This window comes from Enterococcus sp. CWB-B31 (assembly GCF_020567645.1).
Taxonomy (GTDB): Bacteria; Bacillota; Bacilli; order Lactobacillales; family Enterococcaceae; genus Enterococcus_L.
Map to the genome: position 1 here is coordinate 1 of NZ_JAJDJW010000002.1, position 57,671 is coordinate 57,671.

Sequence of the window (57,671 nt, forward strand, 5' to 3'; positions counted from 1 at the left end):
ACTATTGGCATCTTATCATGAGAAAGATGGGAATCACTTCTTCCGCCTGCTTCGCACGATGCCAACGAAGCTACCCGAAGAGCTACGATCGGTAAGAAAAGCTTTCTTCAAGTACGAAAATGGCATTCGTCTTGCTTTGACCAAACCCTATTCCAATGGTCGCTTAGAGAACTTGCACACGCATATTAAAACGCTAAAAAGAGTTGCTTATGGTTTCCGAGATTTTTCAAATATGCGTACCCGAATTTTCTTACTCAACGGCCTTATTCAATACAAATAAAAAACACCGGAGAAGGAGTTCGATTCCTTCTTCCGATGTTCATTGGTGATACTATCAGTCCGATTTGACAAAGAGCCAATATATTTTATGAAAATAAAAAAAGAACCCGCCCCTTGGGGGAGGGCGGGAAAGGAGTTAAAAAATGAAAAAGTGTTTATTAGGGTTTGCTTATTTGGTATGACTCTATATTACTGATCAAGTATGAATTTTTTGGAATAAAGTTATTTTTCTATGATGAAATTTATGTGACTATTTTGTGACACATAATAATAGGTGAGTTTGGAACAGAATCAAAGTTCCAAACTCTCTTCATACCTAAACCCGAATAACCGGCGGGACAAAAGCAACTCCTTTTACTACCGATAAACAAAACCATTGCTTCAATTACAGTCACTGTTTGATTTCTATTCTATGCTTATTTTTCTGCACAGTTGGCAATATACTGCATATTTTTCTGTTCCTTTTTAAAATAGCGGAACATTGTCATAAACTGTTCTCTATTCTCTTTTTTCAAGCCGTTTTTGATAAGCATGAACGCTCCGCGAAATCCTTCATCACGAATCATTCCTCTAGGATTCATTAATGACATGGCTCCTGTCTGATACTTGACCTTTCGAAAACCGGCATCCGCATACTGCTTTTGCCAGCTGTCCAATGTTAATGGAGCTACCCGCATGTTTATCGCACGGCTAAGATCATTCACCAACTGCTCATTGGGTTCCGACAAACTAATATCGTGTGTTAACAGCTTTCCTCCCGGCTTTAACACACGGTAGTATTCTTTCAGCGCTTTTGCTTTCGAGCTATTATCCAGCATTGTCAGCATGGCTTCATTAATAACGATATCAAATGTATTATCTTCAAAGGGAAGTTTTAATGCATTTCCGGATTGAACGCTGACTGTATCCAGAAGACCGGCCTTCTGGATGTTCTGTTTTGCCTTTTCGAGCGCTTTCTTATCCAAGTCCACACCGATAATTTCACAATGATATTTCTGCGCAACCTCCACCAATGTTGTTCCCATATTGCAGGCAACTTCAAGAACTTTACTTTCACTGGAAAAATTTCCTTCAGACAATAACCATTGCGTTGCCTCCAATCCACCGGGACGAAGCCGCTTCTTCCCCAGTTTAGCCAAAAATGTATGACCTACCTGTTTTCCAGCCATTCTTACAACTCTCCTTCTGGTTTTACCACAACCAAAAGCATTTGAAAAGCTTCTACTGCGTACAGTGCATGCTTAATATTTGCGGGCATAATAATGGTCTCACCTGCATTAATAACAAATACTTCATCTCCAATAGTTATTCTTGCCTGACCACTCAAGAGATTGACCATTGCATCGCCTTTTGAAGAATGTCCGCCAATCTCCTGATCTTTGTCAAGGGAAAGAATAGTCATTCCCAAGTCTTGACGTTGTACAAGAGTCATGCTTGCAACCTGTTCTTTCTCAACCGGTACCTCTTCTCGTAGATTTAATACTTTACTGTGCGGTATTTTCTGTATATAACTCATCAGTTTCTTCCTTTCTTTTATAATGTTTCAATTTGTAAAAATTTACATTGCTCATCCGCCTTGATTTCATGAAGTACTTTTGGAGTAATGACAATGAGTTCACCTGTCTTCAAATAATGCGGTTCATTTTCTATCGTTACTTCCAGCGATCCATCAATGATTTGAATCAGCTTTGTCAGATTTGTTTGTTCAACACTGATACTTTCTCCTTTATCCAGCGCATAAATCATTAAAGGCAGCTTGATATTAAATGTTTTGTGCAGATTCCTGCTTCTAATTTGACCATTTTTATAATCAATTAGCTTATTTAGAGATACTACAGTATTATTCATTCCTAATCCCCTCTTTTATAAATGAGCTTTTTTTGATAGAATTGAACTAATGCAAATGATAATGAAAATCATTCTCATTTAAAGATAGCACAAAAATAAAATAAATTCGGTTGCATATGCAACATGGAGGAAATTTATGGAAAAATACCTTCCGTTAATTCAGCATTCTGTATTCTTTAACGGCTTTACTCTGGAAGAGACGCAGACAGCATTGAATTGTTTACAGGGACAGACAATTTTATACGCAAAAAAAGACACGCTCTTTTATCCTGATACAGTGTTTCATTCAATCGGTATTCTTTTAGAAGGAAGTGTTTATCTGAGCAAAACAAACATCCATGGGGAGCGGCAAATCTTTGCTGAGCTTTCTGCCGGAGAACTTTTCGGGGAAAATTGTCTGTGGGAAAAAAATACGATCAATAAATTTGAAGTCGAAGCTGCCGCTTCGTGTATTGTGTTGTACATTGAAAGAGACAAAATTCTGCATCCCGAAAAAACGACTTGTCCGTTGCGTCAACGTATCATTGAAAATCTGTTCCAGCTACTCTTATCAAATAATCAGTCTCTTTATCAAAAAATAGATTTAGCTTCACAAAAAAATCTCCGTGAACAGCTACTCTATTATCTACAACTTCAAAGCAGAAAAAACAACAGCAGCCAATTCGATATTTCTTTTTCTCGTCAGGAGCTTGCTGACTATTTAGGTGTTGATCGCAGTGCACTATCCAGAGAACTGGGTAGAATGAAAACAGATGGATTGATTGATTATAAAAAAAACTCATTCACATTGATCTCTCAAAATTAAGCCTCAGCAATAAAAAAATCGGAGTATCCTGTTCTCTATTAACAGGTTCCCCGATTCTTTTTTTCCGTCATTTTTTATTGCGGTCATTTTCTTCTAAAAAAATACACCTTGAGAGTTCTCCATGATTTGTTCCGAAAGCCATTGATTCAGCTGGAGCTCCATTTTCCCATCTCCCGGATTTGGTGCTTTTATCAGCAGCTGCTGTCCATTTTCCAATTGTTTCAATGCTTCATCTTTTTTCTTTTCAATATAATAATAGTAAGCTGCTGTCACACGGCAATTTCCCATTGAAGACTGCTTCAAACTCATTTGAACATCCTTGTCTTCCCATAATTGAGAAATACGCACATCTTTTTCTCCGAAGATACACAGACAAAACAGCAGCTCTTTCTTCAGCTCTATTTGATAAAGGCTGATAATGTCCTCTTTATGCCTCCAAATCTCTTCCAGTTTCGTTTTATAGATTCTCCATTGACGACAATCCAATGCACGACCTACCTGCAAGAAACTCAGATAGTCATTAAAATACGTACGTTTAGGAATTTCAGGAACATCACTAAAATAACTGTCAGGCAGTTCCCGATAGGTTTTTCCTTTCATCATCTGATCATTTACTTCGAACTGAAGATAAAGTAAGTACTGCTGTTCTTCGCTTGCAGAAGCAAGCATTATACTCATCCCATCATTAAAGCCCATAGGGATACCATTTGTTACGATAATAAATAAACCGACAACAACAAAACAGCTGCCCCACAATGAAACAGGCGCAAAAAAGATGCCTGCAATGACTGTTGCAATTAAATTAACCATAACACCGCCCATAAGATATAGGCGAAATGGATATTTTCCTCTTTGATAGGCTGGGGGAGACATCAGACACTGTCCCAATGTTCCAGGGACTTTCTGACGTCGAAAAATCACCTTGCCATTTTCCTGCCAAATCCATATAAAAGAAAAAATCCGATAGCTGACCAGCTTATAACCGGTTAAAAAACCAAAAAAACCATGTCCCGCTTCATGAATGACAATATGAATAATATAAAAGATAACTGTTAATAAAAGCAGCTGGAAAATTTCCCTTCCAGTCAACTCACCGGAGCCAACTGAATACCCAAGGTACCTCCCTATGACTGCACCAAAAAGAATCATTATCGTAAACATCCCAAACCGCTGCCAAATTTTTTTCATGTCTCTCCCCCATCATCTACTGGATAATTTAAACTATATTCACCTAAAATCCAAAAATCCTTGATTATGAAAAAATTCATACCCTGTGCTTGTTCTCCCCTTTGTAATAAGCTAACTATGAACAAACCAAACACTTTACAATGAGCTGCATTGAGCTGCAATCGTTTTTCTGGCGTGTTTCTTCGCTGCTCTTTGTACCGCCCGAACGCTCAATGATGGAGACCTGTTGTCAAGTGCACTGGTTATTTAATAAGGAAGTTTTTTTATAGGTTCTTTTGAGTTGCCAGCTACTGTTACTATCCAGTTTAACGTAATTAAACAAGAAAAGAAAAAGTTCTTTATTTCATTTCAAGGTTTCCATCAAAAAGCTTGCAAGACAGTTGCATTACTTAAAGTTCCGAAAACATTGCAGCTATTTATTAGAACACAAAAAATGAACCTTTAAACGCCTGCTGCTTCCCATTTGATCGGGAAAAGACAGCGTATCGTTCAAAGATTCATCCATCAAAAGTATCTGTTGGTTTTACACACTTTTATCTATTTAAAAAATTGAGGAAGATAGCTTTTATGTGCTTCCAGCAGTTCTTCCATGACTTCTTTCGCTACATCACCGCTTGTAATCAGCGGATTCATTGTGAAGGCCTGCAATAAAGTTCCTTTATCTCCAGTTACAGCTGCTTCAACTGTTAACAGTTCCATAGATTTCATCAACTGCAGAAGCCCTCTTTCCTGTGGCTTGAAGCTGCCAAAATTATAAGGAATCGGCCCTTTTCCAGTAATCATACAAGTAACCTCCACCGCTGAGTCATCCGGAAGATCAGTAATTGTTCCGTTGTTTCGGGTGCTGACAGTCATTGTTGTCCGTTTGTCATTATGAATTGAATTGATGATTTCGCAAGCTGCATCGCTGTATCTCGCTCCACCGCGCTCTGCCAACTGCTGTGGTTTATAATCCAATTTGGGATCTTTATACAGTTCAAACAGCTCTTCTTCAATAATTTTAACTTTTTCAGCTCTTGTCCCATTATTTTTGAAATCTTCCAATTCTTCTGCAAGCATTTTATCTGTATAATAGTAATAGTTATGGTATGGACATGGCATCATATGAAGATTTTCAACCTGTTCAAAAATCAGATCATTGTCTTTAATATTTGCAACGATTGTTGTTGATTCAGACCCACCATACATTTTTTTAATTAATTCATCGGTACGATCCTGACCATCCTTATCAACCACCGTATGCCAGTGCAAGTGATTGATTCCAGCAAACTGGAAGAATAAATCTTTCGGTTTTTCTCCCAACAGTTCTGACTCTTCAAACACTGCATTGACAGGAATATTACATAATCCTACAACTTTGTTCCAGTTGCCGTATCGCAAGACAGCTTCTGTTACCATTCCTGCCGGATTTGTAAAATTAATTAACCAGGCATTAGGACACAGCTCTTTCATATCCTCCACGATATCCAGGATCACTGGAACTGTGCGCAATGCTTTAAAAATCCCTCCTGCGCCATTTGTTTCCTGTCCAATTAAGCCATGGCTTAATGGAATGCGCTCATCCAAAACCCGTGCATCTAATAAACCGACTCTCAACTGAGTCGTTACAAAGTCTGCGTCTTTTAATGCTTCACGGCGATCCAATGTTAGATGTACTTCACAGTCAATCCCAGCAGCTTTCACCATTCTTTCAGCCATTGCACCGACAATTTCCAGCTTATGTTTCCCCTCTTCAATATCAACCAGCCACAATTCACTGACAGGCAGTTCCTTATGACGTTTGATGAATCCTTCCACTAATTCAGGAGTGTAGCTTGAGCCTCCGCCAATTGTTACAATTTTAAGCTTTTTCATTTTTTCATTCTCCTGTCTTCTTTATAGTTAATTTTTTCATATAAATCTGTTTTTATGGCTTAAGTATATAAAGTTCGACACTTTCTGTAAATGGTTTCACCTTTCTTAGAGAAATGTTCACTATTTTGTAAAATGTCACAAAATAAAACATTGTGTTTTTTCTCATTTCTGTAATAAAATCCCCCATAAAACTCTTTATATCAGTAATTCTCTATACTTGACAGATAAAAATCTGTTGCGTAGAATGAGCAGAAGAATAGAATAAAAAAACAAAGCTGTTAAGGGAGCGTTTATATGCTTTTTTTATCTCATCAGGTTGAATTAAAAGATATCGAGGTCAATATCTACAATTACATTACTGCGAACATACACAAAGTCTGCTTTATGAGAATAAGGGATCTGGCAAATGCCACTCATGTCAGCACTACAACAATTTTACGTTTTTGCAAAAAGTTCGGCTGTGAAGGATATTCCGATTTTCGTCTTCGCCTTCAACTCTATACTGAGGAGCTGGATAAAAAAGCGCTGGAAGTATCTTCAATTGATGAAATGCCATTTATTGAATTTCTTAAACGTACAAGTTTCCCAGAGTTTCAAGAAAAAATTAATGCTGCAGCAACTATTTTAAAAGAGACAGATCTAGTTCTTTTTGTTGGAATCGGGACATCCAGTACGATGGCCGGATACGGCGCAATGCTGTATTCCTCTCTGTTTACATTAGCTTTAAATATAGAAGATCCATTGAACACACCTTTATATAATATTTCATCAAATCTGGATAGTAAAATCTGTCTGATTACCATTTCAGTTTCTGGAGAGAATGAAGATCTGATTGACTGTATCAATCAATTAAAAATTCATAAATCACATATTATTTCCATTACAAATAGTGCTAATTCAACTATTTCCCGTCTTTCAGATGTCAATTTACCCTATTACACAAACACAGAAATGTATCGGGAAACAAATATTACCTCTCAGCTGCCGGTTACATACATCCTTGAAATGCTGGCACGAAAAGTACATCAAATAAAAAATGAAAAATAGCATATTGCGTTGCCTGCAACTTAGAATTTTTTCTGCAGACAATGCAGCTTTTCTTTTTTTATCCTACCAAAGAACAATTCCCATAGACAGTACCCACTGATACTGTATGCTCTTATTAAAACCACGCACTGTTCTTTTCAAATGAAAAAATGACTTCCTAAAAAAAATTCCCATTTCCTATTCTAATAGTAAATAAGAGTTGTATTCGTTTACTCAATTACCCAAACTGTGTAAAAATACACACTGTTTTTCTGCACAGTAATTTTAGTGTGTATATCAGAAAATTCAAAAAAGACTGGAACAACCGCATTTATAAACATATAACATTATAATAAATACGGCATAGTTCTTGCTTATTATATTCTTGAGACCAATTTGAAGGGAGGGAAGTTTAATTAAGATGTATCGTTTCAGAAAATAGAAAGGAGTGGTTGGTTTCCAGAAATAATTGAAATGACAGCGTTTTAATTATTTTGAAAGATTTGTTGACTTATAATACAAAATTCAAAGAACTAAGGAGATAATTATGAATGGGATTATGAAATTTATGGAGAAATACATCCTGCCCGTTGCAGCTAAGATCGGATCAGAAAAACATCTGGTTGCTTTGCGGGATGCGTTTATCGGAACGATGCCGGCAACGATGGCCGGTGCTATTGCAGTATTACTAAATGCTTTTATGGTGCGACACGTTTCCAGCTGAAAAGGCTGGGCACTTGAATAGTTAATTTTCAAGGAGAACTGATGATTCGAGAAATGGAATGACAGAGTAACGTCTGGAAATGTTTCCTCTGATACTCCGATTGGCAATTGGCTGAGGTTAGCAGCGAATAGTCAAAAGCTCGGTGAAGTCGGCTGAGAGTTACCGCAGTTGTGTAAACAAGCGAAAGCTGTCCGGAGGCGGATGGTGTAACCTATAGGCCGGGAGTCCCAAAAATACTCATGGTGAGAATGTGCATCAGCACTGACAAACCTGCGAAGGTACAGATCTATAAGCATGGGATACAGAAATGTATCTACTCCTAATTAGGTTATCCCCCTATAAATGAGTGTAAGTTGCGGTTTAGTAAAATTCATAGATATGAACAACCGTGTGGCGTTACAGGCGTCAGATAACTACAGGTCTAGAGCAGGCACCTAAAAGTATCACAAATGGATAGAATCATCGGAACGTGGAAAGCTGGTGACATGGAGGACTAAACCTTCCTGTGAAATGGTTGAGACGAAAAAAATAAGCTCATTTACACCAGTGAGAGTAGCGGCACAGTACCTGTGAAGCAGTGATAACAAGCTGTGGAGGGATAGCCGCAAGTCAAGCATATTACTGATAAATATGTGCTTTACATAGATAGAAAGAAATGTCTTAAGGCATTCAGGATTCAGTGGGTTTATTCAAATTGACTGATTTCTGTTCTGATACAGTAATTTTTACTGTTGCTTTCACTAATGTTTTACAACAAAAACCGTTCAATTTTGTTGTAAAATAGATGTATATTGATATCAGTAAAATTGATGGAACGCCGTATGAGGTGAAAGTCTCACGTACGGTGTGGTCCGGGGGAAAAGTTGGCGATTATTTCAAAGACTTACCTATCGGAATCGTGATTTTCCAAGAGAATACATCGGCAACCCAAATCCAGTTACTGATTTTTTTACACCTGTTATTAGAATAAACGGGTTGGTCTGGACAGGGACTTTAGCAATTATGGCCGTTGTTTTTGCAATGTCCTTAGGTTTTAATCTAGCAAAAGCCTACAAAGTGGACCCGCTTTCCGGAGCAATCGTATCTTTGGTTGCCTTTTTCATTGGTTTGCCGGATTCAGCTTCTACTACACTTTCTTTAGCCGGTGAACTTCCATCTGAAGTGGCTACAATGATTTCAGATGCAGGCGGTACTGTAGTTACAGAAGGCGGTGTTTCAAGTATCGGCGGAAGTGCCTGGGGCTACTTCAGTTTTGGCTCATACATGGGCGGCTCCGGATTATTTACAGCAATGATTTTTGGTTTTATTTCAGTAATCATTTTCTCAATTTTAATGAACAAAAAACTTATTATCAAAATGCCTGACAGTGTTCCTCCTGCTGTATCAAAAGCATTTGCGGCTATTATTCCGGCAATCGTATCATTATATACTGTCGGTCTGATTCATGACGTGTTTAAACAGATTTCAGGACAGAACCTGGTTGACTGGATTTCTTCAGCTATTCAGGCTCCGTTAATGCAATTATCTCAGGGATACTTTGCTGTATTTATCATCGTGATTTTGATACATGTGCTTTGGTTCTTTGGATTGCATGGAACCAACATTATGTCGCCTGTTTTACAAACCTTATATGGTACAGCCATGGTTGAAAATACCAATGCGTATCAAGCCGGCGAGGAAATTCCATTCAAATGGGTTGCAGGTTCATTTGAAGCATTTGTATGGCCTGGCGGTGCTGGTGTAACACTGGTTCTCCTTATCTGTATCTTGGTCTTCTCTAAACGTGATGATTATAAGACTGTAGGTAAATTGGGAATCGGGCCTGGTGCCTTTAATATCAACGAACCGGTAATGTTTGGTTTGCCTGTTGTATTAAACCCAATTTTGATGATTCCTTTCGTCTTGGCACCAATTGCAACAGCAACAATCGCTTATTTCGCAACAATGACTGGTCTGGTTAAACCAGTGGTAGTAAATGTTATCTGGGTAATGCCGACGATCCTCAGCGGCTTCTTGGCAACCGGCGGAGACTGGCGTGCCATTGTGCTGACTCTAGTAAATCTGGCAGTGGCGTTTGTAATTTGGACACCATTCATTCTGGCAGCAAACAAGATGAATCCGGATGATTAAGCTGCAACACTAAATTTTAAAGCTGAGAAATTACACTCTGATGAGTGAGTTTCTTAGCTTTTTTCATGACTTCATTAGTGTACGGTTCTAAAAATATAATTTTATTAATAATAGAAACAAGAGAATCAAAACGAGGTTGTGATAGAAGTGTTCTGGCTCAAGAACCAAGTAGGTATCATGCACACCTACTCTGACAAGTCAATCGTAGTGATTTATGACAATAAGTCGGAATATACGAAAATTGTCAAGAAACACTACTCATAAAATGAATAGCTGTGAATTGATACATTATTTTGACCAGAGCAGCTGTAGAAAATGGAACTAAAAAACTTCCAAAACTCAGATTTTACTCTCAGTTTCGGAAGTTCGTATTAATTAATCAAACAAATTATTTTGCTGCATTCATTGCATCAATGATTACTTGCAGGTATCCGGAAGTATCAGAGAAGGTTGCCCCTGTTACTACATCAGCTGGGCTGTCATCCTCTCCTAAACCGTCCAGTTCTTTCACTGTATCTTCCAGCTCTTTCACTGTTTTCCCTAAAGCAAATTCAGTAATTGCCGCCATATTATCTGAATATGCATTGGTTGCTCCGCCTTTATCCGCCATCATTGCTGAATATGCTTCGTTGTTTGCCTGTTTGGAAGATAATACCAGACCACCCTGAACATCTGCACCAAAATCGGTATCAGAGTTTGGAACACCGCCAAAGTCAGCTGGATCAACATATTGGAATTCATCCACAGTAACTGTTGCCAGCTTATCGCCATCCAGTGCTACTGTTGTAACAGAGAAGGACTTATCTCCGTGTGGTGCACCTAGAAGCTGTGCTTCTTTGAAATCTTCTGTAGTAGTTTTCACGCCTTCAGAAATCATCCCTGTATTCGCTGTATCAATAATCGCTTGTAGATAACCAGAAGTATCAGAGAAGGTTGCCCCTGTTACTACATCAGCAGGACTGTCATCTTCTCCTAAAGCATCCAAGTCAGCAACAGCTGCTTCCAGTTCTCCAGCAGTTTTACCTACTGCAAAATCAATAATTGCATCCATGCTGTCAGACCAATTTTGAGTTGCTCCGCCCTTATCTGCCATCATTGCTGAATATGCTTTGTCATTTTCACGTTTGCTTGCTAAAACAGTATCTGTTGGGAAGTTTTCACCAAAAGCACCATCTGCATTCGGTACACCAGTGAAATCATCTGGAGAAACATACTGGAATTCGTCAAACTGAACACCTAGAATTTTGTCTCCATTCATTGTTACGTTCACTACTGCAAAAGATTTCGTACCATGAGGTGCTGTCAGCAGTTGCCTCATATAGACTGTTCCTTCAGCCGGTGCTGAATCTTTTGTACTTCCGTCGGCAATTGTAATATCAGCAGTTGCCGCATTGCTTGAGCTTTCCGCAGCAGCTGTACTGCTTGCCTCAGTTGATGATGAACTTCCTGTATCTTTACTATCTGAAGCACACCCTGTTACTGCCAGCAACGTTAACAATGCCGCAGTAGTTAAAACGATTTTTTTCATTTAAATTAGCCCCCTAAATATAATTGTTTTTCTATTGTTCATTATATCACATTTTAGAAAACAGTCTTTAAAAAAATTCAAAAATCGTATTATTATGTTGATATAATTTATTAATCAGGCTTAATGAACAATTAATTACAGTTTTCGACTTCTATCTAGGGAAATTTATTATTCTATCAACACAAAAAAACAGAAAGATTGTGCTTAAAATCACATTCTTTCATATACACTTATGGTCATTCTGAAAATATATATAAAAGACTGGAAACCATCTGTTGCAGATTTCCAGTCTTTCTCTTTACTATTTTAGTCTTCTAATTCTTCAAATTGCGAATTGTATAGCGACGCATAGTAGCCGCCTTGTTTAAGCAGTTCTTCATGGGTTCCCTGCTCTTTAATGTCACCCTCCTGCATATAAAGAATCTTATCTGCATCCTTTATAGTTGACAGTCGGTGTGCAATAACAAAGGATGTACGACCAGCCATCAGGTTATTCATGGCTTGCTGAATCAGCCCTTCCGTTCGTGTGTCCACAGACGAAGTGGCTTCATCCAAGATTAGAATCGGTTTGTCTGCCAAAATTGCGCGGGCAATTGTCAACAGCTGTTTCTGACCTTGAGAAATATTGGAAGATTCTTCATTCAATTCCATATTATAGCCGCCTGGTAATGTTTGGATAAAATGATGAACATGGGCTGCTTTTGCCGCTTCATATACTTCCTCATCAGTTGCATCTAGTCGACCATAACGAAGATTGTCCATGATTGTTCCTTTAAACAGCCAAGTATCCTGAAGAACCATCCCAATATTTTTACGGAGATCTGCCCGATTAAAGTCTTTAATGTTGTGTCCATCGATTTTAATCACTCCGGAATTCACATCATAAAAGCGCATTAACAGTTTAACCATTGTGGTTTTACCGGCTCCAGTCGGACCAACGATTGCTACAGTCTGTCCCGGATCGACATGGGAACTGAAATCATGGATAACAATTTTATCTGGAGTGTAACCGAACTGTACATGTTCAAAATCTACTATGCCCCTTGCTTGGTCAAGTTTAACCGGATTTTTAGCCTGTTGATCTTCTTCCTCCTCATCAAGAAATTCAAAAACACGTTCTGCAGCTGCAGCCATTGACTGAAGCATATTTGATACTTGAGCAAGTTGAGCAATAGGCTGTGTCAGGTTCCGAACATATTGGATAAACGCCTGTATATCTCCTACAGTGATAGTCCCATTGTATGCCATAATCCCACCGATGATGGCAACTGCCACATAGCCTAAGTTACCGACAAAATTCATGATCGGCTGCATTAAGCCTGAAAGAAATTGGGATTTCCACGCAGATTTAAATAGAACATCATTTTGCTCTTTAAACTCTTTAAGTGAGTTTTCTTCATCATTAAACAACCGAACAATAGTATACCCGCCGATCGTTTCCTCTACCTTACCATTAATAACACCCAGATATTCCTGCTGTGTTTTAAAATATTTTTGTGAGTTTTTTACAACAATCATAATGAGAATAAATGAGATGGGTACAATCAATACTGATATTCCTGTCATCTGCACCGAGATAGACAGCATCATAATAATAACTCCGATAATGGTAAACGTTGAAGTAATCAACTGTGTGATGGACTGGTTCAGCGACTGTCCCAATGTATCGACATCGTTGGTAATCCGTGACAATACTTCACCGGTTGTACGACTTTCAAAATAGTTCATCGGCATACAATCAATTTTTTCTGAAATTTCTTTTCGCATACGATACGTAATTTTTTGTGAAATTGTCGACATAATCCATCCTTGAATCGTTCCAAAAAGGGCTGCTACAACATATAATCCCAACAGGAAGAACAGAATACCACCGATTTTTTCAAAATCAATACCGCCTGTTCCCTGATATTTTTCTATTAACCCATTAAAAAGCTCAGTGATTGCCTTTGATAAAATTTTAGGTCCCCAAATATTGAAGATTGTTGAGGCAATCGCAAAAATCATTACAAAGAAAACGGGGATTTTATAAGCGCCAAGATATGAAACTAACTTTTTAATTGTTCCTTTGAAGTCTTTGGCTTTTTCCACCGGTGCAATCTGTCCGAAGCCGCCGCCGCGAGGGCGATTTTGTCTTTTCTCTTCTGCCATTCTTCTCGCTCCTCCTTAATCCGCTTCTTCTAAGCCTAATTCAGCATTGCTTAACTGCGATTGAGCAATTTCCTGATAGACTTCCGATGACTGCATTAGTTCCTCATGTGTTCCCTGATCTACGATGCGTCCCTCATTTAGAACAATGATATTGTCAGCATGAATAATTGTAGAGATTTTTTGGGCAACAATGATCTGTGTTGCTTCTTTGATATTTTCAGAAAGAGCTTTACGTAAAGCTACATCTGTCTTATTATCAAGCGCTGAGAACGAATCGTCAAAAATAAGAATTTTAGGATTTTTCGCCAAAGCACGGGCAATCGACAAACGTTGTTTCTGACCGCCGGAAACATTGGTGCCTCCTTGAGAAATTTCACGACTGTAGCCTTTTTCATTTGAATCAATAAATTCTTCTGCTTGAGCTGTTTTAGCTGCTTTTCTCATCTGCTCATCTGAAATATCTGCATCACCGAACTTAATATTCGAAGCAATGTCTCCCGAGAAAAGAACTCCTTTTTGTGGTACAAAGCCCATGATCTCATGCAGTTTATGCAAGGTCATATCACGAACATCTACACCGTCAATTGTAATCCGTCCACCTGTTACATCGAAAAGGCGCGGAATTAGATTTACAATGGTTGATTTCCCTGAACCTGTTGAACCGATCAACGCAGTCGTCTGTCCAGGTTTTGCAGTAAAGTTAATATGATGCAGCACATCTTCATCCGCATCTCCATAGCGAAACTGTACGCCTTCAAACTTCACTTCACCCTTAAAGTCATGATCATCTTTTGGTTTTTCAGGATCTTTAATTGTCGGTACTGTTTCCAGTACTTCTTCAACACGACCGGCAGCTACATTTGCACGAGGCAGGATAATTGAAACCATTGACAGCATCATGAATGCCATAATAATCTGCATTGTATATGTGATAAAGGCCATCATATCCCCAACCTGCAGCTGCCCATTATTCATGCCGTGTCCGCCAACCCATACAATGAGGATTGAAATACCATTCATCATTAGCATCATGACCGGCATCATAATAGACATGGAGCGATTGACAAACAATTGAGTTTTCATCAAGTTTGTATTTGCAACATCAAAGCGCGCTTCCTCATATTTTTCACGTGAAAAAGCACGGATAACTGGTAATCCTGTGATAATTTCACGGGAAACCAGATTCACTCTGTCAACTAAGTTCTGCAATGCTTTAAATTTAGGCATAGTAAAGAGCAATAGGGTTAATACCAACACCAGAACGGCAACTACAGCAACACCGACAATCCAGCCCATACCTGTTCCTGTTTTGTATACTTTGTAAATTCCGCCGATTCCCAGAATAGGCGCATACAGCACCATCCGCATAATCATAACAATACCCATTTGCATCTGTTGGATATCATTTGTATTACGAGTGATTAAGGAAGCCGGAGAAAATTTTTCCATTTCAGTATTTGAAAATTGAAGCGTTCGTTCATATTGACCAACACGCAAATTGCGTCCAACTGCAGCGGCAACCAGCGAAGCAATCAGTCCAACAATAATTGCAGCAACTGCTGAAATAAGTGTCAACAGAATCATTTGATATCCGGTTTTCATTATATAGTCCGTTTGGATTTGCTGAATATCCATATCCAATGCTTTATATTCTGCCAAAGTCAGTTGAATCCCAACTGTCCGCATTGAATTATCACCCAAATCACCCAGGCTCTCTTTGATAGCTTTGCGTGCTGCCTCAACTTTAGTCGGCATAGCAGCTGTTGCCTCTTTAATGGAATCTGCCAGTTCCTGGGCCTGAGCAGCTTTTGCCTGTGCTTCTGCTGCCAAAGATTCTGCTTCGGCACCTTTTTCAGCAGCTTCAGCCATATCTGCTGCTGCAGCCGCAGCTTCTCCGGCAGCTTTTGCCTGTTCGCCTAAAGAAGCAGCTTCGGCACCAAGTTTCCGGGCTTTTTCTGCATCTTCTGAGATAGCTGTATAGGCATCCAAAACCTTTTTAGTATCACTAGCTCCAGATGAATCTTTTGCCTGTGAAGATGCTAGCATCAGCATTGGCAAATTAAAAATATCTGCCAGTTTTTCTTCCGTCATATTCTTTTGAAGGTTTAACTTATACACTTCAACTTCTTTTCCATCAATGGTCTCTGTTGTCAACTTATAATTGTCTTCAATCGTCTGCTTCTCATCTTCAGTCATAAACATTTTAATTCCCTGAAGAGTTGTCTTCCTTATTTTTTCAGGAGTGGAGTATTCAAGCCCTCCCTGTTGAATACCGACATCGACAATATTCGATGTTAAGCTCGGTAAACTCAAATCACTACGTGCCTGCACGACTAAAAGTACAAGAACTGCGATGACTGCATACCAGTATTCCCCTAGATATTTAAATATTTTCACTTTCAGTCACCTTCCTCTTCCATGGAGAATTTTTGGGAGTATCCTATGAACTTGGAAGTCAGCTCAATGAACTTCTTTGTATCTTCCTCACCCATTTGATTAAAAACCCAAATTATTCTCTCACGCATCTCTCTTTTCTCCGCATTTACAGCTTTTTTCCCACAGGCGGTTAAAGTGACATTAATACGGCGACGATCTTTAGGGTCCATGTGACGAGTAATTTGTCCTTTTTTCTCTAAACTTCCTAAAACAGCCGCAATCCGTGCACTTGAAAGATTCAATGAATCAGCCAAATATTTAGGACTGATCGGTTCACCCTGAATATCAAGAAACTTGATGACAATGTTTTCACCTCTGTTACTCTTTTCAAACCGGCTAAATGCACCATCACGATTTTGGATCATCAATTGAACGAGCTCTTTTTCAGCTTCTTCCGCGAATGACATAGGAGTCCTCCTTTTTTCAAAATAATTATATTGAATTATTAATAACTAATAGTGTTAGTAATTAATGCTATTCGATATTAACGCAGTTAGTTATAGAAGTCAATAGAATTGAATAAAAAATCTAATGAGTGTATTTCTATTTAACAAGCTTTAGACTTTGATGTTCTAGTAGGGAGGATGAAGAACAGTTGGCTTATTTCATTCAAATAAACTATCATCTCTAACAGAACTTTTTTTGTTTTTTGGATAAAATGTATCATCCATAAACAGCTAAGAAACTTAACTTTCGACACTTCAGATTAATTCTGGAATTTGCTAGATAAAGCTTAGGAAGCTCTCATTTTTTGTAATTTCAAATTATAGAAACCACCTTTTTAAATCAGTTTTTCTTTATAGAAAAACTGATATTCCTTCCAATTCTGAATTACTCAATATTCAGATAATAAAAAAATCCTTAGACATACATAAAGTCCAAGGATTTTTTATCTATTTATTTAATTATGCACTTTACAGGATCGGCCTGAAAACTATTAAGGAAATAAGTCGCCAGTTCTATTAATATCTTGACTGATTTAAAACTGAGCTATACTTCTAATCCAAGAAATGTGCAGTCAGCACAGGAACACCTCGTAAAAAATGCCGATTTGTTCTCCACTATATAATTTGCAGCTTATCTTGCATAACCATAAGACATGTGACGAACATTCGTAGAAGCAAGCTTTTAATACAGGAATGAATTATTGCTGCTTCATCTGATTGTCATTCGCATATCATTCTGCTGGATCAAGAGGACTGACTCTATTTAAAGTTTGAATGTTTACACATTCAAAGATTGCCAGCTTCATACCATTACACTTTTGCAGCTGCTTGTTCTTATCATTGACGTACATAAGTTATAATTTTCTATTATTGAACATTATCTTTTATTGTAATCTATAATTTGGTCAGAGCAATAATAAAGGAACCTATAGTAGAACGGAGGAGACCCTCATATTCCAAAGAATTTTACTTGCTAATTAGCCTTTAGGAGCTGAATTATAGTATGCGTAGTTTCAATTTTTCACCTTTCGCTGTTCTATTTTTTCTATCAATAAATCTGCTATAATTCTGTTCCCCAAGTCATAGCTTGAAAAGCATGTATAATTTATTAATTCTCACTTACCAGTTTGAACACCTTTTCTTTTTCACCATTCAAATAGTAGACAATATTTTCTGTTGAGATCCTTTGCAGCTCCCGAATAGATGTCGAAGAATAAAAGGCTGCATGAGGACTGATCAGTACATTACTTCGTCCAACCAGCGGATGATTCGCCAAATCAGGTGTTTCATCACTTAGAACATCCAACGCTGCTCCCTTAAGCCATTCATAATTCAACGCTTTGATCAAATCATTCTCTACCACACAAGTCCCGCGACCCATATTGATAAAATAGGGCTGTCGTTTCATTTTTCTGAAAACAGCAGAGTTGAAAAAATGAACATTGGTCTTATTTAGGTTCATATGATTAGTAATAACTTCTGCGTGATCAAAAATTTCCTCTCTATCAACCAGTTCAATCCCCAACTCTTTCCCGATGTTTTGATCAATAAATGGATCACAGGCAATGACTTTCATCCCCAATGCTTTCGCTCGTTTGCCGACCTGTCTGCCGATTTTTCCAAAGCCAAAAATACCCAATTTCATTTCTTCCAATCGTCGATTAGGTACACCCGAGTCATACCTCCATTGATGATGAAGATCAACAGCCTGACTGTAAACTTTCAGATTTTTAACCAAAGCCATCATCATTGAAATTGTAAATTCTGCGACATCAACTGTGCAGTATTCACCAACCGGACATACACCGATCTTTCGCTTATTTGCTTCCAGCAAATCTACATTATCGTAGCCTGTTGCATTTATGGCTATGACTTTTAAATGGGGCGCATGATCCATCGCTTCAGCATCTATTCTAATAAATGCGGTCAAGAGAGCGTCCGCATCCTTAATTACATCAAAAAATTCTGCCCTTTGCTCGTCACTGTATTCATAAACAACAACTTCACAATCTTTTAACCCATGTTTCAAAATCTCCCGTTCATATTCATGTGCGGGCATCATCGAATCAGAATAATCTGCAATTACTATTTTCATTAGCAGCTCCTTTTATGTTTTCATTAAATTAACTAAGATGGGAAAATCTGTAATTTTCCATCGAATTTCATTATTTATAAATAATCTTAAAGGAGTTACAATGGCAAAGTCAATTTAAATGGTTAAAACAAGAGCCATCACTTTCCTTATATTACGAGGAAAGGATGGCATTAAACTACTATTTCATCGTATAGCCAATTAAAAGATATAATTCCTTATAAAAAATTATTTTAACGTAATTGACTCAATCACCTGCTCAAAGATAATGCTTGCATCTTCCCAAAATTCTTCCGGTGTATCAAACCAAAACTCATAAAATTTACCATTTTTTTGAATACCAATAACTTTACTATAAAACGAAATGCCGCTGCTGTAGGTCAGACATTCTGCAGAAAAAGCTTTCTGCCCATTTATATCAATCTCACTTCCCTCATATTGATCACCTTCAGAATTTAAGTATTGAATGAATTCGCTAAAGGCAACAGCAGATTCAGCTTCATACACGTAACTGAACAATAAAGACGCTTCCCAGAAATTATCTCCTTCATACGCCGAAGCAAACATGATGTCCGCTTCATCTTCTGATTCGTCAAAAACTTCCCAGATAGCCGGGATTTCCATTCCAAAGCCAAACATTTCATTTCTGTACGTTTTCATCAGAGGATATATTTTCTCCGGTACCTGTTTCATCGCTGTCTGTAATTCCTTTTCAGTCAAAGAAATATCCGGTTCCACTCCTGTATCTTTAATAACTTTCTGTGCAAATAGTCTGGTAACCGGTGCAAGTACAGAAAAATGATCCGCATCCTCAACAATAAAGCATTGCAAATTTTCATTTTTAGATTGGCGTTCAATTTCCTTGAGATTACTGGCATTTCCAGCTGATCCTTCAATTACAAATGTAGGTGATTTGATATCAGACAACCAGTGAATCGGCGAACGTAATCTATACTCTTCTTTATTCTCTATGTCAAAGGTAAATTCAGAAGCATTATGGTAACTGACATCATCTACCGGTCCAAACGAAAATACCGCACGAAACTGATCCGTATACTCAGAAGCAAGCAGTGCTCGAGTACCGCCTGTACTGTGTCCGCCAAGATAAATACGATCTGGATCAACATAAGGCAATGAAGCAGCATATTCATAGGCTGAAACAATATCGTTTACTTCGCCAAAAAGTGTTTCATAGTTTCCCGGATTGCCGCTGCCTCCTCGAAAAGAGGGATACATCATCAATATCCCGGCTTCTCTAAATGCAGATGCAGTCTGATCATTTTCCCAATCCGGATAAGACCAGGCAATTTCATCGAGTCCATTTCCCCAGCCGCCGGTCGCCCAAATCATCATTGGACGCTTTTCATTCTCTCCCGGATCACTTGAAACATAGGCTGCAAGTTTTCCAACTTCAGAATCATAGTAAACTAAGTCAAAAACACCTGCGGGAGGCTCCGGTACAGGATTTTGATCACTTTCCTCCCTAATCAGTTTTGTTTCAAATGCATCATGTGCTTCCTTAAAAGATTGACCCTTTCCTGACTCAGATGAACAGGCTGTAATCAATAGCAACGAAAACAAGACTGCCATACAACTAAACTTTTTCATTTTTCAACTCCCTAAGCTTTTGTTCCGCAATGGTGAAATTAAACTAACACTAAATACTTTATCTTTAAAATTATAACGTATCACGAATAACATACACAATCACTTTTATTCACTTTTGTAAATCCGATTTCACAGTTTGCTAATGCGAAATATATATTAATAAAATGTCCATAAAATAAAAACAGGAGCTGCTTTTCGTTAAAACAACTCTCTGCTAAATAAATATTCTTGTGCTTTCCAATAATTTTCAGGTTAACAATCTACTCTTTCGTTTCTCCTGCTTTTTCAAATGCAGATAGCCGATTGCCACAACAATCAATGTTCCCAGTAAATTCACCATGATATCCTTCATTGTATCTCCCAGCGCCTCATGTCCTGCAAGAATCTTTCCATCTGCTGTCATAAATTTCTGCATATTAGTTTGTAGAAAATGGTCTGCCAGATACTCATAAACCTCCCACAATACTCCACAGGTTGTCGCAAAACAAAAGGCAAAGAGACTGACAAAGAAGGGACTCAAATAAACCTCTGTTCTCTCACTTCTGCTGATGAAATCAACGATCAAAAATCCTAAAGCACTAAGCATTCCCGCGCTAAATCCATGGAGAATCATATCCCAGAAAGGAATTTTATAATAAAAATTTTGTACTTCTCCCAAGTATATTGCACAAAACAGAAAAATAAAATAAAGGATTTCCATTAAATCCGGAATATCAATCCCGTACATTTTTTCTACTCTGTATGGAATAAAAATAACAATCATTCCAACAAGACACTGCAATACCATCAGTACATAATCACTTTTCACAAGTTTATATTCCTTATTGGAAATTCCGGAAGGTGCACTCTGCATCATGATGAACGCATACACAACTGAAACAGCTAACAAGCAGAAGACAATAATAAAAATCAGATTTTTTCGTTTATCCAGCTTTGTTTTTCTTTTATCAATAAGTCAGTCCTCCACTCCCTATTCTTCATTTCTTTAATGACACCATAATCAAAACACTTCTGAAAACTCCGGTAAAGCTCACGCCTCATCATTTTTAGTAGAAAATCAATTTTCGTTCTCAATCTGATCTGCGTACCTGTGTAACGATTACCAATAAGTCTAAAAATTTTTCTACAGCCCTCTTAATATAAAAATTTTGATCTATTAATATTTTTCTCACTGACTCATTTATCTCATAAAAACAGCCATTCTTTACAATAATAAGACATCGTTCATACAGCGAAGGCAGCTTTAATCAATTGGTTTATCTCCTCCATCGACTAGGGTGTATCTGAAAAGTTAGTGGCATTCGAATTTTTCAGTGATTTTTGTTGAAATCAAGGAAGAAAACACAGCTTATGTGGTTTATAAGCGAGTATTTATGACGAGGGGTTTGATAAAAATCATCAAACTATTCGCCGCTTGAGTTTTCAGATACACCCTAATGTAACCTTTCAGTCGATACAGCAAAATTTTAACAGGAAAAACCTCATCAATTCAGTACCTGTCAGTTCTGCTGTATCGAGGAAATAATTCGTTTTCTGTACACAGGATTCCTTCACCATATCGTTTGTCTTAAGTGTATTATCAACAGTACTCTTATTCTTTATCCTTCTTTTTCTTTTTGTTTCTGGTTGCAAAAGCACCGCTGGCTCCTAATGCAACCCCTATGCATAAACCAATTGCCAGATTATCCATCAGCAAGCCGAATATCAGCCCCAGCGAAATTCCAATTGCCAGTAAATTGCCATCATCCTTTTTCATATTCTTATTCCCCCGTTCTACTTAATTAGACTTCTTTTTGTTATCGGCAGCATTTTTTAAATGGCCTCATCAGTAAATTAACTGCTCAGCTTCTTCACGTTATCCTGCTGCCAATAAAATGGCTTGCATTATTTTTTCCTTTTCAACAGCACACTAAATAGTTCAACCTCTTACCAATTTATTTCTACTGCCTTAGCTGCAGCACTCTATAATTGCTTTTACTTACCGACTCCGGCAACCTCAAAATATAAACTGTTTGACTGGAATGTAAAAGCTTGGAAGGACTCTCTGCTTGAGAAAAGAATAGATCATAATCTTCATATCTTTCTTCGTTCAATGCGTCAGAAAACACCCCTGGCAGTTCCATATAATAAAAATATTTTTTTCTATCATCAACTTGATGGAATTTAACACCGCAAAAAAACAAATAGCTTAAAGAAAGATTTCGTTTAAGCAGCTCTTTCCTAAAAAATTTGGCTGCCGCCATCCATTCATCACCATAGTCAAAAACAGTTGTTTCATCCTGACATTCAAATTCGAGGGTAGAAAAAAACTCCGGGAGCTTTGTTGAATCCTTTTTTTCAAATAGAATACTTGTAATCAGTTGAATCCGAGTCAGTTTTTCTTCCTCTCTTCGAATATACTCATCTATTTTTTCTGCTGTATGATCGGTGGACTGCTGATCTGAAATAAATCCTGAAATATCCTTCAAATCCAATCCTAAGTATTGAAGCGTTTGAATCAAAAAGATCGTCTGCTTTTGATTTATACCATAATAACGATAATTATTTTCCTGATTCACATATATCGGCTCTACTAATCCTATATTGCTGTAATAACGCAGTCTTTGAATGGAGATACCGCATAATTCAGCCATCTCCCCGATCGAAAGAAAATTTTTCAAAATCTCACTCCATCCTCTTGACTCTATAGTGGCTATAGACATTATTATATAATAAAAAGAGTTGAAAGGGGCACAATAAATGAAAATTATTGTAACAAAAAACTATGAGGAAATGAGCAGTCGCATTTCAGAAAGATTAATCAGTGCCATCTATGAAGAAGGGTTCAAAAATATTTCCATTACTGCAGGAAGCAGCCCGATCCGAGCTTATGAAATAGCTTCAGAGTATATTCTAAAAAATAAACCAATACCAGACACAACTTTCTACAACTTTGATGAAATTCCTTTTCATCAAAGCGGCGGAGATGGTGTTACTATAACTAATCTAAAAAAGAGCTTTTTTGATAAAGCTGGTATTGAAGATGCACAGCTTCATAAACTAACAATGGACAATTATCAAACACATGATGACTACCTTGAACAAGTTGGCGGACTGGATATTGTCTTTCTAGGGATTGGTGCAGACGGACATTTTTGCGGAAATCTGCCTTATACAACAAAATTTTGTGATCAGACAACCTTCGTGTCTATTGATTCCAGACCAGATATGAAAGATATTTTATTAGGAGAAGTTAATGGTAATCCGGAAGAACTTCCTGACGGTTATGTGACGATGGGACCAAGAAGTATTATGAACATTCCAAGAATTATCATGATGGCCTCTGGAAGGAGTAAAGCAAACATCATGAAAAAAGCTTTCTTCGGCGAGGTTACTGAAAGTGTTCCCTCCTCTGTCTTTCAGCTTCATCCAAACTTTACACTCATTCTGGATGAAGAAGCGGCGCAGGAAATTACTGAATATATTTAACTTTGAGACTATTAGTTGTATATTAATTAGGAAACAAGGAAACAAAAAGAGTCAGAGACATTAAATAAAAAAGAAGGAATTCTCTTCCTGAAAGTCTGTAATCAGGAGAATTTCTTCTTTTTTCATTTTTTTATTCAAACAATCAATTATAAATTTCAAGTTAGCCGCTTATTAAAATTCGCTCGTTATTTAGTTTTCAGCCTCTCTAGTACAGGCTTGACAACGAGCTGGGGTATATACCTGTAACTGGCAGAGTTGGGTAAAAACTTTGGGATCAGCCTTGAAAAGTTCTCAACCAGCACCATACACAAGAAGGCTCGTTGTCACGCATGTACAAGGCTCAAGCTGTCAATGTCAGTTTTGACATTTCTTCTAACAAATATTCCCAAGGAGCCGCATTTTTCAAGTCCAGCTCTTCATCCAATCCTGGACTCATCAAATTATTGACAGCGACACAGCTGACATGCGAGTCTCCTTGGGAATATGATAAACTTACTTAAATAGTTGAAGGTTACAACACTATCAAAGTTTTTAAGTCTTTTCAATTAAATCACATTTGCTTGTATCCGTTCATATACAAAAAAGACCACGATCACTACTTATTTAACCCCATATACTTTATTTTTTGCAAACAAACTCTTTAGCTTGTTTCATCAATTTTTTTCTTAATTACTGTCAGAATTTCCTGAACATTGTTTCTGATGAAAAAATGATCGCCTTCAAAAATTGTCTGTTCACATTTTGGACCAAGCAGATCGACCCAGTCTCTCAGTTCACTTCTATCTTCATTCACACCATTAAAAATCAATACTGGACATGTCACTATCGATTTTTTCCAGCGAAATGTAAATTGATTTAATAGCTTTAGGTCTTCTCTTAAATAATCTGTTACTAGCTCTAAAAGCTCAACTTCTTGAATAACTTCTGCAGGGATTCCCCCCATCTTAAAGAAAAACTGATTGAATTTCTTTACAGGTGCAGACAAAATAGACTCATAGCTTTTTGCACGAAATGCTTCAGTTCCTGAAAATATCAAGCATCTGGGCTGCTGCACTGACATCTCCGTCAGCTTATTATAAATATCTGCAGCTACTCTAGCTCCCATACTGTGTCCGAATAAAATGTATTCCTTCGTAAAATCAACATGTTCCATCACCTGTCCCAATGTGTTTTCGATCAGTTTACGCCAAGTGACAGGTCTGCTATAAGCACTTCTCTTGCCTCTCCCATCATATTCAATCTGTATGATCTTAAACTGCTGATCCTCTAACGATAACCACTCTTTATAAGGATTTACGATACTTCCGGCGTACGGAAACATCACTAACTGAATCATCCGCCTCCTCCTAATTTATGCTCTAATTGTTCACAGCCTTGTTGCAGCAGAGACTCAAGCTGATCTGCGTACGCTATATTTTCTGGATATATCAGTACAAGCTGATCTGCATATCTATTGATAACAATTTCGAACCCATCAACCTTAGTCATCGTTTCTATTTGTTTTTTTGCAGCAGCCAATGTTTCTGCAGTCAATTCAAAGGCAGTTTGGTTGTTGATTGAATAGATCTCTTTTGCCATGTAACTATTATCAATTTTGCTAAATTCATCAATCAAGCTAACTTGTGTATCTATTTTTAACTGCTGAAACTGATTCATCTGTTCTTCTACTTCAACTACATGCTCTGTATTCGATCGCTCAAGTAAAATAGGCCATAAGTCAAGATACGAACCGATTGCCTTTGAGAATAGATCAGGCATATATTTTCTATTATCCTGCACGACATACACAGGGATTGCTTGAAAATCATCTATTTGATGGTTTTTTCGAATAATAATCTGTATCAAATACATGATGAATGACCAGTAATGATTTTCGGAGTAGTTTAATACCTTTGCTCCCAAGTTTAATGTCGATAATCGAATAGCATATTCTTGATTTGCTTGATAACTGGATTTTGTCCGGTCTTTCATTTCTTTAAATCGCAACAGGTGATTTTGAAGTCCCTCCAGCTTTTCAATATCTGTAATTTCAGGCAAAAATTGTGTGTACGTATTTTCAGTAATTCGATGATTAGAGATATCTGCAAGTTGATTTTTTAACTGTTCACAAAAAATCGCATCACTATATTTATCCCAAATACTATGAGAGATCAATAAGTGCAGTACAAATTTATCTTCATTGATTTTCGTCAACAGCATATGATGAAGAGCTGTTGACTTCTTATCGAAGAACCCTGTTGTCATGTTTTCTTTTACTTTTTGCAGGAATGTCAAGCGTTCTTCTTCTGTCTTCAAGCTTAAATCAACTATAGGAATTGTGAAGGCTTCATCGAATGTATGCTCATATAAACTATAATCTTCTCCTACTAATTTATAGCTTGTTCGTAACAATGGCTGTTCTTGAATCAATATATTAACAGCCCGAATAATTTTGTCAGGATCAGATGTCTGCAGCTCAAATGGTGCATAAACCAATGTTTTCCGCAAGTTCTTTAAAAATGACTTCTGCATAGCCGAAGGACGAATGGTTTGTTTAATTGATGATTCATCCCATCCCGCAGGAACAAAAAGAACCGCTTCATCCTTTATAGGCTTAGGTTTTTGTTCCAAGAATTGAATCACATTTTCAATTTCTTTCAGAAAATTTCGTTCCAGATCATTAGCGAAACTTTCCGACAGTACCCCTTTATCATACACAATATTACAATTCAAATTTTTATCAACAACAACTAAGTTCACTGCAATCGGCGTTCCAAAATGATTTTGGGAACTGATTTCATTGCCCTGCGGTGCAGGACTTAGTGTAAATATCTGATCTGTTTGTTGAGATTCCTCAAACTCTCCCGAATAATTGAAGGTTATCATTGGTTCTGACTTGTCCAGCTTAGGTACCAGCGTCTTAACAAGACCAAAGCCGATCCCATTATTTGGAATAGCTTTTAATGACTTACTGACTTCAGCAATATCATCCTCCACAATTGAATTCCCAATAGAAAATCCGACTGGATAGGTAATCGTAAACCAGCCGACAGTTCGGTCAATTTCAATTTCCGACGTTAATTGTTCCCTTCCGTGACCTTCAAGCAATATAGAAACCTCTTGATTTCTAGTCATGCCGGCAAGAGTTCTTGCTAGAGCAGTAATCAGCATTTCTTTGACATAAACATTAGGAATGCGATTTTGCTGATCGAATAACCTAGCTGTCATTTCTGTACCAAGCTTAGCAGACAAGATGGATAACTGCTTTTCCCCTTTCGTATTCGATTCTATAGGTAATTGACTTTTTTCAACAATATCGGCTGTTTCCTGCCAAAAAGCACATTCCTTCGCTAAACTGTCACTTTTAGCATAATCAGTTAATGCCTGACTCCATTTTTGATAAGACATTGTTTTTAAAGGCAGCTTTATCTGCTGATCATTTAATAGATTTTTATAGGCTGTTTCAAGGTCTTCTATAATAATTTTCCACGAAATCGTATCAACTACCAAATGATGTGCAATCAGTAATAAGAGTGCGTGATCTGCAAATTGAAAAACAACCGCCTTAAATACTTTTCCCTCTTTCAAAGAAAGACCAGCTTGAGCTGTATTGCTTTTTTCTTTTATCATTTGATAGATTTCTGTTGTCTGATCAAGCCAGTCAACTTCCTGACATTCTTGATCAAAAACATGATGCTCTAACTTAAAAGAATCCACAGCTTCAATTGGCTGTACAGATTGCGTCTCTCTATAAATGGCCCGCAGCATATCGTGGTGACTTAGTATTGCCTGTAATGCTTTTTCCAGTTTCCCTTGATTCAAGAGTTCCGTTGGAAACTCAAGCATAATCGATTGATTGAAATGACTCGGAACAGCTAATTCACTTGCAGCAAATTTCAACTGGATCGGTGTAAAAGGAACAACTCCTGTTACAGGACCTTGATCAATCAATATAGTTTCATTACTTTTAAGATTATTACTAAGTTCCTTAATGGTGCGGTAGTGAAGAATATCATTAATCGTTAATGAGTATCCCTGTTCCTTTAATTTTGATACAATACGAATTGCTTTAATCGAGTCACCGCCCAGATCATAAAAGTCTTCATTTATCCCGATTTCTTCAAGGTTAAGGATTTCTTTAAAGATCATCAGCACTTTTGTTTGCTGAGGTGTTTCCGGTCGTTCTTTTATTTCATGTAGTTGGTCGATTGACTGTGCTGGTAATTGATTGACTGCTAATTTTCCATTTTTCGTTTTTGGCAGAGAATCTAGCAGGATGATTGCTTTTGGTATCATATATTCAGGCAGTACAACTCTCAGCTGTTCTTTTATTTGTTTGGGTGAACGCTCATTTGTCATGCTTACATATGCAATCAGTTGTTTATCAGCTGAAGATTCGCCTGCACTTGCAATAACTGCGGCTTCGCTGATTTCAGAGATGTCCAGCAGATGCGCTTCGATTTCTTTCAGTTCGATCCGAAATCCGCGTATCTTCACTTGCTGGTCAATCCTTCCTAAGAATTCAATTTGCCCAGCTTCATTCCATCGAACCAGATCCCCTGTTTTATATAACTTTTTTCCAGCTGCAAGAGGATGTTCTATAAATTTTTCATTTGTCAGTGCTTCATTACCCAAATAACCTCGTGCAAGTCCTTCACCGCCTAAATACAGTTCTCCGGGCATTCCGATGCCGCAAAGTGAATCATTAGAAAAAACCAGCGCTTTCGTATAATTAATAGGACTGCCGATTGGGATCATATCCACTGTGGAGTTTGCAGCATTCGGTATTTCATAGGTTAAGGCGAATGTAGTACATTCAGTAGGTCCATACCCATTAATCAAATGCGTTTGCTGATTGACTTCTTTAAACTTCCTTACATGGTATGCTGACAGCTTTTCTCCACCAATAAGTAAATAATTTAGTGAGGAGAAAACCTGTGCATTTAATGAAACAAGTTGGTTAAATAAAGACGTTGTCAGCCACATTACATCAATGCTGCAATGTTCAATTTTTTCCTGCAGCTTATCAGGATCAACTAAATTCTCAACATCAGATACGTACAGGGTTCCGCCATTTAGCAGAGCCCCCCATATTTCAAATGTACTTGCATCAAAAGTCAAAGAACCGGTTTGAAGGATATTTGGCTGGTCTAAGAAAACATAATTTGGATCTTTAACTAAACGAATAATACTTTTATGCTCGATCATCGTCCCTTTTGGTTCCCCTGTCGTTCCTGATGTGTATATGACATACGCTAAGGAATGTTTCGATAAAGCAGTAGGAGCATCCTCTTTGATTATTTGCAACTCTTTCAGATCGGCAGAAGTTAGCTGCGTGATTGAAAAATCAGGATCGTGTTCTTCTACGCTAAAATTGATCAATAACGCTGATTTGCTTTTTTCAATTATCTCTTTGTTTCTCTGCTTAGGATTTTTAGGATCAAGCGGCAAATACGCAGCTCCTGCTTTTAAAATCCCCAAATAGGCCGTAACCGTTTGAATATCTCTAGCAGCAATAACTGCAACAAGGGCTGAGCCGACATTTTTCTCTTTAATTAATGAAGCAATCTTAGAGGATTCAGCATCCAATTCAACATAGGTGAGGGATCGATCTACTCCAGCTAGTGCAACCTTTTGAGGAAACTTCTCAACTTGTGCAGTGAAATGTTTAATGATATTCAATCCTTCAGGGACCTCATCATCCGGCTCATTAAATTGAGTCAGAATTTTTTCAATTTCATTATGTGCTAAACAAGAATAGGCTCCAAGTGTTTTTGTGGGATCTGCTAAAATATCTCCCAGTAATGTAACAAAATGTTTCTGCATTCGCTCAATAGTTGATTTCTCAAATAGACTGACATCATATTCCCAGACTAGTTCTATTTGATTTTTCTCACTGCCTAAATTAAAGGTCAAATCAAATTTTGCGACTTGAGAATCTCTGGGAACTTCAGTCAACACACTATTTCCCAAGGTTGTATTCATTTCTCCATTGCTTTGATAATTAAACAGAATATCGAAAATTGGATTTTTATTCTCGCAAATAGGGGCTTTTACATCCTCAATGATCTCTTCCAGCGGATAATCCTGATGGTCAAATATGCCCAGTAATTTATGCTTGATCCGTTCTAAATATGTGCTAAACCTTTCATCCGGTTGGAGTGTATCATTGATCGGCAAAGTATTGACAAACATCCCTAATAAATTTTGAATGTCAGGATGATTTCGTCCTGACACCGTTGTTCCGATGACAACATCCTTGCTTCCGGAGTATTTAGACAAGAAAATCATAAAACAAGCAATAAAAATCATATAATTCGTTGTACTTGCTTTTTCAGCCAAAGCATTCAGTTGACTCACTTGTTCAGAGGATAAACTGGTACTGACCGTGTCTCCTAGATATTCACGCTCTTTGGGGCGCATATGATCATAAAATAATTCAAACTCCGGCAGTCCATCAGAAAACTGCTCCAGCCAAAATTCTCGACTTAAATGTTTGTCCTTTTTTCTATGCCAGGCACTGTAATCCTTATATTGCAGCTTGATCGGCAGAAGTTTTTCACCATTGTACACACGCTTCAATTCTTCCAAAAAGATTCCCATTGAACCACCATCCATAATAATATGGTGAGCATCAAAAAGTAAATAGCGTTCGCCTGTTGCAAGTGTGCAGTAGCACACTCGCAACAAAGGCAGCTTATCGATTTCAAAGGGGCGGATGAATTCCTCGATGATGGTAGATAAAGGTGTAACTGAATCTTCTATTCTTTCAACCGTCAGCCAGTATTTTTCTTCAACAATTTGTCCAAATTTTCCATCAATCATTTGAAAATAGGTTCTTAACACCTGATGCCGTGCAATCAGTTTATTAAGCGAGTCCGTCAGCTTATCTAAATCCAATGGACTGGATAACTGAAATGCGATGGGGATATTGTATGTGGTACTTTTTCCCTGAACCTGTTCAATTGTATAGATTCTTTTTTGAGCCGAGCTCATTAAATATTTTTTACTCACCATTATAACTCCTCATCATCTACTATCTCGATACTCTCAAGTATCAAAGAATCTGTCACTGCTAATTTTTTGACCTTTTCTGCTAAATGTCGGACATTTTTTTCCTGAAGAATCTCACTTAATGGTACTTTTACAGCAGATGCTTTTGAGATACCGTTTGCTAATTGAACAGCTTTTAAAGAATGTCCGCCCAGCTCAAAGAAATCATCATCGATTCCTACTTGATCGACTTCTAATATTTCTTCAAACAAACTGCAAATCATCATCTCCATTTCATTTCTTGGTGCTTCGTAGGTGCTGTTTTGCTCTTGTTTAGGTTCAGGTAAAGCTCGTTTGTCAATTTTTCCTGCTTTTGTCACGGGAAGCTTCTCCATTATCGTGATAAAAGACGGAACCATATAATCAGGCAAGGTTTGTTTTAATTGCTCTTTCACTTCAGGCACCGTAATATTTCCATTTGTTACAATATAGGCACAAATCACTAACTCATTGTTAATCTTCCTGGTAATCACACAAGTATCCCAAATAGAAGGGATCAGACCTAAGTGATTTTCAATCTCACCTAATTCGATTCTAAATCCGCGAATCTTCACCTGTTCATCTATTCTTCCAACATACTGAAGCTCTCCATTTTCCTGCCAACGTACCAAGTCTCCTGTTCGATACATTTTTTCTGTCGGCATCACTGGATTTTCAACAAATTTTTCTGAAGTTATCTGCTCATTATTTAAATAATTTAAAGCTAAATTATCACCACTGACACATAGTTCCCCCAGCATACCAATTCCACACAGCTTTTCCTGATGAAAAACAAATAGTTGGGAATTCGCAACAGCTTTACCGATTGGAACTGTTTTATAGTGCTGATTGCTTACCTGATAAGCAGATGCACAGACCGTTGTTTCTGTTGGACCGTATAAATTATAGAGAGTTGTTTGTTCATCCGTCATAACTTGATAGAATTTTTCTACTAATGCCATTGTTGTTGCCTCACCAGCAAGCCCTACTTTACTTAGCTGACTGATTTCATCCTGACGATTATTTTCTTCTGCAAATTCCAGCAGCATTTTGAAAAGAGACGGCACGGTAATTAAGATTTTTTGATCTAATTTTTGCAGGAAACGATCTGGATCATTTTTAACTTCATCGGATATGATCTCAAGTGTTCCACCTGTTAAGCAACCAGCAAACAATTCAAACACTGAACCGTCGAAAATCAAAGAAAATTGCTGAAGGATTGTCTGATTTGAATCCAGTTCAAAATACTCTTTTTGCCAATTCACTAAATTCATCAAAGAAGCGTGTCCAACAGTCACTCCTTTGGGCTGACCAGTGGTTCCTGAAGTATAAATCACATAAGCTTTATCATCTGGCTCCACTTTAGGTAAAGCAACAGTCAACATGGAGTCATTTTCCAGCTCATCAACAGTATACGTAACTGAATGGACTGCTGGAAAACGTGATGGCTGCCCTGTCTTACTTGCATCAGCAACAATTTCGATACCGCTATCTGCTAAGATATAAGCAATTCTCTCCTCCGGTAAAGTTGGCGCCAAAGGAATATATGCTGCCCCTGTTTTCATTATTCCATAAATTCCAATAACCATTTCCGGCGTTCGGTCACAATACAATCCGATATAGGCTGCATCTTTTGCACCAGCTTCAAGAAGGCGTTGCGCCAAACAGGTTGACTGAACTTCTAATTGTTTGTAGGTTAGCTGTGTTTCTTCAAATACAACAGCAATCTTATCCGGCTGCATATCAGCCTGTGCCTTTAATGCTGCTAAAATCGTCGGGTAGCTTTGATTATTGTATTTTTCCGGATTGAATCCCCAAATTACTTTATCTTGCTCAGCCTTACTCACTAATGAAAAATCACCACATGTCAACAGGTTATTCTGTGCCAGTTCTTTTAATCCGCACACAACTCTGGATAAAATATATTCAGCTTCAATTGTTGTAAACAGTCGTTCATCAAACATCAATTTAAAACTCAGCTGCTCTGAAGAGCCGACACTTAGCGAAATCGGATAGCTTGTCTGTTCACGATAATCTTCCATTTCTCCCAGAAAATCAATAAAATTATCTGCTTCTTGAACGGCATAATTTTCAAAAACAACAATTGTTTGGATTAATTCTTTCCCTAACAGACTTCTATTTTGAATTTCTGATAGTGAGCAGTACGTATGAGCATCACTTTCAAGCGATTGTTTTTGAAGCTCTTGAACAATCGTCACAAATGGATCAGTTTCCTTATTTTTAACTCTGACTGGTATTGCGTTGATAAAAAGCCCTACTGCCTGCTCGATCCCATTTAAGGGCATGTTTCTGCCGGAAACCATCTTTCCAAAAACAACATCACCAGTGTGATTGTACCGTTGTAAAACCAATCCCCACATAGCTTCTATGATCGTATTCATTGTTACACTGTTTTGGTTGGCAAATTTTTGGAGGATACTGGTTTCTTCACTTGAGAGGGTCTCAAAAATTGCTCTAACTTCAGCATTATGGTCGTTTTTAGGATACATTCCTGTGAATCCTGCTTGTGTTTCATATTCCTCCAGCAAAGTTTCCCAATATGCCAGACTGGCTTCTTTATCTAGTGCAGTTACTGTCCGAGCGTACTCCTCATAAATTGTATCCGCTTCAGTTGGTGCTAAACGAACATATTGATTCCCATTTTCCAGAGAAGCATAGAGCTTCATCCAGTCATTCAGTACGATCGACAAACACCAGCCGTCCATAATAATATGATGGAACGTAAAGATCAGGCGTTGACATTCTGGCATTTCTACTAAAGTTACTCTAAATAATGCTTCTTTTTCCAGATCGAATCCTCTATTGACATCAGCAGTCTTGAACCGAAGGTATTCAGCCTCAGCATCTTCTTCTTTTGAAAGATCATAATAATTACTTTCTAAAAGACGACCGGAGTAAATTACCTGACGTGGTTCTTTGATATCTTTGTATAGAATATTGGTTTTTAATGCAGGATGTTTTTCTCCAAGCTGTATTAGACTTTGTGCTAAAATCGTTTGATTTATTTCAGCATTCACATCGTATGAACATTGAATGACATAGCTGGTCGAAGTCTCATCTAATAGTTTGTGATAAAGTAATCCTTCCTGCATCGATGTTAACGGGATGATTCGCTGAATGCCTCCATTACCAATCTCAACGGCACGTTCTTGTGCCGTATCGAACTCTGCCTGACTCCATGAAAGTTCTCCCAGATCAGAGGCCGTCTTTTGTGTTTCACCTCTGGTTACACAATAGTTAATAACTGTTGAAAGTTCCTTTTGATACATCTCGCTGATAACAGATACTTCGTCAGCTGATAAAAACGGCTCTGCATAAACCAAATCCGTCACTAATTGATCGTTTTGAAGATAGCAGTTAATAGATAAAGGGCTGCCGATTGAATTCTCTGAAGCACTATCATTTATATTCGCAATCTCACTGATTGAAAATATTTGTTCATCCTCTTGGATTGCTCCCAGCTCTCCCAGATAATTAAACGTCACATCTGTTTTCTCGTTTACGATTTTGTCAGTGTAATTAGTTAAAAGTCCATAGGTTATCCCTTTGTTAGGAATTTTTCTGATCGTTTCTTTCACCAGCTTGATTGATTCCGGTAAGGTATCTTCAATCATGAGAACTAACGGATACATTGAAGTAAACCAACCGATCGTCCGATCGACAGAACCGATTGAATCAGATAGTTCACGACCATGCCCTTCCAATGTAAAGGAAACAGTCGAACGTTTAAAGAAGTGCCCTAACGTAGTTGTCCAGGCGGTCAATAACAAATCACTTAGCTCAGTGGAAAAGGCTTTGTTTGCAGAAAAGCGCAGCTGTTCCGTTTCAGCTTTCCCTACTGTAAAGGTAAAGGTGTGCGTTTGTGTTTGTATAGAGGCGCTCATTTGATCAAAAACAGTTGACTCTGTTACTTTTTGATTTATTTCTTGCCAGTAAGTTAAATCTTTGCTGATTTCATAACTTTTAACAGCTTCCTTTAATCCTTCACTCCAAGAAAGATAAGAAATGGTTTTAGACGGAAGCTGAAGCTCGTGCCCCTTAAGCAACTGGTTGTAGCTGCTATTTAAATCTTCAATAAAAATTTGCCAAGATACTGCATCTACGATCAGATGATGCATCTGAACCCAAACATAAGCAGCTGTTTTTGACTGAAACACTAATATTCTAAGCAGCGGCGACTGATTAAACCTAAATTTTGCTTGAAAATCAGCACCGATCGTTTGAATTTCTTCAGATACATCCATATGCTCTTCGCTTAATTGAAAGAAATGGATAGTGTAGTTCTTCCCTTTTTCCCAAGGCAGGATCTTCTGTTCACTTTGATCCACACACATTCTCAACAAGTCATGGTGATAAACAAGCCCATCTAATGCTTCTTGTAAATAGTCTGTATTCAATACCTGATTCGTTTGTAAAATCATTGACTGATTAAAATGTTCCGGCTTGTTTAAATGACTTGAATAGAAAAACGATTGAACAGGTGTAGGGCTGACAGTGCCTGTGACCATTTCCTGTGTTAGCTGCTGCGTGTGCTTCTTCATTTTTTGAGCAATTTCTCTAATTGTTTTAGCCTGCATGATTTCCTTAACAGTTAGTTGATAATCCAGCTCACGGGCTTTTGAAACAATGCGGATCGCCTTGATCGAATCCCCGCCCAACTCATAAAAACTATCTAAAAGATTAACCTGCTCCAGCTGTAAAACCTCTTTGAATAGTCTAACTGCCAGCTCTTCTTTTTCAGTTTCCGGCTTCAAAACATTTTTTTCATGCATAAATACTGGTTCCGGTAATTGCTTTTCATTCAATTTACCATTTGCCGTTATCGGCAATTGTTCTAAAAATATAAAATAATTCGGCACCATGTAGTCCGGTAATTTTTGCTTCAAATGCTCCTTTAACACATTTTCAGATGTTATTTCTGCTACTACATATGCACATAGATGCGTCGTACCATTTAACTTCTTTGTTACAACAGCTGCTGATTTCACATTCTCTGCCTGTAATAGTGCTTGCTTTATTTCAGCCAGCTCTACCCGAAATCCACGGATTTTCACCTGATTATCCAGCCGTCCCAGATAATCTATCGAACCGTCTGCACGATATTTCCCTAAGTCTCCTGTTTTGTAGATTACCTCTCCATCAAGTGTTATAAATTGTTTTGCTGTCAACTCAGGTTGGTTCAAGTAGCCTCTTGCAACGCCTTCGCCGCCAATACATAATTCTCCCGGCAGATCAATTCCACAGAAGGTTTGTCCATTCATCACATAGATTTTTGATCCTTTAATCGGCTTACCGATCAATGTATCCTGATTATCCAGCTGCTCTGAATAGCGATAATACGTTGCACACACCGTTCCCTCTGTCGGACCATATAAGTTGCGGATTATTGATCGGTCTTTGCCTGTGATCTCGACAAACTTGCGAAGCAGATGATTGGTTACTTTTTCTGCACCTATATACACTGCTTGAATTGTTGCAAAAGCTGCAGCACGGCTATTTTCTTTTGTGTAATCCAATAAAGCCTCTAAAAACGTTGGAACTAATAGAAAATGCGTCACATGATTTTTTTCAAAGATATTCAGCAGCAGACCAAAATCATCCTGTTCTTCAACCGATAAAAGCTGTAATGATGATCCTGAAAGTAACGCTAAGAAAATTTCCCAAACCGAAGCATCAAAAGTATAAATGGCTTTTTGCAAAATAATACTAGTTTCATTTATCTCTGCTTCTTTTTCCTGCCATTTAATCAAATTCACTAAGGAATGGTTTTCGATCATTACTCCTTTAGGTGTTCCCGTACTTCCTGATGTATAGATGATATAGCTGAGATCTGTTGCTTCAGCTTGCTTACGAGTAATAGAAGCTTTGGAACTATTTTTAAAATCAAAAATTGTCGGTTTACAATCAAGTTTGTCAGTAACAGTCCGCTCAATTGTTGACGAGCACAAGACGGCTTTCGCCTGACTATTAGTTATCATATAGTTTATCCGTTCAATTGGTGTTGTCGGTGTAATAGGCAGGTATGCTGCTCCTGTCTTCAAAATCCCCAATAGCCCAACAATCAATTCCGGAGAATGAGCAACGATCAACGCCGCAACATCATTTTTTCCAATCCCAGTTTGTTTTAGCTGATTGGCTACAGCATTTGCCCGCTCGTTCAACTGACTGTAAGTAATTTGTTCTTCTAAATAATACAAAGCAGTCTTATCTGGATTTTTCAGCACCTGGTTTTCAAATTGATCAATAGGCGAAACAAAATCAGAGGGACTTATCAACTCTTGGGACCGATTGAACGCTTCTTTGATCTGAAGAAGCTGTTCTTTTTTTAGATACTGAAGTGTAGACACAGGTTCTGCTGGGTGAGTCAAAAGATTTTCCAGCAGTACATTAAAATGTTCTGCTAACTGCTGGATCGTCTCTTCCTTAAACAGCCCTGAATGATACTCCCAGTTAATTGTATAGTCTTCAGCATGTTCAATTAAGGTAATCGTTAAATCAAATTTGGAGACTGCTAATTGAATTTGTTCAATTTTTGCATACTGTCCGCCCATCTGGATCATTTCATCATAACCAACTTCATAAGAAAACATCACATCAAAAATCGGATTTTTAGAAGAATATTCTACAATTTTTTCATATGGAACATCCTGATTTTCAAAAACATCCAAACTCTTATTTTTGACAGCTTCCAGAATCTCTAAAAAATTTTTTTGATGATCCACTGTTTCAATGATTGGTAAAGTATTTACAAACATTCCAATCATCTCTTCTGCTGAAGGATGACTCCTACCTTCAGCAACAGTTCCAACTACAACTCGGTCTTGACGATTCAATTTGGAAAGAAAAATCATCAGTGTTGTTAAAAACAACGTAAATCCGGTTGAGCGAGTCTCTTTATTCAGCTCGTCGATCCTCTTTTTGATAGAGCTGTTGATTTTTCGTTCTACATGATGTCCTGCAAACGCTTGATGTTGATGTTTAAAATCAATCGGCAGTTCTGTTTCCGGCAACGGCTCAAGGAATTCTTCCTGCCAAAACTCTTCTTGCTCTTCAATATCCAAATTATTTTGCCAAGCAGAAAAATCTTTGTAATGAAGCTCTACCGGCTCCAAGGCATCTCCATCATATAATGCACTAAACTCTTTTAGTAAAATCCCTGTGGAAGCACCATCAGAAATAATATGATGCGCATCAATCATCAAAAGTGTAAGCCCGTTTTGGTCTTTTCCCAGCCCCATTCGAATCAATGAGTCTTTTTCCAAATCAAATGGACGTACAAATTTTTTGATGACCTCCGCACCTGTTTTCCCATCAATCATTTCAACTTGTTGTTTTTTTAAAGGATAGATACACTGTATGAACTTATCCTTTTCAAGCAAAAAGTTTGTTCGAAGTGATTCATGACGTTCACATAAGTGATTGAAGGCTTCATTTAAACGAGAATAATCTAACGCTTTTTCAAATGTTAAAACAAGCGGCATATTATAGGTAAGACTTGATTCCCGAGATTGTTCAAGTGTAAATATTCGTTTTTGGTTGGAACTCATTAAATACTTTTTACTCATCTAAGCACTCCTCAGCGGCTTTTAGCAGTGGTTTAAAGACCTTTTTATTTTTTTTCTTGATAATTTTGGCAATATTTTCCACATTTTGTTCTTTCATAATATCTTTTAACGACACTCGTAAACTAAATTCTTGCTCAATTCTTCGTGATAATTCCACAGCTTTAAGCGAATAACCGCCAAGCTCAAAGAAATTATCAGTCACTCCAATATCCTCAATGTTCAGCACCTCTTTGAACAATGGCAACAGTTTAGCTTCGTCCTTCGTTTTAGGCGGAACGATCGCCGTATTGTATTCAATCGGTATAGCTTGTAATGCTTTCTCATCCAGCTTTCCATTATGATTTGCTGGTAACTCTTCAATTTGTTTCATAAAAGTCGGAATCATATAATCTGGAAAGACATCCTTCAATTCAGCAGAAATCTTAGAAATATCTATCTGTGTATCACTTATTAAATAGGCACAGATTTGCGGACTGCCCAGACTTTCATTGACAATCACAGCTGCATTTGAAATAGTTGGTAGTTTTAGAAGCTCTTTTTCGATTTCTTCAATTTCGATTCTAAATCCACGAATTTTAATCTGTTTGTCGATCCGACCAAGATAATGGATTCGCCCATATTGATCTACTTTACCTAAATCACCTGTTCGATATAATAATTGACCTTCATTGATCGTACTTTGGAGCATCCTTTCCTCAGTTAAACGCTCTGATCCTGAATATTGCTTAAAGACACCCATTCCGCCAACACAAATTTCTCCTGCTACATCTATTCCGCACAGCCTGCCTTCATTCATAATATAAACCTGTGTATTTCTGACAGGTTTCCCAATCGCAATACGATCAGCTAAATCTTCCTGACTTACTTCATGGAAAGTTGCACAAACAGTTGTCTCTGTTGGTCCATATAAGTTTGTAATCTTAGTTAAGTTTTGTTTGCCGTTCGTTACTTCTGCATATTTCTCTAATAGCTTCACTGTCAAAGCCTCTGCACCTAAATAGATTTTTTCCAAACCATCAAATGCATCGGTTAAATTTTCTGCTTTCATATAATCCAAAATAGAATCAAAAACGGTCGGTACCATCAATGTATGTGTAACCTGTTTTTCTTGAATGATTTGGAGTAATTTTGCATAATCCTGATTCTCTTCTTCTGAAATCATTTGAAGTTTTACTCCTGAAAGTGTTGCTAGGAAGATTTCCCAAACAGAGGCATCAAAAGAACAAGTAGCTTTTTGTAACACAACACTATGGTCAGTAATATTCCCCTGCTCTTTTTGCCATTCAATTAAATTAATCAAACTACTGTGCTTGATTTCAACACCTTTAGGATGTCCTGTACTGCCTGATGTATAGATGATATACGCACAATCTTCAGCCGTACCGTCCAGAGGTAAATTCTCTTCTATTCTATCTTCAGCTGAAACAAGAATTGTTTTTAGATTTGATCGCTGGACTTCTTCATTCGTCAAGATTACTTTTGTATGACTGTTTTCTAAAATATATTCAATTCGTTTATTCGGTAATTCGACATCTATTGGCAGATAAGCTGCTCCAACTTTTAAAACACCATAAATTGATGCAACAAATTCGATTGAACGATGAAACAGCAATCCAACTACATCTTGTCTGCGGACCCCTGATTCTTTTAATTTTTTAGCAACGCCATTCGCCATTTGATTCAATTCCGCATAAGTGACCTCTTTGTCCCCAATGCCAACTGCAATGCGGTCAGGGTATTTCTTTACATTTTCCTCAAACCAGGAAGCAGCTGTTTCGTGTTGTAACAGCGTCAATGATTGTGTATTAAATGTATGACACAATTTTTTTTCTTCGACTGGATCAATCATTGAAAGCTCACTTAATGAACGATTCGACTCTTCAAGTACATGGGTAAGCAGCATCACAAAGTGTTCTAATGCTTTTTTCATAGTCTCTTCTTTATACAACTTGAAGTCATAGTCAAAATTTAGCAGAACCTTTTCAGGATGCTCTTTGACCGTCAATGTCAAATCAAATTTTGCTGTAGTATTGGGCAGTTCATAATGCCGCAGCACTGCATTGTCTAATAAATATTCCTGATCCTCCAATTTTTCATAAGAAAACATAATATCAAAAATTGGGTTGCGTGTTTGACTTGATTGAATTCCAAGTTTTTCGACTAATTTTTCAAATGGATAATCTTGATTTTTAAATACGTCAAAGAAATTGGCTTGTACGTCTTTAACAAACGCAGCAAATGAACGTTCCGAATCAATTTCTTGTTTCAAAACAACTGTATTTACAAACATACCCAGCATATTCTCTAGATCGGGATGATTTCTTCCTGAAATAGCTGTTCCTATAATAATCTCTTCTTTTCTCGTATACTTTGAAAGTAGTAAGTCAAAAATAGCTGTATAAAAAATATAGTTTGTGATGCCGTGCTTCTTTCCAAAATCTTGAATTTGTTCTTTTACACTCGCCGGAAGAGTAATAGATACACTATTTCCGATAAAGTTTGCATCAGAGCCTCTAACAAAATCAGTTGGAAATTCCGTATTGAGTTCCGCATCTGCCAATTTGTTCAGCCAAAAATTCTCTTGTTGCTGGAGATCTAACTGGTTTTTCCAAGAGCTATAGTCTTTGTACTGAATTTTTATATCCCTTCCTTGTTCACCGTTATACAACGCAGTAAGTTCATTAACAAAGATCGGAATTGATTCACCATCAAAAATAGTATGGTGAAAATCAACTACCAAAGCATGCTCATTGGGTGAGAAAGTAAAAACATGTCCTCTGAGTAATGGTCCTTCAGCTAAATCAAATGGCTGAATAAAATCAAAAACTGCTTGATTTAATGTATCTTTTTTAATCGTTGAAACGGATATTGGAATCGCAGCTTCATCAGCAATCGTCTGGAAATAGTTCCCGTCTTTAAAGATGAATGAGGTTCTCAGTATTTCATATTTTTCACTTAGCAGCTTCATTGAATGCTTTAAAGTGTTGAGTGAATACGATCCTTCAATCATTAACACAACTGGAATGTTATAAGTTGTGCTGTTTGTTACTGCTTCTTCTACCAATAAAATACGATTTTGTGCTGAACTTGCCACTAAACTGTTCCCTTTTTCAATCGGCTGGTAAGCTTCTCCCAGTTGTAATTTTTGGGCAATTTTCTCAACAGTTCGTGCTGTCATAATTTCTTCTAAAGATAGTTTAATTCCTGTTACAGCTGCAAGTTTAGTCGACAACTGCATAACTTTTAATGAGTGACCGCCCAGCGCAAAGAAATCATCTTTCACTCCAACTTTATCAAAAGCTAAAATATCAGAAAATGTATCACAGACAATACGCTCTGTTTCATTACGTGCCGCTGCAAATCCAGGCTCCTCTATTTTTTCCGGAGCAGGCAACACTGATTTATCGATCTTTCCATTTTTATTAAGCTTAAATTTCTCCATGTTCATGATTACTTTCGGAACCATATAATGCGGCAGTTTTACTATCAAATCATGACGAACTAATTCAATATCTGCTGTACCTTCAAATTGAACGTACGAGCAAATCTCTTTTTGACCATTTTCCTCAAAAATAATCGTTATTGCATTACTTACATAAGGGAATTGTTTGATTACAGTAGTGATTCCCTCCAGCTCTATTCTAAAGCCTCTAATTTTCACTTGATCGTCAATACGTCCAAGATAGTCAATCGAACCATTCTCAAGCCAACGCACAAGATCACCTGTTTTATACAATCGTTCATTAGATTCTGAAATAACAAATTTTTCATCTGTGCTCTCTTTTAAATTCAAGTATCCTGCTGCTACTCCAGCACCGCCAAGGTAAAGTTCGCCTGGAATCCCTATTCCACACAACCGACCGTCTTTCATTACATAGGCAGTGGTATTTGAAATTGGTTTCCCTATAGGTACAATCGTTTCTATTTCATAATCAAGTTCTTCAAATAAAGAGAATGTCGTATTCTCAGTCGGTCCATAAATATTGCAGATGCTTACACTTGGATTAAATTTCTTAAATCGCTTGATTGGTGCAGAAACAATTTTCTCTCCGCCGACAAGAATTCGTTTAAGTGTGCTGAATGCTTTCGGATAAAGCTCAACAATATTTACAAATAATGCTGTAGTAATAAATAATGTGTTGATTTTGTTCATTTGGATCACTTCTTCAAGCCGTTCGGGATCAAGTAAAACATTTGTCGTCGTCATGAACAGCTCGCCGCCATTTAATAACGCACCCCAAATTTCAAAAGTGCAGGCATCAAATGTCAGTGAGCCGGTTTGTAAAATACGGCTATCATTAAATTCAACATAGTTTGTATTTTTAACCAATCTCAAAATATTTTTGTGTGTAATCATAACCCCTTTTGGAACACCTGTTGTACCTGAGGTATAGATAACATAGGCTAAATCTTCTGCATCAATTTGAGGCAGTTCTCCTTTGGTTGTCCCTTCATCAAATGCATCTGGTGTGATTACTTTATAGTTTTCCACTAATTGCTGATCATTTATTTGCTGACTCGGATCACAAATCACTTTACATTTGGCAGCATCAAGAATGAACGCGGTTCTTTCTAACGGATTATTAACATCAATCGGCAAATAAGCTGCACCTGCTTTTAAAATACCTAAAAAGAAGATGATCGTTTCTACTTTACGATCAGCCACCACTGCAACTAAATCGCCTTTAATGATACCAACAGCTTTTAAGTTATACGCTAAATTTGTCGAAAGCCGGTCAAGCTGTTCATAGCTTACCGTAATTCCTTCTGAGGACACTGCTGCTTGTTTTTGATGCATCGGCAAGATACTATTAAATAGATCGATAACTGATTTCTTATCAGGAAAATCCTCTTTCGTTTGGTTGAATCCTTTTTCAATCTGAATACGCTGTTCAGCGGTAAGAAAGTCACAGGTTGAAATCTGCTGCTGCGGTGCAGCTGCAACCGATTTAAGCATTTGACAAAAATGAGTCAAAATATGCATTGCCCCTTGCTCTGAATATTTTTTACTATCAAACAGTAAACTAATTGCAAAGGTCTCACCTTCTTGAATAGATAATGTAAGGTCGTAATTCGTCTCTTCTCTAATTCTTTCTAGCGTAAATAAGGGTGCTTGTATTCCAGCTTGAGAAGCATCCTCATAATTTTCAAAGGCAACAATTGTCTGAATCAATTTATTTCCTAATTTATTCTCATTTTGAATTTCACTCAGTGGATATAAATCATAGTTTCCGCTTTGATTCAGTTGTTCTTGTAAATTAGCAGCAATCGTTGCAAATGTCTCATCCTTTGCATTTTTTACACGAACAGGAATAGTGTTGATAAATAATCCGACTTTATCCCCAATATTGCTGATTGGACTATTTCTTCCTGAAACAACTTGTCCAAAAACAACATCCTCAGTGTTCGTATAGTTTTGCAATAAAATACCCCAAGCAGATTCAAAAACAGTATTGACTGTCACTTTTAATTCTTTTGCTAAAGAACGAATCTGTTGTGTTACGTGCAGATCAAGTATTTGACCCACTTTATTTTCTTTTGCCTCAACAGTGGTGACCGTTGTCGGTGAAATGTCGGCAATGGTTGTATAGTCCTCTAATAAAGTCTTCCAGTATTCTTTAGATGCACGAATATCCATATTTTCCAAATAATGAACATGCTCAGCGTGAGTATAGTCTGGTTCAAATTCTGCCTTGATATTTTTATCACTTTCACCTGCGAGTAACCGATCATAAAAAGATTTTATGTCCGACAATAAAATCGAATTACACCAGCCATCCATAATAATGTGATGGAAAGTCATAATCATCTTAACGCTGTTTTGGCTGATCTTGACCAACTTTACACGAAATAGTGCATCATTTTCAAAATCAAAACCACCTTGAACGTCCTCTTGTTCAAGCCTTTTCAGCTCTTGCTCCTTAGCTGTCGCCTCTGATAAATCAATCATTTCGCAGTCACAAACAGCAAACTGGCGAATCACTTGCCTAGGTATACAAACATCCTTATAAATAACGTTCGTTCTTAAAGCACTATGCTTTTGTACAAGCAAATCAAGTGCTCGTTTAAATAATGATAAATCAATCATGCCTAATTCATAGGTCGACTGAACAATATATGCACTGGCTGATGCTGCCTTTTGCTCATGGAACAACAGCCCCTCTTGAAGAGGCGTCAGTGGATAGATTTTTTCAATATATGCATTCCGTGTTGTGAATGCTGCTTCTACTTTTCTAAATTCTTCTTCATCCCATGCTGTCTCGCCAAAATCAGAGGCTGTTTTTTCAGCGCCTACTTTATTTAGACAATGATTGACAATAGTTGTTAATTCCTTTTCGAACACTGTCTTAAGTTCCTTGATTAAGGACTCGCTGCATTGAGATTTATCATAAATAAAAACAAACGAAATGATTCCATTATTCAACGAACCATCAATAGAAATAGGTGTTCCAAAATGATTATTTTCAGAAATTTGAGCACCATACTCTACTGTATTTATTTGTATATTATAGTCAGAAGCTTCTTTTTCAAAATCACCAAGATAATTAAATGTTATTTCTGTCTGGACACCGGCAAAGGTCTCATCGTAGCAATTTAGAACACTATAGCCCAATCCATGATTGGGAATACGGCGTAGATTTTCCTTCACCTTTTTGATATCTTCTTGTAATTTTCTGCCAATTTCTGTACAAACAACAGGATAAATCGTTGTAAACCAACCAATCGTTCTGTCAATATGAATTGGCGTATGAATCGGCTCACGTCCGTGCCCTTCCATTCGAATACCGATAGTATCAGCATTTGTCAAGTTTCTTACGGTTCTAAAAAGTGCCGTTACAAGCAAATCATTGATTTCTGTATTGTATGATTGGTTTGAATGAAAAATAAGATTTTTCGTCAATTCTTCAGATAATGATATCTCGTCATATCCAGTTCCCTGCTGATCTTGCGGCGTACACAAAATCGCATCAGATTGGTTAACTTGTTTACTGATACTATCCCAGTACAAACGCTCTCTTTCCAGCATCTCTGATTTGCTGAATTCTTCCAATGTTCGACACCATCTAGAAAATGATGCTGTTTTCAATGGCAGCTGAATTACTTTTTTCTCCAGTAATTGTCTGTAAGCTGTGTTAATATCCTCAACTAAAATACGCCAAGAAATACCATCCACCATTAAGTGATGAACAATCAAAGAAATATAATCCTTTTGGCCTGTCCTGAAAAGGACTGCCTTAATTAATGGTCCCTCTGCTAAATTTAATGTTGATTGAACCTGATCACTTATGCTTTTCATCTGTTCAAAAACAAATGACTCTTCACTATCAGCTAAATCAAACATTAGCAGTTCAAAAATAGTTGGATTATCTGGTTCTTTAATGATCTGTTCTCCATTTTTATATACAGCTCTCAATAAATCATGGTGATTACAAACTGCCGCTAGTGCTGCTTCAAAATCTGCTGCTCTCAGTTCTTCACATTCCAACAAAAATGTTTGGTTAAAATAGGCCGGCTCTGGAAGATTACTGTCAAAAAAGTATTTTTGAATAGGAGACAATGGACTGACACCAACGATCGTCGGCTCCAATATTTCAGACTGAATCGATTTGATATGCGGAGCTATACTGCTGATATTTTTCTCAGCCATAATTGTCGGAACACTCAATTCATAACCTGACTCCCGCAATCTTGAAACAATTCTAATTGCTTTGATAGAATCACCGCCGACTTCAAAGAAATTATGATTGCAGCCAATATTATCGTTATTTAATACACTAGAAAATGCAGAAATAAGTACACGTTCTTTTTCCGTTTTAGGTTGAATAATTACTCTAGAATCAATCATTAATTCTTCTTCAACAGCAGGAAGCTGACTTTTATCTAATTTCCCATTATTATTTACTGGCAGCACTTCGATGCGTACAAACCTTTTGGGCACCATATATAGCGGCAGTTTCTTCTCTAAATACTCTTGCAGTTGTGTTTCTTGATAATTTTCTTTGGAAACAAAATAAGCAATCAATTGATTTTTTTCAGAAACAATTACCGCAGCATCATCGATCTTTGGATAGTCAGCTAAAATATTTTTTATTTCACTTAATTCAATTCTTAGCCCATTAATTTTTACTTGCTCGTCAATTCGTCCTAAGTATTCTAAATTCCCATTTTCCTGCCATTTTGCCAAATCACCTGTTCTATATATTTTTCCAGGTAGACCAAAATAATTGTCAACAAATTTTTCTTTTGTCAGATCCGGTCGATTCAAGTACCCTCTTGCTACACCCAATCCACCGATACATAGTTCTCCTGATTCATTTACTCCACAAATTTTATTTCCATTCATGATATAAATTATCGCATTATCGATACCTTTACCAATTGATACACTAGACTGGTCTCCCAATTCTGCTAAATGAAAATATGTCGATCCAATTGAAGCTTCTGTTGGACCATAAAGATTGTAAATGTTCTCTTTTTCTAAAGAGGTCAATCGGCAAATTTTTCTAACTAAAGGCTCTTCCAATTTTTCTCCAGCAATGTAGAGTATCTTTAAACAGGATAAGTAGGCTTGTTTTTCTACCTCAGCTGCATAATCTAAAAGGACTGAAAGTACTGTTGGGATCATAACCATATGGGTTACCTGATTTTTTTGAATAATATCTAATAGCAGACTAAAATTATTATTCTCCTGATCAGTTAATAATTGTAATTTCACTCCACCCAGAAGCCCCAAAAAAATTTCTCCAACTGCTGCATCAAAAGAACAAGTCGCTTTTTGAAGCATAACACTATCTTCATCAAATTTTGCTGTTTTTAACTTCCATCTTATAAAATTCACCAATCCTTTGTGCTCAACCATAACACCTTTAGGATTGCCGGTTGTTCCCGATGTATATATCACATACGCCAGTTGATTCGGTGAGTAGGATATGGTCAATTTCTGATCACTTTCCCTCGAAAAATCAGGACAAATAATTTTTTTATTTACGATTTTTTTGTATTTTTCTCCCAAAAATATATCAGTAATTATTTGTTTTACATTGCTATCTTGAATGATATAACTGATTCTTTCTTCCGGATTCTCTGGGTCTATTGGCAAGAAAGCAGCTCCTGACTTTAGGATACCTAAAATCGTAATGATTTGTTCAATTGATCGATCCATGATAACACCGATTAGGTCTTCTTTTTCAACACCAGATTCTGCAAGGACTTTTGCAACATAATTTGCTTTTCGGTCTAGTTGTTCATAGGTTATTGTATCATTACTAATACCAATCGCTTTCCTTTGTGGATATTTCCTGACTATCTGTTCGAACCACATTACTAAGTCAATTTCTTCGTGTTCAACATGCCAATTCGGATTAAAGTCATAAATAACTTTATCATAATCCTTCTTTTGTAAATCGTTAATCAACGTAGTTTCCAACTCCCATCATCTATTTTTCAAAAATAAAAAATATTACAAACACCCAATCATTTCTACTCTATCAGAAAACATGTGAATAAAAACGCATGAATATTCATGTATTTCAATTCAAATTCTATTAAAATTTCATCAAAATGTCAAACTATTTTTCTATCGATTCAATCTTAAAAATATCATTACTTTTATTAAAAAAATCATTATTTTTTTATATTTATACTATTTACAAATTGAAATAGTAGTTGACATCTATAAAAATGTTAAATATACTTATCTATATTTCATTACTTTTAAATTCGAGGTACTTAATGTTAATTACAAATTATTTAAAAATTGATTGCTCACTAGATTCAAATACTTGGTCTGATTGGTATTCTTTAATTGATACACAGAGACAAAATCAGATCAAAAAATTTAAATTCTCAGATGATAAATTACGCTCACTTGCTGCCGGCATTTTATTGCGCTGCATGCTATTTAATCATTGTCACCTGCCACTAGATCACTTAACTTTTTCAAGATCAAACTATGGAAAACCATTTTTAGCTTCGCATCCTGATATTTTTTTTAACCTAACTCATTCCAGCGGCTTTATTGCCTGCTCAATCAGCAGTTTACCTGTGGGTATAGATATTGAACGTATGGAAAAAATTGATCTTAAAAGTATCTCTTCTTTTTTTTCAACTAAGGAGCAACAATTCATTCATTCTAGAGAAAACCAGCTGGAAGAAATTGAAGCATTTTATTCAATTTGGACTTTAAAAGAAGCATTTACGAAAAAAATCGGGGCAGGATTATCCATTCCGTTAGATGCCTATTCATTTGATTTGAATGAAAAGACAATTTCACTCTCAAAACCATTAGCAAATGATGCTCAATTTTACTCCTGCACTATTGAAAATCATTATAAATTCGCCCTGTGTTCTTCGCTCCTTGATGAGCATGTTGAAAACTATTTATCCTTAACAGAGTTAATAAAAAAATGTCAGAACATAAATTGTAATGTTATGCTCTGACATTTAGGACTATTCATAATATTGTACTTTTTTGGCTATTTTATTACGTTAAATTTTTAAACACGCTTTTAGAAAAATAACTAACCAGCAACATGATTAACCCTGTGATTATAAATAAAATATAAACGGAATTCGCAAAAATATCGAAGAGAATACCATATACTGCCTGTGAAAGCGGCTGAGCACATAAGCTTAGTGTTGTCACATAAGACATGACTTTTCCTACCAATTGAACTGGCGTACTTGCTTGAATATTGGAAACAATAAAAATTGAAAATAATGTAAATAAAGCTTGTAGCAACATAATTACAAAGGTAAAAAGACCAAAGGTTGCTGTTGCGGGCATGTCAATCATAAAAATAAGCCCTATAAGGATAACCAGCAAGCTTGACAAGCTAACGATCAAATAGCTATTTTTCATGTTTAATTTTGTTGATAATACCCCCACCATTACAGCACCCATAATTCCGGCCAAAGAAATCAATCCTTGATTGATCCCTAAATACTGACTGTCAAGTCCTAAGATAATGTGGATGATGTAAGGTATACCAACAAACAGCAGCCCTGAAATAAAAAAACTAATTGATCCTAAGACTAAAATGATTTTCACAATCGCTGGTTCTTCTTTTCTGATAAATAACCAACTTTCCTTCAAATCCTTGATAACCGTTGCGATCGCTCCATTTTCAAATTTGACTGCTAGAATTGGTATTTTAATAAATAACTCAATAAACGCTGCACCCAAAAATAAAAATAAACAGATGATAAAAATCCATTCGATCTTTATTAGACTATATAAAAAACCTGCAAGAATCGGTCCAACAAAGTTTGCAAACAACTGAATCTGATTAACAACTGAATTCGCTTTTAATAAATTTTCCTGTTTGAACAGCAAAGGCATGCTTGATTGGACAATCGGCGTTTCAAAGGCCGATACAACAGACATCAGCAATAAACACACAGCAATAATTGTAATATTTGCTCCTGAAGCAACCGCAAAATAGATCAAAGCTGCAATACTTGCATACAATCCATCCATAAGAACCATCATATTTTTTTTATTAAAATTATCAGCTAAGACACCGCCGATTGGAGAAAAAATAATGGTAGGGATAATTGACACAGCCAGCAAAGTACCATATAAAGCCGCAGATTTTGTTAAATCCAAGATATACAACGATAGTGCAAATTTCATCACAGAGTTTGCCAAAACTGAAAGAGTTTGCCCTGTAATAATATATGCAAAATTTTTACTCCAAACTGCATGTTGTTCAATTTCCATAATTTTCCTTGTATATTTAAATCAATCAGATAAATATACTTTCCTTTCTTGAATATTGTTTTATACTGACAGTAAACACTGTAGGGTAATTTATTTTCCAACAGCTCCAGTTTCATGAAGCCCTAACCACACCACAGCTCCTTGCCAAAGTATTAATAAGTTTGCTAGCGTACCGCTTGACTCTTCGCAAGGTTGCATTGGCTTGGGGAACCTGGAACATAACGCATACTTTATGTTGGAATTGAAGTTGCCAAGTATAAGCACGCTATCGCAGTGATTGGCAGTGACGAAAAAATTTTTGTTTGTCGCCTGCAAATTGTTACTCCCCCGCCCTACAACTACTTCTTAAAGGCAGATTGTCGCCTGCTAAATAAAAAGCCTAATGAGTTAGTACAAAAATCAACTATTTTATGTTTATTTCAAACTAAAAACTGCCAACCCATAAAGCAAAAATTATTTTTTTAATACTCTCTATTTACTAACAATAAGTTCCCTCCTGCTAAAATAGCTGGTATCAAAAAGATCATTGAGAATTTCAAACAGGCTAAACTGACGATGATAACGACTAAACTGATCATAAAATATTGATTCGTTACTTTCGGCAATTTAATCTTAATTCCTAAGTTTTGTCCGATATTCTCAAAAAAACGAGTCACTTGATCCATTCCTGCTCATTCCCTTCTCTTTTATTTACAATAAACTTGTCAGTAATTGTGCCCCCTGGGCAAGAACAATGACTATACCGCTCCAAATCAATACTTTGGAAACAGTTTTATTTTTCGTTTTATTTCTTTTACCTAAAATCAACCCAATAACAAGTAAGATAACCCCCAAAATAATGGTTCCAATCCATACATAGATTAAAACAGATTGATCAGGAATTTTGATGAAAGAATTGTCAAATAGTTCAGTTGGCATAATAATAATCTCCTTTATTTTGAATTTAAACTTCTTTTCTCAGCATGGAACGATAGGTAATACTCAGCAAAGCAACACTCACCGTACCTAAAAACAATGACACTGCAGGAACTCCCAGCAATCCAGCAGGTGATGCTTGAGAGTTAGAACCAATAACCACAATGACTAAAGATGAAATGATTGTAGCAATAATCGAAACATTCCTCATTCCAATAAATAGGGGTAAAAAACCTAGGAAAAGATTGGAAATAAGTACGATTATCAATGACCACAGACTCTCAGAAGAAAATGTAACTAAAGAAAAATTATGACTCAGCATAAAAAGACACAGTGACTGAAACATGATTGAAAAAATAGAAAATGCAGCAGTTAATAGAAAAATAAGCCCCAATTTAGCTAGAATCAATTCTCTCTTACTGAATGGATATGTAAATAGCACCGTAATCGTTTTTGATTTATATTCTTCTATAATAATTTGAACAATAAAAATCGCCTGCCATACAATCAAAACAGCTCGTATAATCAACATCGATAGCTCTGAAGTTGTCAAAAGCATTGTTGCAGCTGCCGGGGCTCCTTCATTCGCAGGATCAGCAAGTAATACTGATGTGAATATTGAAAGCAGCAGTACGATCATATTCATCAAGAGAAGTGAAAAAATCTGTTTTTTTAAGTTGATTTTCTTTAATTCGATTTTTAATAGGTGTGTCATACATGCTCCCCTGCCTTAACTAGTGATAGATAATACTCTTCAATATCCAACTCCATTTCTTCCAGAGCTTTTTTACTAACTTCTTTTATCAGCTTTCCTTGTGAAACAATTCCAATCGTATCAGCTATTTTGAAAACCTCGGCCAAAATATGACTGGAGATTAAGACCGTTGTTCCATAAGTTTGATTGATTTTCAAAATCAAGTTTCTAAAATCAATAATACCCTCAGGATCTAATCCATTTATCGGTTCATCCAGAATCAATAATTCTGGCTCATTCAAAAGAGCTCTGCCTAACCCTAAACGCTGTTTCATACCTAAAGACAACTGATCAATCATTTTTTTCTTTACATCGAATAAGCCGACTTCTGTTAAGACTTTGTCTATATTATTTTTGAATTGTTCACCCATATAGTCGCAATGAAGAAGTAGATTCTCTTCCACAGTCATATTTTCATAAAATACTGGTGTTTCAATGATACTGCCAATCTTTTTATATTGATCGACCGATTGTGGCACTGCTTCATTAAATAAATAGATCTCTCCTTCGTCCGGTGTTATGAGATTAAAAATTGATTTTATAATCGTTGTTTTTCCCGCACCATTTGCGCCTAATAAGCCATAAATCATCCCTTTCTGCAAAGAAAATGTGATACTTTCCAACACAATCTGACTATCAAATGATTTTTTCAGCTTTTTGATTTCCATTACATTGTCCAACTCAACATTCACTCATTCCTCGTTCTGAATATCTTTTTATGAATATTCATTATTTTATATTCACATGATAATGCCTATCATTTATTTTGTCAAGTCATCATAACATCTTTCCTCAAATTCAATTATTTTAGAAGATAAACTATATAGCAAAAGCTTGACAAATTCTCAATTTAATTTAAAATTATGAATATAAATATTAAATAGTTCACGGTTTAGAAAGTAGGCTGCCAATGAAAACAAGTACGAAAGGATTTTCAGAAGAAAAAAGAGTAGAGCTAAGAAGTACTTTATGTATGGAATGTGAAAAAAGCTGGGGAATTAATGGCTATAAAAAAACCAATATCGCTGAACTGACTTCTAAAGCGTCCATTTCTACCGGCGCTTTTTATCTATTATATGGAACAAAAGAAGACTTATTTGTTGATACATTGAAAAGGGTACAAGATCGACTAAAGACAAACTGGCGTAATATACTATATGCCGTTCCATCAAAAGAAGGTTTCATCAAGGCAATGAAGTTTCTATTCAAAGAGTATAAGAATTCTCCTTTTCTTTATGATTTCTCAAATCCCGATTTTATTGCCTTCATTAGTAAACTTCCACCGGATTTGATTGCTGAACTTGAAACGGATAACTGGAAATTTTTTGAAGAAGCATTGGACATTGCAAACTTAAAACTTAAAGTAAGTGAAAAAAAAGCATTTGAAATTATCAATACTTTATTAAGCATCATCATTATTCGCGATCGAGTAACAGAAGATTTTGAATCGATTTTTGAATTTATTTTAAACGCTACGATTGACAACGTAATTAAATAACTATATAACAGACTAGATACTTTTATAACAAAATACAGCCACTATAATGAAAAATTCAAATAATCTCTTGTTACCCTTTATCACTCTGACAAAAACCAAACAGAATTTTGCAAAGAATACAATAGTCTAAGCAAATAAATTAACTAATTATGCTAAGGTTAAAATTAGAAAATGATTGCATCTTAACCGCTTAAATTGAAGCGCTTCGAAAAAAGAAATGTACAATTAGAAAAGGAAGCTCTCATCTAAAAAAATGCATCTTTAATGTTATATTTTGATCAAAAACACAGTACACTTCTAAGGAAGTTAGACGAGTATTAGATAATAATCATATTTACTCCCCTTTTTCTAAATCAGGTTATCCGAATGATAACTCTGTGACTGAATCTTTTTTTTATATCTGAAACAGAACTTTATTAATCGGAAAAAAATTGCCTCTTTATCAACTAGGGATGATGAGTGATTTTAAGAAGCTAATGGATGGAGAGCTTGTCTCACATTCATTAGCTTCTTTGTTGTTATTTTATCTTGATTAAACCTAATGTTAAAAAAATACACCTCTTCATATCTGCTGATATCTTTATTCTTCCAGAAATTAAAAAAATTTTTTAGAATATGACGTGCATAGCAATATCAAATTAATCATCAACTTTATAGAAAAATATACATCTTCTGAATTTACTTTCCTTTCAGAAATAAAAAATAGGTTGTTTAAAAATTACTGACCTTTTATCTATTGGAATACTTGAATAGCAATTTTCAGATACTTCCAATAGATTCTCTATAGTGTCATATTCCTCTATCATTCTCTGCATATTAGATTTATTATTCTACAATACCCACTTCCTATTATGATTTAGCTATAAAGATCACTCATCTCTTATGTTAAATGAGTCGAAAATACATAATTATCATAAAAACAGGATAATAAATTAAGTAAAAGTATTTTTTAATAAGCTTCGATTAATTTCCTGTATTACTTCTTTAGGATGGTTTCTCCATTTTTCTTTCAAAATTGAAAAAATATCTTTTTGTAATCTTGAAACGGAAGAACAAAAAATATTTGCACTGTTAAATAGACCACAATTGACAAGACCATCCACAATAAATTTTTCAAAAGGATTAAAAGATTCATTCAAAATAATAGCAATTTTATTTTTATCAATATTTTCAAAATAGATCTTCATATCTTCTAATGCTTGTTCAAAATTAAAACCGAAAAATTTTATTGCCTTTTGAGGTTTTCTTACCACAAAGGTTACAGCAGAAATAGATGGTGCTACCAAAATACAACAATTTATTAATGTAACCCTCCCACTGATTAAACCTACAATGATGGTCACCATTCTATTTAGAATCATATCTTCTTTGAGAGTATATGATCTAATTGTAGCTATGACTAATGGTGGACCTGGCGGGAGTACAGAAACTGTTTCTATGTATGCAATTAAAACTTACTTCAACTATGGTAATATCGGATATGGTTCAGCACTATCAATTATAATGCTTATTGTTGCGATTATGATTAGCATGATCTTTTCTGGTAGTTTAAAAACAAGATTGGAGTGATGAATATTATGAAATCTGATGCAAAAAAAATTATTGGAAGCTTTATGTTAATCGTTTATCTATTTATAATGGTTTTCCCTATGATTTATTTAATTTCTACTTCTTTTATGACAGATAGTGAATTATCAAGTTTGATTCCCACACTTATACCATCATCTTTTCAATTAGATAACTATTTGCAAGCTATTTCTAGACAACCTTTATTCACCTATATGGCTAACAGCTTAATTGTTTCTTTATTATCAGTAGCTATTGCAATGTTTATTGGTGTGTTAGCTGCCTATGGTTTAGTTAGGTATGAGATAAAATTAAAAAAAGTTTTTTTACTTTTTATTTTAGCAATTTCTCTTTTACCAACCATAACACTTATAAATCCACTTTTTAAAATGTATAGCCAAATCGGTCTTTTGAATTCAAGAATCGGCTTATCATTAATCATAGCTGTTTTAGATTTACCTATGATCATTTGGTTTATGACTGCAGCAATAAAAGAAATCCCTATTTCAATTGAAGAAAGCGCTGAGCTTGATGGAGCTACCCTATTTCAAACACTTTTTAGAATTATCTTTCCGCTTCTTAAATCCAGTTTCTTTTCTTTAAGTATCCTGGTATTTATTGGCGCATGGAATAATTATTTACTATCACAAGTTCTAAATCAATTTGAATCGGCAAGAACAGTGGTCGTTGGTATGACTCTCTACCAAACTGACAATACAATTCCTTTTGGTATTGTTTCAGCTGCCGCATTAGTCACAGTTATGCCGCTTTTAATAATGGTTATTTTCTTCCAAAAAAATATCCTAGGTGGAATTATGCAAGGCGGGGTTAAAGAATAGATAAAGTAGGTGAATTAACCTGAATGATACAGATATCTTATTAAGGCTTGTTATGGCATTAATTTTGGGCGGCATAATTGGATCAGAAAGAGAAAGAAAAAATAAACCTGCTGGGATTCGAACCCATGTTTTAGTTTGTGTGGGGGCAACTATAATCAGTTTAATACAATTAAAAATTTGTTACGATGCAATAGACTTAATTCGATTAGATAGTTCATTAATAAGTGTTATAAAATTTGATCAATCTAGATTAATTGCCCAAATTGTTAGCGGAGTTGGTTTTCTTGGTGCAGGAACAATAATTGTAACCAAAAAAAATGTTGTCGGATTGACAACTGCTGCAACTATGTGGGCAGTATCAGCACTAGGTATTGCGATAGGTATGGGGTATTATAAAATCGCTGCATTAAGTTTTATATTAATTCTTTTTTCACTCATATTCATTTCAAAATTTATAAAAGTGCCCACTAGAAAAAACTTAGAAGTACAATATGTGCATCGACAGCAAACTAAAGAATTCCTTATACAATATTTTGATGAAAATAATATTGAAATAAATCAAGTTACTTTTAACGTCGAAATATATGAAGACTATAAAATATACCAAAATGTGTATGGAATATCCATCCCTAATAACAAAACATATGCTGAGATTATTGAAGATTTGTCATTCTTTAAAAATATTACCAAAATACGTTTAGTTGATGTTTTAAATTAAATTTCATTTTTGGTTTCAAAATCCCACGTCCCTCTTATTTAGTTGTAGGAGGGACTTTTATGCTAAATAAGTAAGAAGAAAAATTATCCATTTGCAAATTCGTCTATAGTATTAATTTGGGAGACATTCAAAACAGCATAGCTCTAAAACCATTGACAACTTTCACAGTGTATGTTGTGTGTTTTGGAGACATTCAAAACAGCATAGCTCTAAAACAAGATTATTCATGATTTTGAAAATGTCGTCGTTTTGGAGACATTCAAAACAGCATAGCTCTAAAACTCATCTAAGCACATACATTCTATGTAACTTGTTTTGGAGACATTCAAAACAGCATAGCTCTAAAACATATCGGGGTAGCTAACACTTATTTAAAAAGTTTTGGAGACATTCAAAACAGCATAGCTCTAAAACTAAACGACGACCAGGCCAGCTCGATTCTTAGTTTTGGAGACATTCAAAACAGCATAGCTCTAAAACGATCTGATAATCTAAGAAGTATTGATTTCTGTTTTGGAGACATTCAAAACAGCATAGCTCTAAAACCTCGTAGAAAAAATTTTTTCCACTTAATTTCGTAATCGCACTACTCATCCTAGCAAGATTCTTGCTTTGAATGTCTCAAAATTATTTACTTAATTATTCAATTCTCAAGGACCACATACCCTCACCTACTATTATACCTTATCATCATGGTAAAGAAAATAATCTTCATCATAAAAAATGCTCCGATTAAAAAGGGACGTTCAAATAAAAAACAAGTAATTATATTGGCTTTCAAGTAAGGCTTTTTAGTTTTGAAAAGTAGCCTCATGTAGCATTTAAACGCCAGGTTTTGTCAGGTTCTGGCTCCTAGCCGGATGACCTCCCCAACCCCTCCCTTCTTTTCTCATATTCATTTACCATATCCACAGTTTTATAGATTTATTCAATAATTTCATAACTTGGAATCCCCTTATAAGCTTCCACTAATGGGTGTAGCTTCTTAGCATCCTTATACCGATCCCCTATACTTAAAATAACCACCTCACAAACGGCTTACTAGTTTCAAACTGGGTACATCGCCGAAATAAACCGCTTCTATGCCATGCCTCAGCATATACTGGATTTTTTTTCAGTTCCTCGGCCATCGCCTTCATGATGTTCAGTACAGCCAATCTCAGCCACTTCAATTATTTCAATTTGAAAGCAATAAGCTAACAATTAGTAAAATCCTTGCAGAAGTAGAGCTTAACCCACAAACTAAGAAAACAAAGGTTGCTAGCCAAAGTGCTAAAACCAATGCAGGAAAAAGAACCATCTCTATTGATACAGAAACCATGAGCCTTCTGAAAAAATATAAGGAACAACAAACCATCCACCATTTCATTCAATGGTTCGACCCTTCACTTCCACACCAATTAGTTTTCCCAAACAAATCAAATGAGTTTTGTCGCCCAGGTCAACCAAACGATTGGTATGACATGATTGTTAATAAATACA

General features: G+C 36.4%; 33 protein-coding genes, 3 pseudogenes and 1 CRISPR repeat array (1 of these 37 running past the window's edge). Of the genes and pseudogenes, 12 read left to right on the plus strand and 24 right to left on the minus strand.

What is annotated here, in order from left to right; all coding sequences use genetic code 11:
- Positions 1 to 280: transposase (locus LI954_RS02720; protein ID WP_229443486.1), on the plus strand; the 280-nt coding region annotated here is incomplete at its 5' end.
- Positions 281 to 695: 415 nt separating this feature from the next.
- On the opposite strand, the gene LI954_RS02725 is transcribed toward LI954_RS02720, so the two are convergent.
- The 3 genes from LI954_RS02725 to LI954_RS02735 are packed head-to-tail and all read right to left on the minus strand — an operon-like array spanning position 696 to position 2,127.
- Complete coding sequence (locus tag LI954_RS02725; RefSeq protein ID WP_229441646.1) at positions 696 to 1,448, minus strand: class I SAM-dependent methyltransferase; 753 nt, start codon at positions 1,446 to 1,448, stop codon at positions 696 to 698.
- Between the two features lie 2 nt (positions 1,449 to 1,450).
- Positions 1,451 to 1,795 carry a cupin domain-containing protein gene (locus tag LI954_RS02730; protein ID WP_229441647.1) on the minus strand — a complete coding sequence of 115 codons (345 nt, stop codon included), beginning with the start codon at positions 1,793 to 1,795 and terminating at the stop codon, positions 1,451 to 1,453.
- A 17-nt stretch (positions 1,796 to 1,812) separates the two neighbouring features.
- Positions 1,813 to 2,127 carry a cupin domain-containing protein gene (locus tag LI954_RS02735; RefSeq protein ID WP_229443488.1) on the minus strand — a complete coding sequence of 105 codons (315 nt, stop codon included), beginning with the start codon at positions 2,125 to 2,127 and terminating at the stop codon, positions 1,813 to 1,815.
- Positions 2,128 to 2,263: 136 nt separating this feature from the next.
- On the opposite strand from LI954_RS02735, the gene LI954_RS02740 reads away from it, so the two are divergent.
- Positions 2,264 to 2,932: a Crp/Fnr family transcriptional regulator gene (locus LI954_RS02740; RefSeq protein WP_202067175.1), complete on the plus strand. Its 669-nt coding sequence runs from the start codon at positions 2,264 to 2,266 to the stop codon at positions 2,930 to 2,932.
- 93 nt (positions 2,933 to 3,025) lie between these two features.
- Here LI954_RS02740 and LI954_RS02745 read toward each other — a convergent pair whose 3' ends face one another.
- Both LI954_RS02745 and LI954_RS02750 read right to left on the minus strand, forming a co-directional pair.
- Positions 3,026 to 4,120, minus strand: coding sequence for a hypothetical protein (locus LI954_RS02745; protein ID WP_229443490.1), 1,095 nt, complete (start codon positions 4,118 to 4,120; stop codon positions 3,026 to 3,028).
- A gap of 537 nt (positions 4,121 to 4,657) precedes the next feature.
- Positions 4,658 to 5,974 carry a 6-phospho-beta-glucosidase gene (locus tag LI954_RS02750; RefSeq protein WP_202067177.1) on the minus strand — a complete coding sequence of 439 codons (1,317 nt, stop codon included), beginning with the start codon at positions 5,972 to 5,974 and terminating at the stop codon, positions 4,658 to 4,660.
- A gap of 294 nt (positions 5,975 to 6,268) precedes the next feature.
- On the opposite strand from LI954_RS02750, the gene LI954_RS02755 reads away from it, so the two are divergent.
- The 3 genes and pseudogenes from LI954_RS02755 to LI954_RS02765 form a co-directional block, all read left to right on the plus strand.
- Positions 6,269 to 7,021, plus strand: coding sequence for a MurR/RpiR family transcriptional regulator (locus LI954_RS02755; RefSeq protein WP_202067178.1), 753 nt, complete (start codon positions 6,269 to 6,271; stop codon positions 7,019 to 7,021).
- A 526-nt stretch (positions 7,022 to 7,547) separates the two neighbouring features.
- Positions 7,548 to 7,703 (plus strand): annotated as a pseudogene (locus LI954_RS02760) (PTS sugar transporter subunit IIC); the annotation flags it as partial.
- 918 nt (positions 7,704 to 8,621) lie between these two features.
- Positions 8,622 to 9,854 (plus strand): annotated as a pseudogene (locus LI954_RS02765) (PTS sugar transporter subunit IIC); the annotation flags it as partial.
- Positions 9,855 to 10,242: 388 nt separating this feature from the next.
- Here the strand turns inward: LI954_RS02765 and LI954_RS02770 are convergent.
- From LI954_RS02770 to LI954_RS02810, 9 genes are all read right to left on the minus strand, one after another.
- Positions 10,243 to 11,382: a peptidoglycan-binding protein gene (locus LI954_RS02770; protein ID WP_229441649.1), complete on the minus strand. Its 1,140-nt coding sequence runs from the start codon at positions 11,380 to 11,382 to the stop codon at positions 10,243 to 10,245.
- A 306-nt stretch (positions 11,383 to 11,688) separates the two neighbouring features.
- Positions 11,689 to 13,530 (minus strand): ABC transporter ATP-binding protein, encoded by a 1,842-nt coding sequence (locus tag LI954_RS02775; RefSeq protein ID WP_229443492.1) that lies wholly within the window; start codon positions 13,528 to 13,530, stop codon positions 11,689 to 11,691.
- 15 nt (positions 13,531 to 13,545) lie between these two features.
- Complete coding sequence (locus LI954_RS02780) at positions 13,546 to 15,927, minus strand: ABC transporter ATP-binding protein (RefSeq protein WP_229443494.1); 2,382 nt, start codon at positions 15,925 to 15,927, stop codon at positions 13,546 to 13,548.
- Positions 15,928 to 15,929: 2 nt separating this feature from the next.
- Positions 15,930 to 16,373 carry a MarR family winged helix-turn-helix transcriptional regulator gene (locus tag LI954_RS02785; RefSeq protein WP_229443496.1) on the minus strand — a complete coding sequence of 148 codons (444 nt, stop codon included), beginning with the start codon at positions 16,371 to 16,373 and terminating at the stop codon, positions 15,930 to 15,932.
- A gap of 1,147 nt (positions 16,374 to 17,520) precedes the next feature.
- Positions 17,521 to 18,507: an NAD(P)-dependent oxidoreductase gene (locus LI954_RS02790; protein ID WP_229443498.1), complete on the minus strand. Its 987-nt coding sequence runs from the start codon at positions 18,505 to 18,507 to the stop codon at positions 17,521 to 17,523.
- A 225-nt stretch (positions 18,508 to 18,732) separates the two neighbouring features.
- Positions 18,733 to 20,112 (minus strand): alpha/beta hydrolase family protein, encoded by a 1,380-nt coding sequence (locus LI954_RS02795; protein WP_229443500.1) that lies wholly within the window; start codon positions 20,110 to 20,112, stop codon positions 18,733 to 18,735.
- 247 nt (positions 20,113 to 20,359) lie between these two features.
- A complete protein-coding gene (locus tag LI954_RS02800) occupies positions 20,360 to 20,920 on the minus strand; it encodes a hypothetical protein (RefSeq protein WP_202067185.1) in 561 nt (186 codons plus the stop codon).
- Positions 20,921 to 21,703: 783 nt separating this feature from the next.
- On the minus strand, positions 21,704 to 21,868 hold the full coding sequence (locus tag LI954_RS02805) for a hypothetical protein (RefSeq protein ID WP_229443502.1): 165 nt from the start codon (positions 21,866 to 21,868) through the stop codon (positions 21,704 to 21,706).
- Between the two features lie 184 nt (positions 21,869 to 22,052).
- A complete protein-coding gene (locus LI954_RS02810) occupies positions 22,053 to 22,772 on the minus strand; it encodes a MerR family transcriptional regulator (protein ID WP_202067187.1) in 720 nt (239 codons plus the stop codon).
- A 79-nt stretch (positions 22,773 to 22,851) separates the two neighbouring features.
- On the opposite strand from LI954_RS02810, the gene LI954_RS02815 reads away from it, so the two are divergent.
- Positions 22,852 to 23,580 carry a glucosamine-6-phosphate deaminase gene (locus LI954_RS02815; protein WP_202067188.1) on the plus strand — a complete coding sequence of 243 codons (729 nt, stop codon included), beginning with the start codon at positions 22,852 to 22,854 and terminating at the stop codon, positions 23,578 to 23,580.
- 640 nt (positions 23,581 to 24,220) lie between these two features.
- Here LI954_RS02815 and LI954_RS02820 read toward each other — a convergent pair.
- The 4 genes from LI954_RS02820 to LI954_RS02835 are packed head-to-tail and all read right to left on the minus strand — an operon-like array spanning position 24,221 to position 47,592.
- A complete protein-coding gene (locus LI954_RS02820; protein WP_229443504.1) occupies positions 24,221 to 24,916 on the minus strand; it encodes a thioesterase II family protein in 696 nt (231 codons plus the stop codon).
- Complete coding sequence (locus LI954_RS02825) at positions 24,913 to 30,576, minus strand: non-ribosomal peptide synthetase (RefSeq protein ID WP_229443506.1); 5,664 nt, start codon at positions 30,574 to 30,576, stop codon at positions 24,913 to 24,915. The genes LI954_RS02820 and LI954_RS02825 overlap by 4 nt, the downstream gene beginning before the upstream one ends.
- Positions 30,576 to 38,177: a non-ribosomal peptide synthetase gene (locus tag LI954_RS02830; protein ID WP_229443508.1), complete on the minus strand. Its 7,602-nt coding sequence runs from the start codon at positions 38,175 to 38,177 to the stop codon at positions 30,576 to 30,578. Before LI954_RS02830 ends, LI954_RS02825 begins: the two co-directional genes overlap by 1 nt.
- Positions 38,170 to 47,592 carry a non-ribosomal peptide synthetase gene (locus LI954_RS02835; protein ID WP_229443510.1) on the minus strand — a complete coding sequence of 3,141 codons (9,423 nt, stop codon included), beginning with the start codon at positions 47,590 to 47,592 and terminating at the stop codon, positions 38,170 to 38,172. Before LI954_RS02835 ends, LI954_RS02830 begins: the two co-directional genes overlap by 8 nt.
- A gap of 317 nt (positions 47,593 to 47,909) precedes the next feature.
- Here LI954_RS02835 and LI954_RS02840 point away from each other — a divergent pair, with 317 nt between their 5' ends.
- A complete protein-coding gene (locus LI954_RS02840) occupies positions 47,910 to 48,617 on the plus strand; it encodes a 4'-phosphopantetheinyl transferase family protein (protein ID WP_229443512.1) in 708 nt (235 codons plus the stop codon).
- A 43-nt stretch (positions 48,618 to 48,660) separates the two neighbouring features.
- Here LI954_RS02840 and LI954_RS02845 read toward each other — a convergent pair whose 3' ends face one another.
- From LI954_RS02845 to LI954_RS02865, 5 genes are all read right to left on the minus strand, one after another.
- The gene (locus tag LI954_RS02845; protein ID WP_202067194.1) at positions 48,661 to 49,899 is read right to left on the minus strand and encodes an MFS transporter; all 1,239 of its coding nucleotides are present in this window, start codon (positions 49,897 to 49,899) and stop codon (positions 48,661 to 48,663) included.
- Positions 49,900 to 50,360: 461 nt separating this feature from the next.
- The gene (locus tag LI954_RS02850) at positions 50,361 to 50,564 is read right to left on the minus strand and encodes a hypothetical protein (RefSeq protein WP_229443514.1); all 204 of its coding nucleotides are present in this window, start codon (positions 50,562 to 50,564) and stop codon (positions 50,361 to 50,363) included.
- Between the two features lie 25 nt (positions 50,565 to 50,589).
- Positions 50,590 to 50,817, minus strand: coding sequence for a hypothetical protein (locus LI954_RS02855; protein WP_202067196.1), 228 nt, complete (start codon positions 50,815 to 50,817; stop codon positions 50,590 to 50,592).
- Between the two features lie 25 nt (positions 50,818 to 50,842).
- Positions 50,843 to 51,529, minus strand: coding sequence for an ABC transporter permease (locus LI954_RS02860; RefSeq protein WP_229443516.1), 687 nt, complete (start codon positions 51,527 to 51,529; stop codon positions 50,843 to 50,845).
- Positions 51,526 to 52,260, minus strand: coding sequence for an ABC transporter ATP-binding protein (locus LI954_RS02865; protein WP_229443518.1), 735 nt, complete (start codon positions 52,258 to 52,260; stop codon positions 51,526 to 51,528). Before LI954_RS02865 ends, LI954_RS02860 begins: the two co-directional genes overlap by 4 nt.
- Positions 52,261 to 52,478: 218 nt before the next feature.
- Here LI954_RS02865 and LI954_RS02870 point away from each other — a divergent pair, with 218 nt between their 5' ends.
- The gene (locus LI954_RS02870; protein ID WP_202067198.1) at positions 52,479 to 53,066 is read left to right on the plus strand and encodes a TetR/AcrR family transcriptional regulator; all 588 of its coding nucleotides are present in this window, start codon (positions 52,479 to 52,481) and stop codon (positions 53,064 to 53,066) included.
- A 932-nt stretch (positions 53,067 to 53,998) separates the two neighbouring features.
- Here LI954_RS02870 and LI954_RS02875 read toward each other — a convergent pair.
- On the minus strand, positions 53,999 to 54,427 hold the full coding sequence (locus LI954_RS02875) for a hypothetical protein (RefSeq protein ID WP_229443520.1): 429 nt from the start codon (positions 54,425 to 54,427) through the stop codon (positions 53,999 to 54,001).
- Between LI954_RS02875 and LI954_RS16305 the strand changes: the two genes are divergently transcribed.
- The 4 genes and pseudogenes from LI954_RS16305 to LI954_RS02890 form a co-directional block, all read left to right on the plus strand.
- A complete protein-coding gene (locus LI954_RS16305; protein WP_420705922.1) occupies positions 54,387 to 54,635 on the plus strand; it encodes a carbohydrate ABC transporter permease in 249 nt (82 codons plus the stop codon). The genes LI954_RS02875 and LI954_RS16305 overlap by 41 nt on opposite strands.
- Positions 54,636 to 54,643: 8 nt before the next feature.
- Complete coding sequence (locus LI954_RS02880; RefSeq protein ID WP_229443522.1) at positions 54,644 to 55,471, plus strand: carbohydrate ABC transporter permease; 828 nt, start codon at positions 54,644 to 54,646, stop codon at positions 55,469 to 55,471.
- 52 nt (positions 55,472 to 55,523) lie between these two features.
- Positions 55,524 to 56,189 carry an MgtC/SapB family protein gene (locus LI954_RS02885; RefSeq protein WP_229443524.1) on the plus strand — a complete coding sequence of 222 codons (666 nt, stop codon included), beginning with the start codon at positions 55,524 to 55,526 and terminating at the stop codon, positions 56,187 to 56,189.
- Positions 56,190 to 56,303: 114 nt separating this feature from the next.
- Positions 56,304 to 56,735: a CRISPR direct-repeat array (repeat unit 36 nt; unit sequence GTTTTGGAGACATTCAAAACAGCATAGCTCTAAAAC).
- Positions 56,736 to 57,370: 635 nt separating this feature from the next.
- Positions 57,371 to 57,671: pseudogene (locus LI954_RS02890) on the plus strand (tyrosine-type recombinase/integrase); its annotated part runs 215 nt beyond the window's last position; the annotation flags it as partial.

Bases quoted from the DNA above. Each gene is read 5' to 3' on its own strand.
- LI954_RS02725 (WP_229441646.1), bottom strand. From the start codon at position 1,448: ATGGCTGGAAAACAGGTAGGTCATACATTTTTGGCTAAACTGGGGAAG.
- LI954_RS02730 (WP_229441647.1), bottom strand. From the start codon at position 1,795: ATGAGTTATATACAGAAAATACCGCACAGTAAAGTATTAAATCTACGA.
- LI954_RS02735 (WP_229443488.1), bottom strand. From the start codon at position 2,127: ATGAATAATACTGTAGTATCTCTAAATAAGCTAATTGATTATAAAAAT.
- LI954_RS02740 (WP_202067175.1), top strand. From the start codon at position 2,264: ATGGAAAAATACCTTCCGTTAATTCAGCATTCTGTATTCTTTAACGGC.
- LI954_RS02745 (WP_229443490.1), bottom strand. From the start codon at position 4,120: ATGAAAAAAATTTGGCAGCGGTTTGGGATGTTTACGATAATGATTCTT.
- LI954_RS02750 (WP_202067177.1), bottom strand. From the start codon at position 5,974: ATGAAAAAGCTTAAAATTGTAACAATTGGCGGAGGCTCAAGCTACACT.
- LI954_RS02755 (WP_202067178.1), top strand. From the start codon at position 6,269: ATGCTTTTTTTATCTCATCAGGTTGAATTAAAAGATATCGAGGTCAAT.
- LI954_RS02770 (WP_229441649.1), bottom strand. From the start codon at position 11,382: ATGAAAAAAATCGTTTTAACTACTGCGGCATTGTTAACGTTGCTGGCA.
- LI954_RS02775 (WP_229443492.1), bottom strand. From the start codon at position 13,530: ATGGCAGAAGAGAAAAGACAAAATCGCCCTCGCGGCGGCGGCTTCGGA.
- LI954_RS02785 (WP_229443496.1), bottom strand. From the start codon at position 16,373: ATGTCATTCGCGGAAGAAGCTGAAAAAGAGCTCGTTCAATTGATGATC.
- LI954_RS02790 (WP_229443498.1), bottom strand. From the start codon at position 18,507: ATGAAAATAGTAATTGCAGATTATTCTGATTCGATGATGCCCGCACAT.
- LI954_RS02795 (WP_229443500.1), bottom strand. From the start codon at position 20,112: ATGAAAAAGTTTAGTTGTATGGCAGTCTTGTTTTCGTTGCTATTGATT.
- LI954_RS02805 (WP_229443502.1), bottom strand. From the start codon at position 21,868: ATGAAAAAGGATGATGGCAATTTACTGGCAATTGGAATTTCGCTGGGG.
- LI954_RS02815 (WP_202067188.1), top strand. From the start codon at position 22,852: ATGAAAATTATTGTAACAAAAAACTATGAGGAAATGAGCAGTCGCATT.
- LI954_RS02820 (WP_229443504.1), bottom strand. From the start codon at position 24,916: ATGATTCAGTTAGTGATGTTTCCGTACGCCGGAAGTATCGTAAATCCT.
- LI954_RS02825 (WP_229443506.1), bottom strand. From the start codon at position 30,576: ATGGTGAGTAAAAAATATTTAATGAGCTCGGCTCAAAAAAGAATCTAT.
- LI954_RS02830 (WP_229443508.1), bottom strand. From the start codon at position 38,177: ATGAGTAAAAAGTATTTAATGAGTTCCAACCAAAAACGAATATTTACA.
- LI954_RS02840 (WP_229443512.1), top strand. From the start codon at position 47,910: ATGTTAATTACAAATTATTTAAAAATTGATTGCTCACTAGATTCAAAT.
- LI954_RS02845 (WP_202067194.1), bottom strand. From the start codon at position 49,899: ATGGAAATTGAACAACATGCAGTTTGGAGTAAAAATTTTGCATATATT.
- LI954_RS02850 (WP_229443514.1), bottom strand. From the start codon at position 50,564: ATGGATCAAGTGACTCGTTTTTTTGAGAATATCGGACAAAACTTAGGA.
- LI954_RS02855 (WP_202067196.1), bottom strand. From the start codon at position 50,817: ATGCCAACTGAACTATTTGACAATTCTTTCATCAAAATTCCTGATCAA.
- LI954_RS02860 (WP_229443516.1), bottom strand. From the start codon at position 51,529: ATGACACACCTATTAAAAATCGAATTAAAGAAAATCAACTTAAAAAAA.
- LI954_RS02870 (WP_202067198.1), top strand. From the start codon at position 52,479: ATGAAAACAAGTACGAAAGGATTTTCAGAAGAAAAAAGAGTAGAGCTA.
- LI954_RS02875 (WP_229443520.1), bottom strand. From the start codon at position 54,427: ATGATTCTAAATAGAATGGTGACCATCATTGTAGGTTTAATCAGTGGG.
- LI954_RS02880 (WP_229443522.1), top strand. From the start codon at position 54,644: ATGAAATCTGATGCAAAAAAAATTATTGGAAGCTTTATGTTAATCGTT.
- LI954_RS02885 (WP_229443524.1), top strand. From the start codon at position 55,524: ATGGCATTAATTTTGGGCGGCATAATTGGATCAGAAAGAGAAAGAAAA.